The 54,934-nt window shown below is 71.4% G+C and carries 58 protein-coding genes and 1 other RNA gene (2 of these 59 cut by a window edge); 41 read left to right on the forward strand and 18 right to left on the reverse strand.

Going from position 1 to position 54,934, the window contains the following annotated elements:
* On the forward strand, positions 1–403 hold the 3' portion of the coding sequence (locus L2C96_RS07150; protein ID WP_308191139.1) for a DUF5959 family protein. Its footprint begins 44 nt before the window's first position; the window shows 403 of its 447 coding nt (coding positions 45–447); its start codon lies off the left edge, out of view; its stop codon occupies positions 401–403.
* Between the two features lie 95 nt (positions 404–498).
* Positions 499–1,407: a hypothetical protein gene (locus tag L2C96_RS07155; protein ID WP_237335612.1), complete on the forward strand. Its 909-nt coding sequence runs from the start codon at positions 499–501 to the stop codon at positions 1,405–1,407.
* Between the two features lie 4 nt (positions 1,408–1,411).
* Here the strand turns inward: L2C96_RS07155 and L2C96_RS07160 are convergent, their stop codons facing one another.
* Positions 1,412–2,164: a TetR/AcrR family transcriptional regulator gene (locus tag L2C96_RS07160; RefSeq protein WP_020418277.1), complete on the reverse strand. Its 753-nt coding sequence runs from the start codon at positions 2,162–2,164 to the stop codon at positions 1,412–1,414.
* Between the two features lie 76 nt (positions 2,165–2,240).
* Here L2C96_RS07160 and L2C96_RS07165 point away from each other — a divergent pair, with 76 nt between their 5' ends.
* Positions 2,241–2,951, forward strand: a complete 711-nt coding sequence (locus tag L2C96_RS07165; protein WP_237335613.1) for a DUF2306 domain-containing protein — start codon at positions 2,241–2,243, stop codon at positions 2,949–2,951.
* On the opposite strand, the gene L2C96_RS07170 is transcribed toward L2C96_RS07165, so the two are convergent.
* Positions 2,927–3,721: a class I SAM-dependent methyltransferase gene (locus tag L2C96_RS07170; RefSeq protein ID WP_237335614.1), complete on the reverse strand. Its 795-nt coding sequence runs from the start codon at positions 3,719–3,721 to the stop codon at positions 2,927–2,929. The genes L2C96_RS07165 and L2C96_RS07170 overlap by 25 nt on opposite strands.
* A gap of 5 nt (positions 3,722–3,726) precedes the next feature.
* The gene (locus L2C96_RS07175; protein ID WP_051123531.1) at positions 3,727–4,092 is read right to left on the reverse strand and encodes an ArsR/SmtB family transcription factor; all 366 of its coding nucleotides are present in this window, start codon (positions 4,090–4,092) and stop codon (positions 3,727–3,729) included.
* Positions 4,093–4,106: 14 nt separating this feature from the next.
* Here L2C96_RS07175 and L2C96_RS07180 point away from each other — a divergent pair, with 14 nt between their 5' ends.
* The 4 genes from L2C96_RS07180 to L2C96_RS07195 all read left to right on the forward strand — a co-directional run bounded on the left by L2C96_RS07180 (position 4,107) and on the right by L2C96_RS07195 (position 8,069).
* A complete protein-coding gene (locus L2C96_RS07180) occupies positions 4,107–5,105 on the forward strand; it encodes a cation diffusion facilitator family transporter (protein WP_237335615.1) in 999 nt (332 codons plus the stop codon).
* 337 nt (positions 5,106–5,442) lie between these two features.
* The gene (locus tag L2C96_RS07185; protein ID WP_237335616.1) at positions 5,443–5,865 is read left to right on the forward strand and encodes a DUF6194 family protein; all 423 of its coding nucleotides are present in this window, start codon (positions 5,443–5,445) and stop codon (positions 5,863–5,865) included.
* A gap of 9 nt (positions 5,866–5,874) precedes the next feature.
* On the forward strand, positions 5,875–6,813 hold the full coding sequence (locus L2C96_RS07190; protein WP_237335617.1) for a winged helix DNA-binding domain-containing protein: 939 nt from the start codon (positions 5,875–5,877) through the stop codon (positions 6,811–6,813).
* A gap of 113 nt (positions 6,814–6,926) precedes the next feature.
* Positions 6,927–8,069 carry a Cmx/CmrA family chloramphenicol efflux MFS transporter gene (locus tag L2C96_RS07195; RefSeq protein WP_237335618.1) on the forward strand — a complete coding sequence of 381 codons (1,143 nt, stop codon included), beginning with the start codon at positions 6,927–6,929 and terminating at the stop codon, positions 8,067–8,069.
* Here the strand turns inward: L2C96_RS07195 and L2C96_RS07200 are convergent.
* Complete coding sequence (locus tag L2C96_RS07200) at positions 8,013–8,780, reverse strand: NAD(P)H-dependent oxidoreductase (RefSeq protein WP_237335619.1); 768 nt, start codon at positions 8,778–8,780, stop codon at positions 8,013–8,015. The two genes, L2C96_RS07195 and L2C96_RS07200, sit on opposite strands and share 57 nt — an antisense overlap.
* 70 nt (positions 8,781–8,850) lie before the next feature.
* Here L2C96_RS07200 and L2C96_RS07205 point away from each other — a divergent pair, with 70 nt between their 5' ends.
* On the forward strand, positions 8,851–9,882 hold the full coding sequence (locus L2C96_RS07205) for a GlxA family transcriptional regulator (protein WP_237335620.1): 1,032 nt from the start codon (positions 8,851–8,853) through the stop codon (positions 9,880–9,882).
* Here the strand turns inward: L2C96_RS07205 and L2C96_RS07210 are convergent.
* Entirely contained in the window at positions 9,840–12,572 is a 2,733-nt protein-coding gene (locus L2C96_RS07210) for a sensor domain-containing protein (RefSeq protein WP_237335621.1), read from the reverse strand. The two genes, L2C96_RS07205 and L2C96_RS07210, sit on opposite strands and share 43 nt — an antisense overlap.
* Before the next feature lie 193 nt (positions 12,573–12,765).
* Here L2C96_RS07210 and L2C96_RS07215 point away from each other — a divergent pair, with 193 nt between their 5' ends.
* From L2C96_RS07215 to L2C96_RS07225, 3 genes are all read left to right on the forward strand, one after another.
* On the forward strand, positions 12,766–13,926 hold the full coding sequence (locus L2C96_RS07215) for a beta-ketoacyl synthase N-terminal-like domain-containing protein (RefSeq protein ID WP_237335622.1): 1,161 nt from the start codon (positions 12,766–12,768) through the stop codon (positions 13,924–13,926).
* A 90-nt stretch (positions 13,927–14,016) separates the two neighbouring features.
* Positions 14,017–15,141 (forward strand): 5-methyltetrahydropteroyltriglutamate--homocysteine S-methyltransferase, encoded by a 1,125-nt coding sequence (locus L2C96_RS07220; protein ID WP_237335623.1) that lies wholly within the window; start codon positions 14,017–14,019, stop codon positions 15,139–15,141.
* 9 nt (positions 15,142–15,150) lie between these two features.
* A complete protein-coding gene (locus tag L2C96_RS07225; RefSeq protein WP_020418264.1) occupies positions 15,151–15,927 on the forward strand; it encodes an IclR family transcriptional regulator in 777 nt (258 codons plus the stop codon).
* 133 nt (positions 15,928–16,060) lie between these two features.
* Here the strand turns inward: L2C96_RS07225 and L2C96_RS07230 are convergent, their stop codons facing one another.
* Entirely contained in the window at positions 16,061–16,552 is a 492-nt protein-coding gene (locus L2C96_RS07230) for an RrF2 family transcriptional regulator (RefSeq protein WP_020418263.1), read from the reverse strand.
* A gap of 56 nt (positions 16,553–16,608) precedes the next feature.
* Here L2C96_RS07230 and L2C96_RS07235 point away from each other — a divergent pair, with 56 nt between their 5' ends.
* From L2C96_RS07235 to L2C96_RS07245, 3 genes are all read left to right on the forward strand, one after another.
* Positions 16,609–17,352 carry an SDR family oxidoreductase gene (locus L2C96_RS07235; protein ID WP_237335624.1) on the forward strand — a complete coding sequence of 248 codons (744 nt, stop codon included), beginning with the start codon at positions 16,609–16,611 and terminating at the stop codon, positions 17,350–17,352.
* An 86-nt stretch (positions 17,353–17,438) separates the two neighbouring features.
* Positions 17,439–18,620, forward strand: coding sequence for a 4-hydroxybenzoate 3-monooxygenase (gene pobA / locus L2C96_RS07240; protein WP_020418261.1), 1,182 nt, complete (start codon positions 17,439–17,441; stop codon positions 18,618–18,620).
* Positions 18,621–19,168: 548 nt separating this feature from the next.
* Entirely contained in the window at positions 19,169–19,885 is a 717-nt protein-coding gene (locus L2C96_RS07245; RefSeq protein ID WP_237335625.1) for a Clp protease N-terminal domain-containing protein, read from the forward strand.
* An 81-nt stretch (positions 19,886–19,966) separates the two neighbouring features.
* Here L2C96_RS07245 and gnd read toward each other — a convergent pair whose 3' ends face one another.
* Positions 19,967–21,406 carry an NADP-dependent phosphogluconate dehydrogenase gene (gene gnd / locus L2C96_RS07250; protein WP_020418259.1) on the reverse strand — a complete coding sequence of 480 codons (1,440 nt, stop codon included), beginning with the start codon at positions 21,404–21,406 and terminating at the stop codon, positions 19,967–19,969.
* Positions 21,407–21,625: 219 nt separating this feature from the next.
* Between gnd and L2C96_RS07255 the strand changes: the two genes are divergently transcribed.
* Together L2C96_RS07255 and L2C96_RS07260 are read left to right on the forward strand one after the other, a co-directional pair.
* Positions 21,626–22,483 (forward strand): helix-turn-helix domain-containing protein, encoded by an 858-nt coding sequence (locus L2C96_RS07255; RefSeq protein WP_027935906.1) that lies wholly within the window; start codon positions 21,626–21,628, stop codon positions 22,481–22,483.
* Between the two features lie 34 nt (positions 22,484–22,517).
* Positions 22,518–23,363 carry an SAM-dependent methyltransferase gene (locus L2C96_RS07260; protein WP_308191140.1) on the forward strand — a complete coding sequence of 282 codons (846 nt, stop codon included), beginning with the start codon at positions 22,518–22,520 and terminating at the stop codon, positions 23,361–23,363.
* Between the two features lie 101 nt (positions 23,364–23,464).
* Here L2C96_RS07260 and L2C96_RS07265 read toward each other — a convergent pair whose 3' ends face one another.
* Both L2C96_RS07265 and L2C96_RS07270 read right to left on the reverse strand, forming a co-directional pair.
* Complete coding sequence (locus L2C96_RS07265; protein WP_020418256.1) at positions 23,465–23,629, reverse strand: hypothetical protein; 165 nt, start codon at positions 23,627–23,629, stop codon at positions 23,465–23,467.
* Positions 23,626–24,069, reverse strand: coding sequence for a hypothetical protein (locus L2C96_RS07270; protein ID WP_237335626.1), 444 nt, complete (start codon positions 24,067–24,069; stop codon positions 23,626–23,628). The genes L2C96_RS07265 and L2C96_RS07270 overlap by 4 nt, the downstream gene beginning before the upstream one ends.
* Positions 24,070–24,272: 203 nt before the next feature.
* On the opposite strand from L2C96_RS07270, the gene L2C96_RS07275 reads away from it, so the two are divergent.
* Complete coding sequence (locus tag L2C96_RS07275) at positions 24,273–24,524, forward strand: DUF397 domain-containing protein (RefSeq protein WP_020418254.1); 252 nt, start codon at positions 24,273–24,275, stop codon at positions 24,522–24,524.
* Between the two features lie 89 nt (positions 24,525–24,613).
* Here the strand turns inward: L2C96_RS07275 and L2C96_RS07280 are convergent, their stop codons facing one another.
* Positions 24,614–25,201: a hypothetical protein gene (locus L2C96_RS07280; protein ID WP_237335627.1), complete on the reverse strand. Its 588-nt coding sequence runs from the start codon at positions 25,199–25,201 to the stop codon at positions 24,614–24,616.
* A 177-nt stretch (positions 25,202–25,378) separates the two neighbouring features.
* On the opposite strand from L2C96_RS07280, the gene L2C96_RS07285 reads away from it, so the two are divergent.
* The 5 genes from L2C96_RS07285 to ffs all read left to right on the forward strand — a co-directional run bounded on the left by L2C96_RS07285 (position 25,379) and on the right by ffs (position 30,881).
* Positions 25,379–26,128 (forward strand): response regulator transcription factor, encoded by a 750-nt coding sequence (locus L2C96_RS07285; RefSeq protein ID WP_272882129.1) that lies wholly within the window; start codon positions 25,379–25,381, stop codon positions 26,126–26,128.
* Entirely contained in the window at positions 26,106–27,602 is a 1,497-nt protein-coding gene (locus L2C96_RS07290) for a sensor histidine kinase (RefSeq protein WP_237335628.1), read from the forward strand. The genes L2C96_RS07285 and L2C96_RS07290 overlap by 23 nt, the downstream gene beginning before the upstream one ends.
* Before the next feature lie 78 nt (positions 27,603–27,680).
* The gene (locus L2C96_RS07295) at positions 27,681–28,913 is read left to right on the forward strand and encodes a bifunctional glycosyltransferase family 2/GtrA family protein (protein WP_027935902.1); all 1,233 of its coding nucleotides are present in this window, start codon (positions 27,681–27,683) and stop codon (positions 28,911–28,913) included.
* 15 nt (positions 28,914–28,928) lie between these two features.
* Positions 28,929–30,776, forward strand: coding sequence for an ArnT family glycosyltransferase (locus L2C96_RS07300; RefSeq protein ID WP_237335629.1), 1,848 nt, complete (start codon positions 28,929–28,931; stop codon positions 30,774–30,776).
* 8 nt (positions 30,777–30,784) lie between these two features.
* Positions 30,785–30,881: signal recognition particle sRNA small type (gene ffs / locus L2C96_RS07305), an RNA gene on the forward strand.
* Positions 30,882–31,007: 126 nt separating this feature from the next.
* On the opposite strand, the gene L2C96_RS07310 is transcribed toward ffs, so the two are convergent.
* Positions 31,008–31,718, reverse strand: a complete 711-nt coding sequence (locus L2C96_RS07310; protein WP_237335630.1) for a class I SAM-dependent methyltransferase — start codon at positions 31,716–31,718, stop codon at positions 31,008–31,010.
* Positions 31,719–31,768: 50 nt separating this feature from the next.
* On the opposite strand from L2C96_RS07310, the gene L2C96_RS07315 reads away from it, so the two are divergent.
* Positions 31,769–33,868: a DNA polymerase III subunit gamma and tau gene (locus L2C96_RS07315; RefSeq protein ID WP_237335631.1), complete on the forward strand. Its 2,100-nt coding sequence runs from the start codon at positions 31,769–31,771 to the stop codon at positions 33,866–33,868.
* Between the two features lie 627 nt (positions 33,869–34,495).
* Here L2C96_RS07315 and L2C96_RS07320 read toward each other — a convergent pair.
* A complete protein-coding gene (locus tag L2C96_RS07320; RefSeq protein ID WP_237335632.1) occupies positions 34,496–35,320 on the reverse strand; it encodes an N-acetylmuramoyl-L-alanine amidase in 825 nt (274 codons plus the stop codon).
* A gap of 60 nt (positions 35,321–35,380) precedes the next feature.
* Here L2C96_RS07320 and L2C96_RS07325 point away from each other — a divergent pair, with 60 nt between their 5' ends.
* The 9 genes from L2C96_RS07325 (at position 35,381) to L2C96_RS07365 (ending at position 43,523) form a co-directional block, all read left to right on the forward strand.
* Positions 35,381–35,749: a YbaB/EbfC family nucleoid-associated protein gene (locus L2C96_RS07325; protein WP_027936203.1), complete on the forward strand. Its 369-nt coding sequence runs from the start codon at positions 35,381–35,383 to the stop codon at positions 35,747–35,749.
* Between the two features lie 9 nt (positions 35,750–35,758).
* The gene (gene recR / locus L2C96_RS07330; RefSeq protein ID WP_017985548.1) at positions 35,759–36,355 is read left to right on the forward strand and encodes a recombination mediator RecR; all 597 of its coding nucleotides are present in this window, start codon (positions 35,759–35,761) and stop codon (positions 36,353–36,355) included.
* Positions 36,356–36,369: 14 nt separating this feature from the next.
* Positions 36,370–36,927, forward strand: a complete 558-nt coding sequence (locus tag L2C96_RS07335; protein WP_237335650.1) for a uridine kinase family protein — start codon at positions 36,370–36,372, stop codon at positions 36,925–36,927.
* 138 nt (positions 36,928–37,065) lie between these two features.
* The gene (locus L2C96_RS07340) at positions 37,066–38,730 is read left to right on the forward strand and encodes an ABC transporter substrate-binding protein (RefSeq protein ID WP_237335633.1); all 1,665 of its coding nucleotides are present in this window, start codon (positions 37,066–37,068) and stop codon (positions 38,728–38,730) included.
* A 72-nt stretch (positions 38,731–38,802) separates the two neighbouring features.
* Positions 38,803–39,807, forward strand: coding sequence for an ABC transporter permease (locus L2C96_RS07345; protein ID WP_020420269.1), 1,005 nt, complete (start codon positions 38,803–38,805; stop codon positions 39,805–39,807).
* Positions 39,804–40,730 (forward strand): ABC transporter permease, encoded by a 927-nt coding sequence (locus L2C96_RS07350; RefSeq protein WP_020420270.1) that lies wholly within the window; start codon positions 39,804–39,806, stop codon positions 40,728–40,730. The genes L2C96_RS07345 and L2C96_RS07350 overlap by 4 nt, the downstream gene beginning before the upstream one ends.
* Positions 40,731–40,734: 4 nt before the next feature.
* Positions 40,735–41,730 carry an ABC transporter ATP-binding protein gene (locus L2C96_RS07355; protein ID WP_020420271.1) on the forward strand — a complete coding sequence of 332 codons (996 nt, stop codon included), beginning with the start codon at positions 40,735–40,737 and terminating at the stop codon, positions 41,728–41,730.
* The gene (locus tag L2C96_RS07360; RefSeq protein ID WP_237335634.1) at positions 41,730–42,830 is read left to right on the forward strand and encodes an ABC transporter ATP-binding protein; all 1,101 of its coding nucleotides are present in this window, start codon (positions 41,730–41,732) and stop codon (positions 42,828–42,830) included. Before L2C96_RS07355 ends, L2C96_RS07360 begins: the two co-directional genes overlap by 1 nt.
* Before the next feature lie 51 nt (positions 42,831–42,881).
* Positions 42,882–43,523: a DedA family protein gene (locus L2C96_RS07365; protein ID WP_237335635.1), complete on the forward strand. Its 642-nt coding sequence runs from the start codon at positions 42,882–42,884 to the stop codon at positions 43,521–43,523.
* Here the strand turns inward: L2C96_RS07365 and L2C96_RS07370 are convergent.
* Positions 43,481–44,386, reverse strand: a complete 906-nt coding sequence (locus tag L2C96_RS07370; protein WP_237335636.1) for an EamA family transporter — start codon at positions 44,384–44,386, stop codon at positions 43,481–43,483. The genes L2C96_RS07365 and L2C96_RS07370 overlap by 43 nt on opposite strands.
* Before the next feature lie 71 nt (positions 44,387–44,457).
* On the opposite strand from L2C96_RS07370, the gene L2C96_RS07375 reads away from it, so the two are divergent.
* Positions 44,458–45,369 (forward strand): LysR family transcriptional regulator, encoded by a 912-nt coding sequence (locus L2C96_RS07375; protein ID WP_237335637.1) that lies wholly within the window; start codon positions 44,458–44,460, stop codon positions 45,367–45,369.
* Positions 45,370–45,436: 67 nt separating this feature from the next.
* Positions 45,437–45,559: a hypothetical protein gene (locus L2C96_RS44375; RefSeq protein ID WP_020420276.1), complete on the forward strand. Its 123-nt coding sequence runs from the start codon at positions 45,437–45,439 to the stop codon at positions 45,557–45,559.
* Positions 45,560–45,635: 76 nt separating this feature from the next.
* On the opposite strand, the gene L2C96_RS07380 is transcribed toward L2C96_RS44375, so the two are convergent.
* Positions 45,636–46,205: a hypothetical protein gene (locus tag L2C96_RS07380; protein ID WP_157358681.1), complete on the reverse strand. Its 570-nt coding sequence runs from the start codon at positions 46,203–46,205 to the stop codon at positions 45,636–45,638.
* Between the two features lie 64 nt (positions 46,206–46,269).
* On the opposite strand from L2C96_RS07380, the gene L2C96_RS07385 reads away from it, so the two are divergent.
* Both L2C96_RS07385 and L2C96_RS07390 read left to right on the forward strand, forming a co-directional pair.
* Positions 46,270–46,641, forward strand: a complete 372-nt coding sequence (locus L2C96_RS07385) for a MerR family transcriptional regulator (protein WP_202961459.1) — start codon at positions 46,270–46,272, stop codon at positions 46,639–46,641.
* Positions 46,642–46,723: 82 nt separating this feature from the next.
* A complete protein-coding gene (locus tag L2C96_RS07390) occupies positions 46,724–47,212 on the forward strand; it encodes a carboxymuconolactone decarboxylase family protein (protein WP_020420279.1) in 489 nt (162 codons plus the stop codon).
* A 46-nt stretch (positions 47,213–47,258) separates the two neighbouring features.
* Here L2C96_RS07390 and leuA read toward each other — a convergent pair whose 3' ends face one another.
* Complete coding sequence (leuA, locus tag L2C96_RS07395) at positions 47,259–49,034, reverse strand: 2-isopropylmalate synthase (RefSeq protein ID WP_020420280.1); 1,776 nt, start codon at positions 49,032–49,034, stop codon at positions 47,259–47,261.
* A gap of 214 nt (positions 49,035–49,248) precedes the next feature.
* On the opposite strand from leuA, the gene L2C96_RS07400 reads away from it, so the two are divergent.
* The 4 genes from L2C96_RS07400 (at position 49,249) to L2C96_RS07415 (ending at position 51,723) form a co-directional block, all read left to right on the forward strand.
* On the forward strand, positions 49,249–49,632 hold the full coding sequence (locus L2C96_RS07400; protein WP_020420281.1) for a hypothetical protein: 384 nt from the start codon (positions 49,249–49,251) through the stop codon (positions 49,630–49,632).
* Between the two features lie 5 nt (positions 49,633–49,637).
* Positions 49,638–50,756, forward strand: a complete 1,119-nt coding sequence (locus tag L2C96_RS07405) for a sensor histidine kinase (RefSeq protein ID WP_020420282.1) — start codon at positions 49,638–49,640, stop codon at positions 50,754–50,756.
* Positions 50,753–51,391 (forward strand): response regulator, encoded by a 639-nt coding sequence (locus tag L2C96_RS07410; protein ID WP_020420283.1) that lies wholly within the window; start codon positions 50,753–50,755, stop codon positions 51,389–51,391. The genes L2C96_RS07405 and L2C96_RS07410 overlap by 4 nt, the downstream gene beginning before the upstream one ends.
* A 77-nt stretch (positions 51,392–51,468) precedes the next feature.
* On the forward strand, positions 51,469–51,723 hold the full coding sequence (locus tag L2C96_RS07415) for a PLD nuclease N-terminal domain-containing protein (protein ID WP_020420284.1): 255 nt from the start codon (positions 51,469–51,471) through the stop codon (positions 51,721–51,723).
* Here the strand turns inward: L2C96_RS07415 and L2C96_RS07420 are convergent.
* The 3 genes from L2C96_RS07420 to L2C96_RS07430 are packed head-to-tail and all read right to left on the reverse strand — an operon-like array spanning position 51,720 to position 53,739.
* Complete coding sequence (locus L2C96_RS07420) at positions 51,720–52,310, reverse strand: nitroreductase family protein (protein WP_020420285.1); 591 nt, start codon at positions 52,308–52,310, stop codon at positions 51,720–51,722. The two genes, L2C96_RS07415 and L2C96_RS07420, sit on opposite strands and share 4 nt — an antisense overlap.
* 29 nt (positions 52,311–52,339) lie before the next feature.
* Complete coding sequence (locus tag L2C96_RS07425) at positions 52,340–52,519, reverse strand: hypothetical protein (RefSeq protein WP_020420286.1); 180 nt, start codon at positions 52,517–52,519, stop codon at positions 52,340–52,342.
* A gap of 17 nt (positions 52,520–52,536) precedes the next feature.
* The gene (locus tag L2C96_RS07430) at positions 52,537–53,739 is read right to left on the reverse strand and encodes a mannosyltransferase family protein (protein WP_020420287.1); all 1,203 of its coding nucleotides are present in this window, start codon (positions 53,737–53,739) and stop codon (positions 52,537–52,539) included.
* A 122-nt stretch (positions 53,740–53,861) separates the two neighbouring features.
* On the opposite strand from L2C96_RS07430, the gene L2C96_RS07435 reads away from it, so the two are divergent.
* Positions 53,862–54,934, forward strand: partial view of an aspartate kinase gene (locus tag L2C96_RS07435; RefSeq protein ID WP_020420288.1) — the 5' portion only. The gene runs 190 nt beyond the window's last position; the window shows 1,073 of its 1,263 coding nt (coding positions 1–1,073); its start codon is at positions 53,862–53,864; its stop codon lies off the right edge, out of view.

Raw genomic sequence — 54,934 nt, forward strand, 5'->3', positions numbered from 1 at the left:
GCGAGTGCTTGGTCGCTTCGGGGCGGGGGCCCTTCAATTTCACGATCACCTCGCCGCCGAGGTGGTTGTGGCGACCGAGTTCGTCAGCGGCAAGCTCGATCTCGTGCTCGCGCCCGCGGACCTCCAGGACTGGGAGCACGCCCTGGACGCGCTGGCGGTCGGTGGGGGCGTTCGATGGCTGGACGGCGGCCGCTCGCCCGAAATCCACCTGTCCGGGCGGGAGTCCGGGAGCCTTGTCCGGGTGACCGTGGTCGATGAGCCCGCCTCCGGTGTCTCCGTGACTCTCGAGCTGTCCGTTGCCGACGGGTGGATCGACGACCACCGGGCGCGGCTGCGGGCGGTGCGGGAGGCGTGGCCGAGTGAGGTCGTGGAGGCCTCGCCCGGTGTGTACGAATGGCGCTGACCGTAGTTCTCCCGTACCGCAAGCCCGCGGCGCTGCGTTCGGGGCCCTTCGCGTGGCTACGGAGCGTCAGCGGCGCCGCCTAGAGTGGGGGCGCTATGGACTCGCCCGTGGATGTCAACCTCGTCGTCTTCCAGGTCAACGGCAGGGATGACGACCTGCTCCACGGGGCCGCCCCGGCGCGGGCCGAGGACGCCGTCCGTCAGGCTTGGCGCCAGGTGCAGGAACAGCGCGACGTCCAGGCGAGCGAGGTCACCCGCATCCACAGCACCTGGCAACCCTCCCGCGTGGATCGCGTCTTCCTGGCCGGCACGTTCCCCCGCGCCGAACGCACCCACGACTTCGACCGGCCCGACGGCGACGACTGGGACACCGCCCTCGAAGCCGCAGCCGCGGCCCGCGCCGGTCAGGACAGCTTCGTCCAGGCGGAACGGGACGGCGAGTGGCTGCCCATCCTCCACACCTACGACGGCCCGCTGAAGCTCTACGCCTCCCTCCCGCTCGTCGACGGCCGCCTGTACCTCGGCTTCGCCAAGACGACGATCACCCCCGCGGGCCGGATCGGCATGTCCCACCTGCTCAAGAACCGCTTCGAGGCGATGACCGGGGACGAGCTCCAGGAACTGCTCGACGAAGCGTGCGGCAACCTCGCGCGCGGGCTCCGCTTCGGCGTGCACGACGACGAGGCGAAGGGGCGCCTGGTCAGCGTGGAGCGCGGCGACGACAACCTGTGCGCGGCCTCGGCGATCGTGCTCGGCCAGTTCCACGACAACGTCGCCCACCACGTCGGTGAAGACAGGCTGATCGTCGGGCTGGTCAGTCCGGACCACATCTACGTCGCCGGCGCGAGTTCCGGCTGGGTGGAGGAGATCACGGACTGGGTGCGGACCTCGCCCGACACGAGCGGCGACCTGGTGCCGACCGTCCTCCTGATCGACGGCTCCGGAAACATGGAGATCATCGCCGAGCGCCCGACCGGGCGAGTGCCCGCCGACGCGACAGTCTGACCGGTCAGCGGGCCGCCACCCAGGCTTCGATCCCGTCCAGGAACCGGTCCACCCCGAACTCGAGCGCGGCCGGCAGCGCCTCGCCGTCCCCGAGGTCCTCAGCGGACTCGGCAGCCTGCACGGCGGCCAGCGCCGGGTAGTCCGCCGGGTTGATCAGCTCGCCGAGCACCTGCGTGAGTTCGGCTTCACTGCGCGGAAAACCGTCCTCGGTCTTGCCGGCGCCGCTCATACCGAGGCTGATCTGGGCGACGCCGCGCACCACCGCGGTCAGGTGCAGCGCCGCCGCGCGGGCCTGGCCGCCGACCAGCCCCGCCTTCAACAGGGGCCGCAGCAGACGGTCCAGCCACGCGAGCTGGTGCGGGCCCATCGGCGCGTGGTCGAGCGGCACGAGCAGGAGCCACGGCCGCGCCTGGAACCCCGCCCACAGCGCGGCCACCCACTGCCGCACGGCCTGCCGGAAGTCGTCCGTGTCGTCGAGCTCCGGCGGCTTCCCGGCCGCCACATCGGCGACCACCTCGAGCAGCAGGTCCTTGCCCGGGATGTGGTTGTAGATCGACATCGTCGAATAGCCCAGCTCGGCCGCGATGCGCTGCATCGACAGCGCCTCCAGGCCGTCCGCGTCCGCGATCCGGACCGCGGCCTGCGCGATCCGCTCCACGGTCAGCCGCGCTCGCGGCCCGCGCCGGCCACGCGATCGCCCGGACCACAGCAACGTGAGGCTGCGCTGGAGGTTGGTCGCCTTGCTGTCGTCCGCCACCGCGTCATTCTAAAACTATGTACCTCATACGTTTATATGTATGGTGTACATAGTTTTGGAATCGGAGGAGCAGACCATGACCTCGACGACGAACGCACCCCGCACCAAGCCGCCCAGCCGGCAACGGGCCTGGCGGCGCAGCCCTTGGATGGTCCCGCTGGCTCTCGTGGCGGTGGCGTTCCTGGCCTTCTCGGTGCCGCCCTACCTGACCTTCGACCCCGCCCGGTCCCGTCTGGAACCGCCGCCGGGCAACGACCTCTACTACCCGCTGCTCGTCGGGCACGTCCTGTTCGGCGCCGTCGCCATGGCCACGGCGTGCTTCCAGATCTGGCCCGCGTTCCGCGCGAAACACCCGCGCGGGCACCGCATCACCGGGCGGGTCTACGTCTTCGCGGGGGTGCTGCCGGCCGGGCTGCTCGGGCTGTACATCGGGTGGCACACCGCGGCCGGGCCCTCTGTCCGCGTGGCGAACCTCGTCGGTTCGGCGCTGTGGCTGGTCGTCACGGCCGTCGGGTGGCGGATGGCCCGTCGGCGCCGTTTCGGCGATCACCGCAGGTGGATGGCGCGCAGTTTCGCGCTGGCGATGTCGATCGTGCTCAGCCGGGTCGTCAACATCGTCGCCACGATCATCCTGACGCCCCAGGTGGACACGACCTTCCGCGGCAGCGCGGAGCTGATGACCTACAGCGCCGCGAGCATCGGGGTGTGGCTCAGCCCCTTCGTCCTGTGGGTGGTCACGGACCTGCTGCTGGAACGCCGCGGTCAGGGCCTGGTCAGGAAGAAGTAGGCGTAGCGCTCGTCCAGTTCGTTCTCCGGCACCAGTTCGATCGCCTCCGGCCGGAAACCCACCCTGGCGGCCAGCTTCCAGAACTCCGGGATCGCGTAGGTCGTCATCTGCGACGGGCCCGTCCGGTACGAGCGGCGGCGCGGCCTGGTCAGCCAGCGGCCCTCGTCGTACTTGATCTGGATCAGGGCGAGGCCGCCGGGGGCGAGCACGCGGTGCGCGAGCCGCAGGATGCGTTCGCCGTACTCGGGGGTCGGCAGCACCTCGAAGACGTAGAGGCACAGGAACACGTCGCACGGCCCGGGGATCTCCCGCAGCGCCGCTTCCGGTGCCGGGACGTCGACGGCGACCCCGCGGAACGGGGTGTCGCACACCGCCTTCACCTGCTTTTCGCACTCCAGCAGGCTGTCCGTCGAGATGTCGACGCCGACGAACTCCTTCGCGTGCGGCGCGAAGTGCACCGCGTTCGCGCCGCCGCCGCAGCCCCACTCGAGGACCCTGTCCCACGGGCGGTCGAAACCGGCCATCCGCGCGCCGCGGCGGAACATGTCCAGGTGCCGCCTGCCGATCTCCTCCCACGGCACCTTCTCGCCGAACACCGGGGCGTCCGCCCAGTGCGAGTTGTCCTTCCAGTCCACGTCGGACCGGTCGGACCAGAAGGACTGCGCGTCGGCGGCGATGCGGCGTTCGGACTGCGTCAGGCCGATGGTCGCGAGCCCGCGGTGCCACGCGGCCAGCGCGAGCGAGACCGCGCGGCGTCTTCTTTCGGACATATCGGTCATCCTGCCGGATTCACCCGTTTGGGAGGAGTCCCTTCGGCAATGTGGTGCGGGATTCCGAGCACGGCGTGGTCGGCGTACCCGAGCGCCTCGGCGACCAGATCGGCCAGGTGGTCGCTCGTGATGCGGTAGAGCATCCGGCGGCCCTCCCGGCGCGCCCGCACCAAGCCGGCCAGCCGCAGCCTGCCGAGGTGCTGCGACACCGACGACCGGGACGCCGGCACCTGCGCGACCAGGCTGGACACGTCCTGCTCGACCGACAACAGCCGCAACAGGTGCAGCCGCGTCGGGTCGGCCAGGTGGCCCAGCACCTCCGCCGCCACCCGCAGCCGGGCGGCATCAGTTGTGTCGTCATGCGCGCGCATGCTTGCATATTGCCATGGGGACCTCGCACGGACACGGACACGGCCACCGAGCGCGGCGGCTGCGGCACCTCGTCACGCCGCACAGCCACGACAGCGCCGACCGGTTGGACAGCGCGCTGGAGACCAGCAGGCGCGGGATGCGCACGCTCGTCTGGTCGTTCCTGGCGTTGTTCGTCACCGCGGCCGCGCAGCTGGTCGTCGTGTTGTTCACCGGCTCGGTCGCGCTGCTGGGCGACACCATCCACAACTTCGCCGACGCGCTCACCGCGGTCCCGGTCGGCATCGCCTTCGCGCTCGGCCGCCGCGCCGCGAGCCGCCGGTTCACCTATGGGCTGGGCCGGGCCGAGGACCTCGCCGGGGTGGTCGTCGTGCTGATCATCGCGGGGTCGGCGGCGCTCGCCGGGTACGAGGCGGTCCGGCGGCTGATCGAGCCGCGGCCGGTCACCGGGCTGTGGGTGGTGGCCGCGGCGGGCGTGATCGGGTTCCTCGGCAACGAGCTGGTCGCGCGGTGGCGCATCACGGTCGGCAGGCAGATCGGCTCCGCGGCGCTGGTCGCGGACGGGTTGCACGCGCGGACGGACGGGTTCACCTCGCTCGCGGTGGTGCTCGGCGCGCTCGGCGTCGCGCTCGGGTTCCCGATGGCCGACCCGATCATCGGGCTCGTGATCACCGCCGCGATCCTGCTGGTGCTGCGCGACGCCGCGAAGGAGGTGTTCCGGCGGCTGATGGACGCGGTCGATCCGGCGACCGTCGACCTGGTCGAGCAGACCGCGCGGTCCGTCGACGGGGTGCGCGCGGCGCGGGACGTGCGGGTGCGGTGGATCGGGCACAGCCTGCGCGCCGAGCTGGCGGTGGCGGTCGACCCGGCGCTGACCGTGACCGCGGCGCACCACCTCGCGCACCAGGTGGAGCACCGGCTGACGCAACGAGTGCCGCGAATGACGGCGGCGGTGGTGCACACGGAGCCGGCGCTGGGCGCGGAGGGGGCGCACGAGCTGGTGGGGCCCGGGTAGTGGAGGGGGTGTTGCGGGCGCCTCGGGGGTTCGGTAGCGGGGGCGAGGTGGTTTTTCTTTAGGGGGGCGGGTTGCGTGCGGGTGTTGGCATCGCGCGGCGGGAAGCCTGGCCGTGGTTTGCGGCGGGCCGGTCTGCCGGTGGGGCCGTGGTAGTGGGGCGAGTGGTTTTCCTTTAGGCAGGCTGGTTCGCGGGCGGGTGTTGGCACTGCGGGACGGGCGCGCCTGAAGGGCTGCATCAGGGGGCGCGGTGGCTTTCTGCGGCACAGGACATCCAATTGCTGTGATGCTCATCACTTGTTCCGCACATTGATCGTCTGTATTGTGCTTCCTTGGCGCAGTGGATATCGAGCACATTCGACAGGAACTGGCCACTTTCCAAGGCTCCCGGATCGTCGAGGCGAACGGGGACGTCTTCGCCATCTACGACCCCCGCGGGGACCTGCCGCCGCAGCGTCAGATGCCCTGGGCGACCATCGTGACCTCGGACAACCCGTACGACGACACCTCGAACCTGGACCGGCCCGGGGTCTTCCGCCTCAACATCGGGCTCACCCGCGACCGCTTCAAGGAAGTCGTGCCGGACGGGGACTACGACGTCACCGCCCTGGACGTCCTGTTCCCGCACCCGCTGTACGGCGGGCAGCACTGGGTCTGCGTGATCAACCCGGACGAAACCTGGCCGCAGGCCCGGAAACTCCTCGACGAGGCCTACGAGTTCGCGGTCCGCAAGTTCGACAACGCGGAACGCCGGCGTAGGTAGCCTGCCCGCATGGACGTACGGCGCCGGCGGGTGGCGGCCCAGCTCTTGGACCGGTCGAAAACACCGACGCTCGTCGGCGCCGTGCGCCACCTCCTCGCCGTGCAGGCCCAGGAACCGACCGCCTTCCCGCTGGCGCTGCGGGCCCGGGTGCCCGGCCTGACCGCCGCCGAACTCGACGAAGCCCGCCGGGACGCCACGCTCGTCCGCTGCTGGGGCCCGCGCGGCACCCTGCACCTGATCGCCCGCGACGACCTGCCCTGGCTGTACCCGCTGGTGAAACCGAATCCGGTCAACTCGCTCCGGCGGCTCAAGGAACTCGGCGTCGACAACCCCGACGCCTCACGCGCTGCCAAGGCTCTCGACGGCCGCGGCCCGCTCACCAAGGCCGAACTCGGTGAGCGGACCGGGACCGAGGGGCAGGCGACGGTCCACCTGGCGGTGCTCGCCGCCGCGCGCGGGCTCGTCGTGCTCGGGCCGGAACGCGCCGGCAAGCCCACCTACGTCCACGCCGCCGACTGGCTGGGCACACCCCTGCCGACCGAACCCGGCGACACCGCCCTCGGCCAGCTCGTCGCCCGCTACCTGGCCGCGCACGAACCGGCCGAGCCCGCCGACCTCGCCGCCTGGTCCGGAATCCCCGTCACCAGGCTGAAACCCCACTGGCGCGAGTCCACAGTAGACGTCGAAGAAGCGGGCACCACAGTCCGCCTCATTCCGGCCTTCGACGAGTACCTCCTCGGCTGGCGCACCCGGGACCACGCCGTCGCCCCGGAACACCGCAGGCTCGTGCACCCCGGCGGCGGCATCGTCAAGGCAGCCGTCCTCGTCGACGGCCGCGTCGCGGGCACCTGGACCCGCGCGGGCGGCCGCGTCGACGTCCAGCCCTTCGAAGACCTGCCGGACCTGACCGCGGAAATCGAGGACGTGCGCCGGTTCGACGGAAAATGAGTCGATCACCGCGACCGGCGCCAGCTATGCTGCCGGGCGTGAACAGCCCCGAGTCGGACAGAGGCCGGCGGATCACCCGCTGACCCTGTTTTCTCCGACTCGGGAGCTTTGTCATGCCCTTTGCCGTCTACCTGCTCGGGCTCGCCGTCTTCGCCCAGAGCACCTCGGAATTCATGCTGTCCGGGCTGGTCCCGGACATCGCCGCGGACCTGGACGTCTCGATCGCCGCCGCAGGCTACCTGACCTCGGCGTTCGCGGTCGGGATGATCGTCGGCGCGCCGCTGCTCGCCATCCTCGCCCGCCGCTGGCCGCAACGCCGGGCGGTCACCGCGTTCCTCGTCGTGTTCGCCGCCGCGCACGTGCTCGGCGCGCTCACCTCCAGCTACGCCGTCCTGCTCGTCACGCGGATCGTGGCGGCGCTGGCCAACGCCGGGTTCTGGGCGCTGGCCACCACGGTCGCCGTCGCGCTGGTCGCGCCGGACGCCAAGGGCCGGGCGATGTCGGTGGTGATGGGCGGGGTCACGCTCGCCTGCGTCGCGGGCGTGCCCGGCGGCGCCGTGCTCGGCCAGGCCTGGGGCTGGCGCTCCGCGTTCTGGGCCGTGGCCGCGCTCGCCGTCGCGGCGACGATCGCGGTGGTGCGCACCATCCCGGTGTCCAAACCGGACACCGAGGCGACCGCCGTCCGTCCGCTGCTGCGCCGTCCACTGCTGCTCACCTACGCCACGAACGCCCTCGTCCAGGGCGCGACCTTCTGCACGTTCACCTACCTCGCGCCCCTGATCACCGAGGTGGCCGGGCTGTCCGAGGCGTGGGTGCCCGCGACGCTCGTGTTGTTCGGCGTCGGCGCGTGCGTCGGCATCGTGTTCGGCGGCCGCGTCGCCGACGCCCGGCCGCGCACGGTCCTGCTGACCGGCACGGCAGCGCTGACCGTCGGCTGGGCCGCGCTCGCGGTGAGCGCGTCCAGCCCGGTCGTCACGCTCGTTCTCGTGTTCCTGCAAGGGATGCTGGCGTTCGGGCTGGCGCCGGCGCTGACCGCGCGCGTGTTCTACCAGGCCCCGGGCAACGCGCTGGCCGGCGGCTTCACCACGGCCGCGTTCAACGTCGGCAACACGCTCGGCCCGGCACTGGGCGGGCTCGCGCTCGACGCGGGTCTCGGGTTCCGCTCGCCGGTCGTGGTCAGCGCGCTGCTCATGGTCGCATCAGTCGCGCAGGTGTACGGCCAGGTCCGACCGGCCAGGCGCGAGGTCGGCGCGTAGCACCAGGTCCTCGTCGTAGTCGCCGCGGTTCTGGTGGCGGAACGGGATCGGCTCCGCGCTCTCCAGGGTGCGGAGCCGATCCCGCAATCCGGCTACCGCCGCGTCGAACCCGGCGTCGTCGAGGCGGTCGGCGCTCAGCACGGCGAACGGCGGCAGCGGCGCGATGCCGGTGTACCAGAATGTGCCGTGGTGCAAGGGGAACAGCAGGTCGTTCAGTTCACCGTGGACACCCCGCGGTCCGATGCTGGACGGCCGCGCGCCGATCGTCGTCACCACCATCGCACGCTTGCCGGTGAGCTTGCCGTCGCCGTAACGCAGCACCGTGCCGTCCTCGGCGGCGATCCCGTAGCCGAGGCCCTTCACGAAGACCCGGTCGAACCAGCCCTTGAGGATCGCCGGCAACCCGTACCACCACATCGGGAACTGCACCACGATCGCGTCCGCCCAGTCGAGCTTTTCCTGCTCCGCGCGGATGTCCGCGGGCAGGCGGCCGGACTCGTACGCCTCCTGCGAGGCCGAGGCGACCAGCATCCGCTCGGCCGGGTCGTGCTCGAAGTCGCCGTAGTCGACCACCGGGTTCCACTTCATCGCGTACAGGTCCGACACCCGGTAGGAGTGGCCGAACTCGTCCAGCGCCTTCAGCCCCTCGTCACGCAGCGCGGCGTTGAGCGAGCGTCCCTCCGGGTGGGCAAAGATCCACAACACGTTCATGCCACCAGGCTCCGCCGTCACCGCGCCTGCGACGAGTGGCCCGATGGTCAGCATGTGTCAGGATCGGGCCATGACGGTTTTCGCGAACGACGACAGGCACCGGGTGGCCGTGCTGGTCCGGGACGGTCTGCTGCCGATCGAGGTCGGGATCGTGCACCGGCTGTTCGGGCAGGCCAGGGCTGGTGACGAACCGCTGTACGAGGTGCTCACCTGCACCCTCCACCCCGGCGTGGTGCGCACCGACGCCGACTTCACGGTCAACGTCGAGCACGGCCTGGACGCGCTGGCCGAGGCCGACACGGTCATCGTGTCCTCCTCCGACGAGGACTACGGCCCGCAGCCCGGCGGTCCGCTGCAGGGCCCGCTCGCCGACGCCTTCGCGGCGATCGAGCCGGGCACCCGCATCGCGTCCATCTGCAGCGGCGCGTTCGTCCTCGCCGCGGCCGGGCTGCTCGACGGCCGCCCCGCCACCACGCACTGGCAGTCCGCCGACGACCTGCGCACCCTCTACCCGCGCGTGCAGGTCGACCCGAACGTCCTCTACACCGAGTCCGGCAACGTCCTGACCTCGGCCGGCGTCGCGTCCGGCATCGACCTGTGCCTGCACATGATCCGCCGCGACCACGGCGCCGCGGTGGCCAACGAGGTCGCGCGCGGCACGATCGTCGCGCCCCACCGCGAGGGCGGCCAGGCCCAGTACATCCCCCGGCCGGTGCCGCAGCCGACGGTGTCCTCGACCGGCGCGGCGCGGGCGTGGGCGCTGGAGAACCTGCACCGGCCGCTGACGCTGCGGCAGCTCGCCGCGCGGGAGTCGATGAGCGTGCGCACCTTCACCCGCCGCTTCCGCGAGGAGGTCGGCCTCTCGCCCGGCCAGTGGCTCACGCAGCAACGCGTCGAACGCGCCCGCCAGCTGCTGGAGGAGACCGATCTGCCGATCGACCGGGTCGCCGAGGACGCCGGGTTCGGCAGCGCCGGTTCGCTGCGCCAGCACCTGCAGGCCGCGCTGGGCGTCTCACCGAGCGGCTACCGCTACACCTTCCGCGGCAGCCGCGCCGACGATCAGGACCACAGCTCGGCGGCCGGGAGCGGCCGGCCCAGGTAGTAGCCCTGGGCCTGGTCGCAGCCGAGCCGCTTGAGGATCTCCAGCTGCTTGGCGTTCTCCACGCCCTCCGCGACGACGGTCAGGTGCACGGCGTGGGCCATCGCGATGATGCTCGTGACGATCACCTCGGCGTCCCCGGACTCGCCCAGCCCGGTGATGAAGGACCGGTCGATCTTCAACGTGTCCAGCGTCAGCCGCTGCAGCTGCGCCAGCGACGAGTAACCGGTGCCGAAGTCGTCGATCGCCAGGCACACCCCGAGCTCGCGCAGCGCGGCCAGCGTCTTGCTGGTGACCGTGGAATCCCGCATCAGCGCGCTCTCGGTGATCTCCAGGCACAGCGCGTCCGCGGGCAGCCCGGTCACCGCCAGCGCCTCCTCCACGGCCAGCACCAGCGCCGGGTCGTCGAGCTGCCGGGTGGACAGGTTGATCTTCAGCCCGACCTTCGCGCCCCGCGCCCGCCGCGACGCCACCTCCCGGGTGGTCTCCCGCAGCATGTGCGAGCCGAGCAGGTTGATCAGGTCGCTCTCCTCGGCCAGCGGGATGAACTCCGCTGGCGAGATCGGCCCGTGCACCGGGTGCGTCCAGCGCAGCAGGCCCTCGACCGCGACCATCTCGTCGGTGCGCAGGTCGACGACCGGCTGGTAGGCGGCCCACAGGCGGCCGTGCCGGACCGCGTCGCGCAGGTCCTGCTCCAGCCGCAGGCGTCGCTGCATCCGCATCCGCAGCTCGACGTCGAAGAACTCGTAGCGGCCGCGGCCCAGCGTCTTCGCGTGGTACATCGCGACGTCCGCGTCGCGCAGCAGCTCGTCGGCCTCACGCTGGTCGCCGGGGCCGGTCAGCACGATCCCGATGCTCGCGTCGACGTGCAGGCGGCGCCCGTCGACCGAGATCGGGGTGGTCACCGCGTCCCGGATGTGGTTGGTCAGCGCCCGCACCCCGGACTCGTCGTGCACGCCGAACGCGATCACCACGAACTCGTCCCCGCCGAGCCGCCCCACCACGTCCCCGGCGCGCACCGCGTGCCGCAGCCGCTCGCCGGCGATCTGCAGCACCCGGTCGCCGATCGTGTGACCGAGCGAGTCGTTGATGACCTTGAACTTGTCCAGGTCGATGAACAGCACCGCGGTGGCGCCGTAACCCTCCTCGTGCAGGGCCGCGTTGAGCCGCTGCAGCACGAGCGTGCGGTTGGCCAGCCCGGTCAGCGGGTCGTGCGTGGCGTCGTGCGCGAGCCGCTCGCCGATCGCCTTGCGCTCGGTGATGTCGCTGAACGACAGCACGAACGCCGAGGAGGCCATGTCCTCCGGGTTCATCGCCCGGCAGGACACCGACAGCCACACGATCCGGCCGTCCGCGCGCTTGGCCCGCATCACCCGGCCCTGCTGCGGCTCGCCGCCGCGGCGCAGCTGCGCGGACGGGTACTCCGACGGGTCGAGCCGCCGCCCGTCCTCGTCGTAGAGCGGCCAGTTGTCCGGCGGCGTGGCCATCAGCTCCGCCTCGGTGGCGCCGAGGATGTGCTCGGCCGCCGGGTTCGCCGACATCACCCGGCCGTTCGGGCCGATCACCAGCACACCCTCGTCCAGGGCCGCGACGACCGTGCTGAACTGGCGTTCCGCGCGGCGGCGGGCGGTCTCGTCCGCGCACACCAGCACGTAGCCGTCGTCCATCTCGGCCGCCGACACCCGCACCGCCAGCGCGGAGCCGTCCGCGGCGCGGTGGGTCGTCTGCGCGACGCCGCCGTGGGCGAGCACGTCGGCCGGGTCGAGCGGCGCGCCCACCAGCCGGCCGACCTCCTGGCCCAGCGCGTCGGCCGCGCGCCAGCCGTAGATGTTCTCGGCCGCCGGGTTCCAGCTGGTCACGCGGCCCCGCGCGTCGGTCGCGATCAGCGCGTCGCTGACGTGCTGGACGAGCGCGGCCTGGTAGCGCAACGCGGCCTCGGCGGCCTTCTGCGCGCTGACGTCGCGCATGATCACCTGGAAGGCCGGCTTGCCCTCCCAGGTCGTGCGCACCGACACCGACTCCACGGTGATCCGCTCGCCGTCCAGCCTGGTCAGCACCGCCTCCGCCGGCTCGGACGTGGCACCCGGCTCGCTCAGCCCGGCGATCCGGCGCAGCATCGACGGCACCGACGGCGGATCCACGAAGTCGGTGATCGGCCGCCCGATCAGCTCGGACGCGGTGATGGCCCCGACGAACCGGACCGCGGCGGGGTTGGCGTAGGTCAGCACGCCGTACTGGTGCACGACGATGCCGTCCGGGCTCAGCTCGACCAGCAGCCGGTAGCGGTCGGCGAGGTCGGCCAGCTCACGGCGGTCCTCGTGCCGGTCGGTGACGTCCGTGGCGATGCCGAACAGCCCGCCGTCGAACGTGCGGGCGCGGAACCGGATCCACCGCGAGTCGCCCGCCGGCGTCTCGTAGGGCTGCTCCAGCTCCAGGTCGTGCCACACCGGCGCGGTGCGGGCGGCCAGCATCAGCGGCTCGACCAGCTCGGCGAGCCGCGCGCGGATCTCCGCGTCGGGCGCGCCGGGCAGCGCGAGCAGGCGGTCGAGGCCGGGCCGCCAGGTGAGGACGTCGTCGGCGAAGCCGAAGGACCAGATCACGGCGCGATCGGCGGACAGGGCCAGGTCGATCACCTGTTCATGATCGACGGACAGGCCGGCCACGCCTTCCCCGGGGTTGGCGTTTGGCTCCATCTTCCGTCCGATCCGCCGAGCATCTTCTGCTGTCCGATTACACCATTCGGCCGCTTCACCGTGGTCCTTGTGCACCAATCTCCGGCAGCGGACTGCGCTCGGTTATGCCCTTCCGGCTGCTCGACGTTGGCTTGGAACGAGTCCGTTCCTCGGGACGGATCGTAGAGGCAATGACGAAGGAGGGGCGAGTGCGATGGACTCGCGGCAAATGGCAATCTGCGGAATCGGAGCGGTCACCGGCTACGGCTGGGGCCGCGAGCAGCTGTGGGACGGCCTGACGTCCGGCAAGCCCGCGGCCGGGCTGGAAGCCGGGTACGGCGCCCACCCGGACGAACCCGGCTGGGTGGCGAAGGTGACCGACGGCGGTAACCCGATGGACGGACCGAGCCGGTTCGCGCGGGCGATGCGGGCTGCGGCCAGGGAGGCGATCGCCGACGCGGGGGAGCGCGGCTGGCAGCCCGGGAAGCGCGTCGGACTCCTGCACGCGGTGGTGCTCGGCGAGGTGGACCTCTGGCGGGAGTTCTACCTCGACCGGGGCCGTGACCTGCGGCCCCGTGAGTACCTCGGGCTGATGCCGTCCACGCCGATGTCCACCTTCATGCAGGAGTACGGGTTCCACGGCCCGGCGATGAACGTCTCGGCGATGTGCGCCTCCGGCAACGCCGGGCTGCTCACCGCCAAGGCCTGGCTGGACGCCGGCATCGTGGACGACGTGGTGTTCGTCGCCACCGACATCTCCGCGACGCCGGAGAACGTCCTGCACTTCGTGCGGCTCGGGGTGGCCGTGACCGACACCGAGCCGCTCGAGGCGTGCCGTCCGTTCCAGGAGGGCAGCCGCGGGTTCCTGATGGGCGAGGCGTCCGTCGCGTTCGTGCTGTCGCGGAACGCGAGCCGGCCGTACGCGGTCGCCCTCGGCGGCGCGATGACGCACGACGGGTACCACGTGACCTCGGTCGACCCGGACCTCGGCCAGGTCCGCGGCTGCTTCCGGGACGCGCTGGCCAACGCCGGGGTGCCCGCCGCGGCGGTGCGCTACCTCAACGCGCACGGGCCGGGGACCAAGCAGTGCGACACCGCCGAGGCGACCATCCTCGAAGAGGAGTTCGGGTCGTCGACCGGGGTGTACTCGGTCAAGCCGCTCGTCGGGCACTGCCAGGGCGCGGCTTCGGCGGTGGAGGTGTCGGTCGCCGCGCTCGGGTACGACCGCGGCTACGTCCCGGCGCCGCCCGCGGTGGCCAAGGGGCACCCGCAGCTGCTCACCGGCCGGGTGCCGATCGGTGACGGCCTGACCGTGAAGTCGTCGCTCGGCATGGGCGGCCACAACTCGGTCGTCGTGCTCGGCCCGCCGGCCTGATCGCGGCCTCCGCCCCGCGGCTCGCAAGGGGGTTGCCGCGGGGCGGAAGGCGGGCTTGTGCGCGGTGGTGCGCTGTCCGAAGATCGGGGCATGACTGTGCGCACGACACCGCCGTTCCGCGCCGATCACGTGGGCAGCCTGCTGCGGCCCGCCGAACTCCACCGGGCCCGCGAGGACTTCGCCAAGGGCGCCATCGGCGCCGGCGACCTGAAGGCCGTGGAGGACAGCGCCATCCGCGACGTCGTCGCGATGCAGCGCGAGGTCGGGCTGCGCTCGGCCACCGACGGCGAATTCCGCCGCGCCTCCTGGCACATGGACTTCATCTACGCCCTCGACGGGATCTCCCGCAGCGACGAGAAGCTGCACGTCAAGTTCCACAACGCGGCCGGGGACATCGAGTTCAGCCCGGCCGGGCTGAAGGTGGACGGCAAGGTCGGGCTGTCCGGCACGATCTTCGGTGACCACTTCGCGTTCCTCAAGTCCATTGTGGACGACACCCAGACGCCGAAGCAGACCATCCCGTCGCCCAGCATGATCTACTACCGGGGCGGTCGCCGCGCCGTCTCCGAGCAGGTCTACCCCGACCTGGAGGAGTTCTACCGCGATCTGGCCGACGCGTACGCCAAGGAGGTCGCCGGGATGGCCGAGCTGGGCTGCACCTACCTGCAGCTCGACGACACCAGCCTCGCCTACCTCAACGACCCGGCGCAGCGGCAGCTCGTCGCGGAGATGGGCGGCGACCCGGACAAGCAGCACGTGCGCAACATCAAGACGATGAACGCCGCGCTGTCCGGCCGCCCGGAGGGGCTGACCGTCACCACCCACCTGTGCCGCGGCAACTTCCGCTCCTCGTGGGTGGCCTCCGGCGGGTACGACTTCGTCGCCGACGCGCTGTTCAACGAGCTGGAGGTGGACGGCTACTTCCTGGAGTTCGACGACGAGCGCTCCGGCGGGTTCGAGCCGCTGCGGTTCGTGCCGAAGGGCAAGTACGTTGTGCTCGGCCTGGTCACCACCAAGCGCGGCGAGCTGGAGTCGGTCGACTCGCTGCGGCGGCGCATCGACGAGGCGGCGCGCTACGTCGACCTGGACCAGCTGTGCCTGTCCGGGCAGTGCGGGTTCTCCTCGACGGAGGAGGGCAACGACCTCACCCAGGACGAGCAGAAGGCGAAGCTGGAGCGGATCGTCGAAACCGCCGAGCTCGTGTGGGGCCGTTAACCTGGGCTGATGCGGCACACATCGGCGCAGGCGCCCTCGGTCGTCGACCGCGTGCTGGACGTGCTGGCCGCGTTCACCCCCGAACGTCCGGCGATGACGCTGTCCGAGCTGAGCCGCCGGACCGGGCTGCCGTTGTCGACCACCCACCGGCTGGTCGGTGAGCTGGCGCGGCGCGGGGCGCTGGAGCGGCAGGACGACGGGCAGTACCGGGTCGGGCTGTGGCTGTGGGAGGTCGCGTCGCTGTCCCCGCGCGGGCCGGTGCTGCGTGACGCGGCGATGCCGTTCCTGGAGGACCTGTACGAGGCCACGCACGAGAACGTGCAGCTCGCGGTGCTCGACGTGCCGGACGTCGTGTACGTGGAGCGGATCTCCGGGCGTAACGCGGTGAGCATCGTGTCCCGCCCCGGCGGGCGGCTGGCGGCGCACGCGACCGGCGTCGGGCTGGTGCTGCTCGCGCACGCGCCGTCCGACGTGCAGGAACAGGTGCTGGCCGCGCCGCTGCGCCGGTACACGCCCAAGACGATCACCGGGGCCGACGAGCTGCGCCGGGTACTGGCCGACGTGCGGCGCGACGGGTACGTGATCAGCGACCGGCAGGTGGAGATGGTGTCCCTGTCCGTGGCGGCGCCGGTGTACGGGGCGGACGACGCGGTGGTGGCGGCGATCTCGATCGTCATCCCGGCCGCCGGGCCGGATCCGAGATCGATGGTGCCGGCCGTGCGGGCGGCGGCGCGGGGGATTTCGCGGACCTTGGGGGCACCGCGCGCCTTGCGGCAGCCCAGCTGAGGGGGGTTGGGTTTTGCGGGCTGGTGTGATGCCGGCGCCAGCGAGCGGTGGACGCTGCGACGCCCCCAGTTGAGCCGAGGGGATCTCGGGGGCTGGGCGCGTCCGGGGCACCTCGGCCCAGCTGAGCCAGGCCTCAGCTGATCCGCCGCGCCGGGGTGATGCCGGTCAGCAGGCGGCGCGTGCGTTCGGGCGCCCACTCCGGCAGCCCGGCCACGATGTCGCCGAGGGACTGCGCCGCCAGGCTGGCCCGCCAGGCCTCGTGGGCCTCCGCCATCTTCGCGGCCAGCACGCACGTGTCCCGGCAGTCCTCGGGCGGCAGCGCGCCCCTGCCCCGCTGCCGGATCTCCCGGCACTCGTACGGCGCGGACGCCCCATCGACCGCCTCGACGATCTCCAGCAGTGTGATCTCCGACGCGGGCCTGGCCAACCGGAAGCCGCCGCGGGGGCCGGTCGTCGCCGTCAGCACACCGGCCCGGACCAGCGCCTTCAGCTGCTTGGCGAGGTAGGGCGCCGGCAGGTCGAAGTACTCCGCGAGCTGCGCCGTCGACGCGGTGGACCCCGGCTCGAGCTGCGCCAGCGAGGTGGCGCAGTGCAGAACCCACTCGGTGCTCGATGGCAGCTTCACAACCACAGTGTATCTCCGATATTATGGACCCGAGAAATCCACAATAGGAGGAAGCAATGCGAATCGCAGTCGCCGGAGCCACCGGCAACATCGGCAGCCGCACCGTGGCCGCGCTCGAGCGGGACGGGCACGAGGTCGTGCGGATCAGCCGCTCGCTCGGGGTCGACCTCGCCACCGGCGCGGGCCTGGACGACGCCCTGACCGGCGTCGACGCGGTCGTCGACGCCCTCAGCGCGCCACCGATGAGCAGAGACGAAACGGTGGCCTACTTCGGGAACGCCACGCGCAACCTGCTCGCCGCCGAGGAACGCGCCGGCGTGCGGCACCACGTCCTGCTGTCGATCCTCGGCGTCGACCGCGTCGAGGGCAACGCGCACTACGCGGGCAAGCGCGAGCAAGAGGGCCTGGTCGCCGCCGGTGCGGTGCCGTGGTCGATCGTCCGCGCCGCCCAGTTCCACGACTTCGCCGAGATGGCCGCGGGCTGGGGCGAGCAGGACGGGGTCGTGACGATCGCGCCGCTGCTGGTGCAGCCGATCGCCCCCGGGGACGTGGCCGCCGTGCTCGCCGAGGTCGCCACCGGCGAACCGCTCCGCGACCGCCTCGACCTCGCCGGCCCGGAGCCGCAGGACCTCGTCGACATGGCGCGCCGCACGTACGCGGCGCGCGGCCGGTCGGCGAAGTTCGTGCCGACCTGGTCCGGCCTGTTCGGGCCGGAGATGGCCGGTGAGGTGATGCTGCCCGGCGAGGGCGCCCGGCTCGCGCCGACGACGTTCGACGACTGGCTCGCCGAGCAGCACTGAGCTCCCACTGAGTGGAAGCCCTGCTGGCCCACGGCCCGGGCCGACCCGCATGCTGGGTGCCGGAACAGCGGAGTTTGGAGGACGCAGTGACGCGCACACAGGTCGGGATCATCGGCGCCGGGCCGGCCGGTCTGCTCTTGTCGTACCTGCTGCACGCCGAGGGTGTCGACGCCGTGGTCCTCGAGACGCGCAGCCGCGCCTACGTGGAGAAGCGGGTGCGCGCCGGGGTCTGCGAGCACCCGACGGTCGAGCTGCTGCGGGAGATCGGCGTCGGCACGCGGTTGGACGCCGAAGGCCTGCCGCACCACGGGTTTTCGCTGCGGTTCGACGGGCAGGACCACCGAATCGCGCTCACCGAGCTGACCGGCAAGTCGATCACGGTCTACGGGCAGCAGGAGATCGTCAAGGACCTGATCGCCGCGCACGAGGCCAAGGGCTACCCGATCCGGTTCGAGGTCAGCGACGTCGAACTGCACGACGTGGACACCGACAACCCGCGCATCACCTACCGGGACTCCGACGGCGCGGCGCAGACACTGGCGTGCGACGTGATCGCCGGGTGCGACGGCTTCCACGGCGTCAGTCGCCCGACGATCCCCGCGGACAAGGTCAAGACCTTCGACCGCGAGTACCCGTTCGCGTGGCTGGGGGTGCTCGCGCAGACCCCGCCGTCGCACGAAGAGCTGATCTACACCCACCACGAGCGCGGGTTCGCCCTGCACAGCATGCGCTCGCCGGAGATCACCCGGCTCTACCTGCAGGTGCCCAGCGACGAGAAGATCGAGAACTGGTCCGACGATCGCATCTGGTCCGAGCTGGACGTCCGGCTCACCACGAACGCGCACGACTTCGTGTTGCGTGAGGGGCCGATCCTGGACAAGGGCATCACGCCGATGCGCAGCTTCGTCACCGAGCCCATGCAGTACGGACGGCTCTTCCTCGCCGGCGACGCGGCGCACATCGTGCCGCCGACCGGGGCGAAGGGCATGAACCTGGCCGTCGCCGACGTGCGCGTGCTGTCCCGCGCGCTGGTGGAGCTGTTGCAGCACAAGCGGAGCGAGCTGGCGGAGTCCTATTCGGACACCTGCCTGCGGCGCGTGTGGCGGGCCGAGCACTTCTCCTGGTACATGACCTCGATGCTGCACGTGGACCCCTCGGCGGACGACTTCACCCGGCGGCTCCAGCTGTCGCAACTGCGGTACACGGCGTCCTCCCGCGCCGCGGCGACCAGCGTGGCGGAGAACTACGTGGGGCTGCCGTTCGCCTAGGTGGCGCCACGTGTTTTCCGCGCGTGCGTCGAAATCGCGGTGCTCTCGGACTGGGCTCGGATGCTCGCCGGGCTGACGATTCAAGAGGCGGCCGGGTACGCCTCCCCTGGTTCAGGACCACCTCAGCTGACACGGCTCTCGGCCTAGCCGGTCGGGGGCTGTGTCGGGAGCGCTCGCCGAAGCGGCTGGGGTTGCCGTTCGCCTATGTGGCGCCGCGTTTCGGAACCTACAACGAGATCGCGGTGCTCTCGGACTGGGGCTCGGATGCTCGCTGGGCTGACAAGGCGGCCGGGTACGCCTCCCTGGCGGCAGCCGCGCTGCGCGTCATCCGCGCAGCCGGGGTTGCGATCCAGTCAGACGCTCGTCAGCGGGTTGCTCGGGGAATCGCGGTGATTGGCACGGCTTGGGCCGGGAAACAGAGGTGCGCTCCCGGCCACGCCAGAGAAATTGACGGGAAGCGCCGACGAGGCGGTTGATCTCAGTTCGCCTCAAGCGGAAACGTCAACCCCGGGTTGACGACTTCAACACCGTCAACCTAGGGTTGACGCATGACCAGTTCAGTTCGCCTTGACGACTTGATCGAGGCCATCAAGCGGCAGCACCCGGACTCCGATCCCCTCCAGCAGCTCTCCGACGCGGTGCTCCTCGGTGAGCACCTCGGCGACGTGGCCGACCACCTGATCGGCCACTTCGTCGACCAGGCACGGCGGAGCGGCGCGTCGTGGACGGAGATCGGCGCCAGCATGGGCGTTTCCAAGCAGGCGGCGCAGAAGCGGTTCGTGCCGAAGGATTCCCCCGGCGCCGGCATGGAGGCCTTCAGCCGCTTCACCGAGCGCGCCCGCCGGGCGGTCGTTAACGCCGAGAAGGTGGCGCGCGGCGCCGGCAACGAGCAGATCGAGACCACGCACATCCTGATCGGCGTGATCGGCGAGCGGGACGGCCTCGCCGCGAAGGCGGTGGAAAACCTCGGCGTCACAACGGAATCGGTCGGCGAACGGGTCAACGCGACCCTCCCGCCGCCGGTGGACGGCGAGCTGCCCGCGCACATCCCGTTCAGCCAGGACGGCCGCAAGGTCATCCAGCTCACGGTGCGGGAAGCCCTGCGACTGGGGCACAACTACGTCGGCACCGAGCACATGCTGCTCGCCCTGCTCGACCAGGCCGAGGGGCCTGCCTACGAGGTGCTCACCGAACTCGGCATCACGAAGGACGCCGTCGAGGGGCAGATCCGCGAGATGCTGCGGGGCATGTTCCCGGACGCGTGACGGGCGCCGCGCGGACGCCCGTCACGCGCCGATCAGGCCGGCTCCCCGTCACCACCCTCGACGGCGGCGCTTCGCGTCCAGCTATGCCCCGACCTCGGGGCGGCCGTCCTCGGCCCAGCGGGTGTGGAACGAGCCCTCCCGGTCGACCCGGCGGTAGGTGTGCGCGCCGAAGAAGTCGCGCTGCCCCTGCACCAGGGCGGCCGGGAGGCGCTCGGCGCGCAGGCCGTCGTAGTAGGCCAGCGCGGTCGAGAAGCCCGGCGTCGGGATGCCCAGCCGGACCGCGGTGGAGATCACCGACCGCCACGAGTCCTGCGCGTCCTCCACGGCCTTGCGGAAGTCGCCCGCGGTGAGCAGCGTCGGCAGGCCCGGCTCGGCCGCGTAGGCGGAGCGGATGTCGTCCAGGAACTTCGCCCGGATGATGCAGCCGCCGCGCCAGATCGCGGCCAGCGCGCCGAGGTCGATGTCCCAGCCGTACTCCGCGCCGCCCGCCTGGATCTGGTTGAAGCCCTGCGCGTAGGCGACGATCTTCGACGCGTACAGCGCGCGCTCGACGTCGTCGGCGAAGGTCTCCGCCGCCGCGCCGGTCAGCGGGGCGCGCGACGGGCCGGGCAGGCCACGGCTGGCCGCGCGCAGGTCCGCGCTGCCGGACAGCGACCGCGCGAACACCGCCTCCGCGATGCCGCTGATCGGCACACCGAGGTCCAGGCCGATCTGCACGGTCCAGCGGCCGGTGCCCTTCTGCTCGGCCTGGTCGGTGACCACGTCGACGAACGGCTTGCCGGTCGCGGCGTCGGTGTGCGCCAGCACCTCGGCGGTGATCTCGATCAGGTACGAGTCCAGCCTGCCGGTGTTCCAGGTGCGGAACACCTCCGCGATCTGCGCCGGCTCGTACCCGAGCGCGCCGCGCAGCAGGTCGAACGACTCCGCGATCAGCTGCATGTCGGAGTACTCGATGCCGTTGTGCACCATCTTCACGAAGTGCCCGGCGCCGTCCGGGCCGATGTGGGTGCAGCACGGGTCGCCGTCGACCTTGGCCGAGATGCTCTCGAACAGCGGGCCGAGCGACTCGTAGGACTCCTTCGAACCGCCGGGCATGATGCTCGGCCCGTGCAGCGCGCCCTCCTCGCCGCCGGAGACGCCGGTGCCGACGAAGTGCAGCCCGCGCTCGCGCAGGGCGGCCTCGCGCCGCCGGGTGTCGGCGAAGTGCGCGTTGCCCGCGTCGACGATCACGTCGCCCTCTTCCAGCAGCGGCGCGAACTCCTCGATGACCGCGTCCGTCGGGGCGCCGGCCTTGACCATGATCACCAGCTTGCGCGGCCGTTCGAGCGCGTTCACGAACTCCTGCGCGGAGTAGGTGGGGATGAATTCGCCTTCGTCGCCGAACTGCTCCACCAGGTCGCGTGTGCGCTGTTCCGAGCGGTTGTGCAGGGCGACGGTGTGCCCGTGCCGCGCCAGGTTGCGCGCCAGGTTCCGGCCCATGACGGCCAGGCCCGTGACGCCGATGCTCGCCTTCTTGCTCATGCGCAGCCTTCCCTCTCGAAGCTCTCTCCGCACCCTAGCGCGAAGCCCTGTTCCCGCAGGTGAACGCGTGAGTAACTAGCGTTCAACCACTTTTCCTGCCAAACTCCATCCAGTCATCGCCGCGCTACGGTGCGGCATGGAGTACGGTCATGGGTTCCACTACGAGGGGACGAGGCGGGACGAGGTGCCGTGGAGCGGGTGAGGGCGCGGAAATAGGCAATGGCTAGCACCGTTACTTCCCGTCGCAAGCAACTCGGCAACGAGCTCCGGCACGCGCGACTGGCCGCGAAGATGACCCAGCAGCAGGTCGCCGAAGTGCTCGGGTGCACGCAGGGCAAGGTCAACAAGATCGAGTCCGGCGCGGTGGGCGTCAAGCTCGGCGACGTGCGCACCATGCTGGAGGCGTTCGGCATCAACGGCGACGAGTCGGAGGCGCTCATGAGCCTGGCGCGCGCCGCGGCCGGGCAGCGGGGCGCCTGGTCCGGCTACCGGTCCGTCGTGCCGCACTGGTTCCGGACGTTCACCGACCTCGAGCCGGCCGCCGTCGAGATCATGACGTGGCACGGCGAGCGCATCCCCGGCCCGCTGCAGTCCGAGCACTACATGCTCAAGCAGTTCACCGAGTTCGGCGCCACCGACGTGACGTCGCTGGTGCGCAACCGGCTGGACCGCAAGGCCGTCTTCGACCAGCCGCAGCCGCCGTACTACCGGTTCATCATCAGCGAGGCCGCGCTGCACCGCGCGCCCGGCGGTCGTGCGCCCGCCGTGATGCTGGACCAAATCGAGCACCTGCTGGAGCTGGACCGGCGCCAGCGCGTGTACATCCACGTGCTGCCGTTCGGGGCCAGGCTCGCCGCGGTGCCCAACGACTTCACGATCATGCGCTTCCCCGACCGCACCCGTGACTTCGTCTACATCGAACACTCGGCGGGCGGGATCTACCTGGACGACCAGAAGGACTTCCAGCTCTTCGTCGACGCGTGGGACCGCCTGCGCGGCGCGGCGCTGGAACGGCAGGAGACGCGCGAGTTCCTGAAGAACATGGCCGATCAGTACCGCGTGGCCATGGGAGCCTAGGCTTCGACCAAGATCAACTTGTCGGGGGTTGGGCGTGGCTGAACCGGATCAGGACAACGTGGACCTGGACCGTCCCAACGCCGTCCGGATGTACGACTACTACCTGGGCGGCACGGGGAACTGGGCGATGGACCGCGTCCTCGGGGACAAGGTCCTGGCCGAGGTACCGTTCGCGCCCCTGATCGCGCGCGCCAACCTGGAGTTCCTGGAACGGGTCCTGCGGTACTGCGTGCGCAACGGGATCGACCAGTTCCTCGACGTCGGCTCCGGCGGGCCGACGGTCGGCACCGTGCACCGGATCGCCGACGCGCTCGAGCCGCGCAGCCGGTGCGTGTACGTGGACCGCGAACAGGTCGCCGTCGCACACGGGCAGCTGCTACTGGAGCGCGAGGGCGACCCCGAGCGGCACGCGATCGTCCGCGCGGACCAGCGCGACCCGGACGCCGTGTGGCAGGCCGCGATGGGCGCCGGAGTGCTCGACCGGACCCGGCCGATCGCGTTGATCTTCTGCGCGGCGCTGCACTTCATCCCGAACGCCGAGCCGGCAGGCGAAATGCTGGCCCGTTACCGCGCGCGCCTGCCCGCCGGCTCGTACCTGGTGATCTCCCACGCGACGTTCGACGACCTGGACGTGCCAGCGGAGTACGCGGCGAGCATCCGCGCGGCGTTCGAGCTGTACGAGAAGTCCGGCACGCCCGCGTTCTCCCGGCGGCACGACGAGATCGTGTCGTTCTTCGGCGACTTCGAGATGGTGGAGCCGGGCGTGGTGTGGCTGCCGCAGTGGCGGCTGGACGAGGCGCCGTCCCCGGTGACGCAGAACTTCGTGGCGAACCCGTCGATGTCGATCGGGTGGTGCGGAGTGGGCCGGAAGCGGGGATGACCGCCAGGATCTGCCGAAACCGCCCGCGGTCGGCGAGGAGTGCCGCTACGAGTACCGGTTCGGCGACGCGGTGCTGCGGTTGCGCGGCGGGGCGGTAGCCGTCAGCCGCGGGGCCGGGGCAGCGCCAGTTCCGCGTTGTGCCGCCACGCGTGCCAGTGCCGCCGGAACGAGCGCGGCAGCAGCGTCCACCGGCGGCGGCCGGGGGTGTGCACCGCGGGCTCGCTCCGGTGCGGAGCCGTCGAGTCGGTCAGGATCCGGACGGTCATCTCCGTCCCCCTTCCAGTAGCGGCCGGGGATTCCGGCAGACGCCCGCCGTGGCGAGGCAGTGCTCGCACGGCATGCCGGCGCCGAGGGGCAGCCATTCGATCTCCGGCAGCCGGAGGCGCGCGCCGCAGCCGGCGGTCAGCGCGCCGCGCAGGACCGTGCCGGGTTCGAGCGGGAACAGGTGCGCGCAGCGCCGGGTCTCGCGCGCGGTGCCGGGGGCCGGCCTGCCGATCACGGTGACCGGGCCCGGCCAGTCCTCGCGCAGGTACCAGACCGCCGAGGCGTCGGCGTCCGCCGCGAGCCAGCCGAGCATCCGGGAAAGCGCTTCCGCCGGGCTGCCGACGCGAGCGGCCTCGTCCCGGCCGTTGACCTTGCCGACGACCACGAACGGGTCCGGCCGGCACGGGGCCGCGGGCCGCTCCGCGACATCCACTCCGAGCACCGTCGACCTCCCCCAGAACACGCGACTCGGGTCTGTGATCGACCCGACCGGCGGGAATAATCCTACTCCTGGAATAATCCCAGTGTCGAGTGGTCAAAGTTTGCATCACCCGACTGGACCCACGTGGTTCCAACGAAAGGACCAGGGATCGCCCCGCTTCGCCACGCGGCGGGACGGGACCTCAGGCACGGAGGTAGGGACTGATGCCGGAATACCCGCGACCGGTGGATTACGACCCGCAGACGGCGGCGCACCTGTTCGACGAGTCGAAGTGGCAGAAGTCCTTCGCCAGCGAGCCCAACGGCGGGAACTGCGTGGAGGTCAACATGGCCGCGCCGGGGCTGGTCGGGGTCCGCGACACCAAGCTGGCGAGCAGCCCGGTGTTCGTGTTCGACGCCGGCGAGTGGGCGGCCTTCCTCGAAGGGGTCAAGGCGGGCCAGTTCGACCTGCGCTGATCCGGGATTATCGAAACTCGTGTGTTATTGACCACATCCGGGCGAGTGGCGCTTCCGGGTCGCCGGACGACCCGGAAGCGCCTGCCGGATCAGTTGGACGGCCTGCTGCCGCCGCCCGGAAACCCGCCCTGACCACCGGGGAAGCCGCCCTGCTGTCCACCGGGGAAGCCCTGCTGGGCCGAGCCGTCCGTGATCGACGTGGCCGTCGCGGTGTCGCCGGAGACCTTCGCCAGCACCGTGACCGTCGAGCCGGTCGCCAGGTTGCCCGCCTTCTCCGTCGAGGAGTCGATCACGTAGGTCTGGGTGTAGCCGTCCTTGCTCTTGACCGTGATCGAGGTGGCGTTCAGCGCGCTGACCTCTCCGGTCTGGAACCGCTCGATGGCGTAGCCGCCGTCGGCCGACACCGTGAAGTCGCCGTGCAGCGCCTCGCGCAGGATCGACGCGGTGCCGCCGGCGCCACCCATCATGCGTCCGCCGCCGGGGAAGCCACCCATCCCGCCCTGCTGGTTCGCCTCGGACGAGGTGCCCGCGTAGATCGCGACCCCGCCGACGGCGGCGATGACGACCGCGACGGCCGCGGCGATGGCGGTCTTCCTGCCGGACCACTTCGGCGCGGGCGGTTGCGGGTCGCCCCACGCGGCGGCAGGTGCCTCGGTGGTCGTCGGCTCCGTGCTCATCGTGTCCCTTTCGCGTTCGGTCGCGGCAGGGTCCGCCCCTGCCACCCCACAGGTTCGGCGGCCCGGCTGTGCGGAGGCTGTGTGCGAGGTGGGCGGACCCTGTGCGCGTCCACCGCTCACAGGGAACACACAGACGGGTCACAGGGAAGACCCACCGGAGCGGCCGAAGATGGGACCATGACCAGCATGAACGCCGCGACGTCCGGTGCGGGCAAGGCCGATCTCAAGCACCCAGACGGCTCGGCGGTGCGCGTCCTCGTGGTCGACGACGAGGAGACACTGGCCGAGCTGGTGTCGATGGCCCTGCGCATGGAGGGCTGGGAGACCCGCAGCGCGGGCACCGGCACCGAGGCGGTCCGCGTGGCCCGCGACTTCCGCCCGGACGCCGTCGTCCTCGACGTGATGCTGCCCGACTTCAGCGGCCTGGAGGTGCTGAGCAAGCTGCGTGCCGAGGCGCCGCACCTGCCCGTGCTGTTCCTCACCGCGCGGGACGCGGTCGAGGACCGCATCGCCGGCCTGACCGCGGGCGGCGACGACTACGTGACCAAGCCGTTCAGCCTGGAAGAGGTCGTGCTGCGGCTGCGTGCGCTGCTGCGCCGCTCGCGGGTGGTGTCCGCCAACGAGGGCTCGACGCTGACGGTCGGCGACCTGACCCTGGACGAGGACAGCCGCGAGGTGTTCCGCGGCGGCGACCCGATCTCGCTGACCGCGACCGAGTTCGAGCTGCTCCGCTTCCTGATGCGCAACCCGAAGCGGGTGCTGTCCAAGGCCCAGATCCTGGACCGTGTGTGGAGTTACGACTTCGGCGGACAGGCCAACATCGTGGAGCTCTACATTTCCTACCTGCGGAAGAAGATCGACGCGGGCAGGGAGCCGATGATCCACACCATGCGCGGCGCGGGGTATGTCCTCAAACCGGCAGGCTGAGCACGCCCGCCCGCGGCGGCTCCTGCCCTCCTCCCTGCGCGGCAAGCTGATCGCGCAGGTCATCGCGCTGCTCGCGCTCGTGTGCCTGGTCGTCGGCCTGGTCACCGAAATCGCGCTGCGCAGCTTCCTCTACCACCAGCTCGACGACCGCCTGGCCGCCGCGAGCGAGCGCGGCACCCGCCAGCCGCCGCCGGGCTCCTGGAACGGCTCGCCCAACCAGCCGCCGCCGGACTCGCTCCGGGTCCCCGGGCAGGGCATCGGCACGCTGGCCGTCGTCGTCTTCCCGGACGGCGCCGTGCGCGCCGGGGTGCTGCGCGGGGGTTCGACTTCTTCGGACAACCCGTTCCCCAGCGACCCGGTGCCGTCCGCGGAGCTGCGCACCCTGCTCGCGCTGCCCGCCGACGGCAAGCGGCGCAGTGTCGACCTCGGCGACCTGGGCGACTACCGGGTCGTGTCGGTGCGCGCGCACGACGGCGCGCTGCTGATCACCGGTCTGCCGCTGGCGGAGGTGAACGAGACGCTGTGGCGGCTCGGCTTCATCTTCGGCGGGGTCGCGCTCGGCGGCCTGCTCATCGCGGGCGGGCTCGGCGCGATCACCATCCGCCGCACCATGCGCCCGCTGGACCGGCTCGCGGACACCGCATCGAAGGTGTCCCAGCTGCAGCTCGACCGCGGTGAGGTGGCGTTGTCGATCCGGGTGCCGCCGGTGGACACCGACACCCGCACCGAGGTCGGCAAGGTCGGCGCGGCGTTCAACCAGATGCTCGGGCACGTCGGCGCGGCGCTGAACGCGCGGCAGGCCAGCGAAAGCCGGGTGCGCCAGTTCGTCGCCGACGCCAGCCACGAGCTGCGCACGCCGCTCGCGGCCATCCGCGGGTACGCCGAGCTGGCCCGGCGCAGCGGTGATCAGGTACCGCCGGACATCGCGTTCGCGATGGGCCGGGTCGAGTCCGAATCGGCCCGGATGACCACCCTGGTCGAGGACCTGCTGCTGCTCGCGCGCCTGGACTCCGGGCGGCACCGCGTCTACGAGCCGGTCGACTTGTCCCGCATCGTCGCCGACGCGGTGTCCGACGCGCACGTCGCCGGGCCGGACCACCGGTGGCAGTTGGACGTGCCTGCCGACCCGATCACCGTCGTCGGCGACGCCGACCAGCTGCACCAGGTCGTGCTCAACCTGCTCAACAACGCCCGCACCCACACCCCGCCGGACACGGTGGTCACCACCAAGCTGTCCGTCGAGGGCGACGAGGTCGTGCTGCGGGTGACCGACAACGGACCCGGCATCGCGCCGGACGTCCTGCCGACGGTGTTCGAGCGGTTCGCCCGCGGCGACACGTCCCGGTCCCGCGCGGCGGGCAGCACCGGGCTCGGGCTGGCGATCGTGGCCGCCGTCGTCGCCGCCCACCGCGGCCGCGTCGGCGTCCAGAGCAAGCCGGGTCACACCGAATTCACGGTGCGTTTCCCCAGGTAGCCCGTTCGGGAGCCGCTCACAGGCTCCGCACAGCTCGGGCACATGATCGCCACAACGCGGCGGGCCACCGTCGGTGTCATGACGACCTCCGCCGACGCCTCTCCCGCACCTCGGCCGGCCGACCCGCAACGGAGCACGTCCCCGGTCCTCGACGTCGTCGTCCCCGTGTACAACGAGGAGACCGACCTCGCGCCCTGCGTGCGCCGCCTGCACACCTACCTCTCCGACGCGCTGCCCTACCCGTTCCGCATCACCGTCGCCGACAACGCGAGCACCGACTCGACGCTGTCGATCGCGCGGGCGCTCGCCGCCGAGCTGCCCGAGGTCGAGGTGCGGCACCTGGACCAGAAGGGCCGCGGCCGCGCGCTCAACGCCGTCTGGTCCGCCTCCGACGCCCAGGTGCTGGCCTACATGGACGTCGACCTGTCCACCGACCTCGCCGCGCTGTTCCCGCTGGTCGCGCCGCTCATCTCGGGGCACTCCGACCTGGCGATCGGCTCCCGGCTGGCCCGCGGCGCCCGGGTGGTGCGCGGGCCCAAGCGCGAGTTCATCTCGCGCTGCTACAACCTGATCCTGCGCGGCGCGCTGGCCGCCCGGTTCACCGACGCGCAGTGCGGCTTCAAGGCGATCCGCGCCGAGGTCGCCCGCGAGCTGTTGCCGCTGGTCGAGGACACCGGCTGGTTCTTCGACACCGAGCTGCTCGTCCTCGCGCAGCGCTCCGGCCTGCGCATCCACGAGGTGCCGGTGGACTGGGTGGACGACCCGAACTCGTCGGTCGACATCGTCGCCACCGCCACCGCGGACCTCAAGGGCGTCGCCAGGATGATCCGCGGCTTCGCCCGCGGCACCCTGCCCATCAGCCAGATCCGCGCCCAGCTGGGGAGGCACCCGATCGCCGTCACCGAACCCGGCGTCCCGCCGAAACTGGCCAGGCAGCTCGTCCGGTTCGCCGCGATCGGCGTCGGCAGCACCCTGGCCTACCTGGTGCTCTACGTCCTGCTCCGCACCGGCGTCGGCGCGCAGGCCGCGAACCTGATCGCGTTGCTGGTCACCGCGGTCGCCAACACCGCGGCCAACCGGCGGTTCACCTTCGGCGTGCGCGGGTCGAAGGGCGCGGGGCGGCACCAGTTCGAAGGCCTGATCGTCTTCGGGCTCGGGCTGGCGCTGACCAGCGGATCACTCGCGCTCCTGCACGCCGGCGCCGAACCGGGCCGGTTCGCCGAGCTGGTGGTGCTCGTGCTGGCCAACCTGGCCGCGACCGTCCTGCGGTTCCTGCTGTTCCGCAACTGGGTCTTCCGAAAGAACCGATAGGAGAACCGACTCGACATGTCGACTGCGGCTGTTTCCTCCGATCCGGCCCGCCTCGGGCCGGTCCCCGCCGCGGCGCGAACGCGGACCGCGGGCCGTCCGCCGTGGGTCCGGCCGTCGGTCGCCGTCCTGCTGGTCGCGACCGCCGCGCTGTACCTGTGGAACCTGAGCGCGTCCGGGTACGCCAACGACTTCTACGCCATGGCCGTGCAGGCGGGCACGAAGAACTGGGAGGCGCTGTTCTTCGGGTCGCTGGACCCGGGCAACGTCATCACCGTCGACAAACCGCCCGCGTCGCTGTGGCTGATGGCGCTGTCCGGGCGGCTGCTCGGCTTCTCCAGCTTCAGCATGCTGCTGCCCAACGCGTTGTGCGGCGTGGGTTCGGTGGCGCTGCTGTACGCCGCGGTGCGGCGCACATCGGGTCCGCTGGCCGGGCTGATCGCCGGGGCGGCGCTCGCGCTGACGCCGGTCGCGGCGCTGATGTTCAAGTTCAACAACCCGGACGCGCTGCTGGTGCTGCTGATGGTGGCCGGCGCGTACTGCACTGTCCGGGCGCTGGACCGGGCGAGCACCGTCTGGCTGATGCTCGCCGGCGCCGCGCTCGGGTTCGGGTTCCTCACCAAGATGCTGCAGGCGTTCCTGGTGCTGCCCGCGTTCGCGCTGGTGTACCTGGTCGCGGCGCCGACCGGGCTGGGCAGGCGGCTGCTGCAGCTGGTTTACGCCGCGGTCGCGCTCGTCGTCGCGACCGGGTGGTGGATCGTCGCCGTCGCGCTGTGGCCCACCGAGTCCCGGCCCTACATCGGCGGGTCCACCGACAACACGCCGCTGGAGCTGGCGTTCGGCTACAACGGCCTCGGCCGCATCTTCGGCGGCGACGGCAACGGTGGCGGTGGTGGCGGCATGGGCGGCAACACCATGTTCGGCGGCGAGACCGGCCTGTTCCGCATGTTCGGCGCCGCGTTCGGGGTGGAGATCTCGTGGCTGCTGCCCGCCGCGCTGATCGCGCTGGCCGCCGGGCTGTGGTTCACCCGGTTCGCGCCGCGCCTGGACCGGACGCGTGCCGCGCTGCTGCTGTGGGGCGGCTGGACGGTCGTCACCGCGCTGGTGTTCAGCTTCATGAGCGGCACGATCCACCCGTACTACACGGTGGCGCTCGCCCCGGGCATCGCCGGGCTGGTCGGCATCGGCGCGGTGGAACTGTGGCGCGGACGGCACAACTTCGCCGCGCGGATCGTGCTGGCGCTGATGCTCGCGGCGACCGGTGTGTGGGACTTCATCCTGCTGGCGCGGACGCCGTCCTGGCAGCCGTGGCTGAGGTGGGTGCTGCTGGTGCTGACCGCGCTGGTGGTGGCCGGGCTGCTGTTCGGGCTGGACCGGATCCGGCGCGCGGGGATCGTGCTCGCCGTCGCCGGGGTGATCACCGGGCTGCTCGCGCCAGGGGCGTACGCCGTGGTCACCGCGAGCCAGGGGCACACCGGGTCCATCCCGACGTCCGGGCCGTCCGGCAACTCGATGGGCTTCGGCGACCGGGCAGGAGCCGAGTCGGCCGAACTGATCGCGCTGCTCCGGCAGACCAGCACCAAGTGGTCCGCGGCGACCAACGGCTCCCAGTCCGCGGCCGGCCTCGCGCTGAACTCGGACACCGCGGTGATCGCCATCGGCGGCTTCAACGGCGGCGACCCCGCACCGACGCTGGCGGAGTTCCAGCAGTACGTCGCCCGCGGCGAGATCACGTACTACGTCTCCGGCGGCATGGGCCGCGGCGGCTCCGGCGAGATCGCGCAGTGGGTGGCGGAGAACTTCACAGCTCAGACGGTGGGCGGCAGCACGGTCTACGACCTGACGACAGGTGCGACGACCGGTTGAGTACACTGAAGGCGGACCCCCGCGGCGTCCATCCTGTGAACCTCCCCAGGGCCGGAAGGCAGCAAGGATAAGCAGGCTCTGACGGGTGCGGGGGTCCCCTTTCATGAAGGGCCTCGCCCTTCTTGAAAGGGGACTTCGTCCACTGTGTTTTTTCGGGGGGCGACCCCCCGGGCCCCCACGGTGCGAGCTCCTCGGCCTGGCGAGCGCTGGGCGCGTTGGGTTTGGACCAGCTCAGGTTTCGGCCGTCAGGACCGGCTGGAAGAATCCGCTCTCCTCAGGTTCGTGCCACATCGGTCCGGAGAATCCAGCCACGTCGACCAGGTCCTGCAGCTCGGCGCGGGTGATCGCCCAGTACGTCGTCGTGTGGACCTTCGTCGTCAAGTTCGGGAACACCTGGAACAGTTCGACGTCGTAGCGCTCGCCGTCTGGGTGCCAGTGCCAGAGTTGGAACGTGATCGTGCGGCCGTCCGGGGCCTCGTGCACTGATGGGGGTGTGGCGGCGGGGTGGGTGCGTCTCGCCTCGTCGTAGTCGCGGGTGCTCAGGATCAGCCGGCCGCCTCGGCGGAGGACGCGGTGCATTTCGGTGAGCGCCCGTCGCACGTCCTCGGGCGTCAGCAGGTGTGGGAGTGAGTTGTCGGCGCACACCACCGCGTCGAAGGTCGCGTCCGGGAACGGCAGGGCGCGCATGTCGGCGGCGGCGACCGGGAGGTCCGGCACCCGGGCCAGCGCGCCGGGGCTGAGATCGGTGCCCACCACCTCGTGGCCCTGTGCGGCCAGGCCCAGGGCCTGGGTGCCGATGCCGCACGCGCAGTCCAGCACCCGCCGCGGGGAGCCGCCCAGCAGCCGGTGCAGCGCTTCGCCCTGACGGCGGACGCTCGACGGCCAGTCCGCGTAGATGCGGTGGTAGTCCGCGGCCAGCCGGTCGTAGAAGCGGCGGGTCACGCCCAGCAGGCTAGTCCGAGCTTGTCGGTGGCGGCCGGTACTCTCGCCTCGTGGCCCTGGCTCTCTACCGCAAGTACCGTCCGGCGACCTTCGCCGAGGTCGTCGGGCAGGAGCACGTCACCGAACCGCTGCGCGCCGCCCTCACCGCGGGCCGCATCAACCACGCGTACCTGTTCAGCGGGCCGCGCGGCTGCGGCAAGACGTCCAGCGCGCGCATCATGGCCCGCTCGCTGAACTGCGTCGAAGGCCCCACCCCGGACCCGTGCGGCAAGTGCGATTCGTGCCGCGCGCTGGCGCCCGAGGGGCCGGGCAGCATCGACGTCACCGAGCTCGACGCGGCCAGCCACGGTGGTGTCGACGACGCCCGCGAGCTGCGCGACCGCGCCTTCTACGCGCCTGCCGAGTCGCGGTACCGGGTGTTCATCATCGACGAGGCCCACATGGTCACGACGCAGGGTTTCAACGCCCTGCTGAAGATCGTCGAGGAGCCGCCGGAGCACCTGATCTTCATCTTCGCGACCACCGAACCGGACAAGGTGCTGCCCACCATCCGGTCGCGGACGCACCACTACCCCTTCCGGCTGATCCCGCCGAGCGCGATGCGCGACCTGCTGGAGCGCAACGTCGCGGCCGAGGGCATCCACGTCGACCCGGCCGTGTACCCGCTGGTGATCCGCGCGGGCGGTGGTTCGGCGCGTGACACCCAGTCGGTGCTGGACCAGCTGCTGGCCGGCGCGGGCCCGGACGGCGTGACTTACGACAGGGCCATCTCGCTGCTCGGCGTCACCGACTCGGCGCTGATCGACGACATGATCGACGGCCTCGCCGCGGACGACTCGGCTGCGGTGTTCGGAACGGTCGAGCGCCTGGTCGAGGCCGGGCACGAGCCGCGACGCTTCGCCAGCGACCTGCTCGACCGGCTGCGTGACCTGGTGCTGCTGCGGTCGGTCCCGGACGCGGCGGCGCGCAACCTGGTGTCGGCGCCCGCGGACGAGCTGGACCGCATGACGGCGCAGGCCGAGCGCGCAGGCCTGGCGACGCTGACCCGGTACGCGGAGATCGTGCACAACGGCCTGCTGGAGATGCGGGGCGCCACCGCGCCGCGGCTGCTGCTGGAGCTGTTGTGCGCCCGGATGCTGCTGCCGTCGGCGTCGGAAAGCGAAGCGGCGGTGCTGCAGCGGTTGGAGCGCCTGGAGCGGCGGGTCACCGTGAGCGGCGGGGGAAGCCTGCCCGCCGCTGATGGGCAGGTCGCCGCTGCCGCACCCGAGCGGTTCCAGCGGCCGTCGCAACGCGCGGCGGCTCCGGCGGCCGCCGCCGAGGTGGCTGCCGCGCCGTCACGGCCGGCCGCTGAGGCTGCTGCCCGTCCGGCGCCGGAAGCACCGGTCCGCCGGGCCACTGAGCCGACCGCCGCGCCGGAGCCCGCGGCTGCGCGCCCGGCTCCGGCGGCGTCGCGTCCTGCTGCCGGTCCTGCTGCCGGTCCCGCGGCGCCGGAGGCGCCGGTGCGGCGCCCCACCGAGCCCGCGGTCCCCGACGAGGCTCCCGCCGGGGCGCCCGCGCCGGGCGGGATCGACGCGGCCGCGATCCGCCGGGTCTGGCCGGACCTGCTGGCCGCCATCCGCAAGACGAGCCGCAGCACCGAAGCGATGATGATCAACGCGACGGTGCAGAGCGTCGAGGGTTCGACGGTCGTGCTGGCGCACAGCGCGGAGCCCCTCGCGCGGCGGTTGTCGGAGCCGCGCAACGCTGACTTCATCGCCGGCGCGCTGCACGAGGTGCTTGGCGGAACGTGGCAGGTGCGGTGCGTGCACGGCGGTGGCGGAGGAGGAGGTTCGGCCCGCCGCGACGGCGGCCCGAGCCCGCGCCCGAACCCGCCCACGCGGGAGGCCCCGCAGCAGCAACAGCGAACCTTCCAGCGCCCGACGCCGGCGGCCGCCCCGGCCCCACCGCCCGAGCCCGCGCCGAGGGCGCCGCAGCCGCCCCCGGAGCCCGCGGACGACATCCCCCTCCCGCCCGAGCCGGACGACGAGGAATCGATGATGGCCGAAACGGGCGGCCCGGTGCCGGACATCGCGCCCGCACCGCAGAACGACCCGGAGGAACAGGCGCGCCGCCTGCTGGCCGAACACCTGGGCGCACAGCCGATCGACTGACCCCCGCGGCGGGGAAGGCCGCGCGCTGGCGGCCACGGAGTGGACCCACGCTGCGCGGTGGCTGCGGAGGCGGCACCCGGCGGGGGCTGGTGCTGCGGGAGTGGATTCACGGTGCGCGGTGGCTGCGTGAAGGGCTGCGGGGGCCGCACCCGGTGGACTGGCGGCCGCGGAGCGGCCAACGCTGCGGTGGCTGCGGGGGCGGCACCCGGTGGGGGCTGGTGCTGCGGGAGTGGATTCACGCTGCGCGGTGGCTGCGTACAGGGCTGCGGGAGCCGCGCCCGGTGTGGCCTGGCGGCTGCGGGAGCGGGCCAACGCGGTGTGCTGTGCGACGGCGGCTTGCCAGGGCTGGTGGCCCCCACGGAGTGGGGCTGCGCGAAGCGCCGCGGACTCCGCGCGTGGCGCCGCTTCCGCGGCAGGGGGCCAACGGCGTGGGGCTGGTGGGCGCGGGAGCGGGCCAGTGCTGCGCGGTGGGCAGGCTGGCTTGCCGGGCTGGAATTGCTGGCCCCACGAAGTGGGGAAGGCGGCGGGAGCCGCGCGTGGCGTGGGATAGAGGCTGCGGATGCGGGCCGGAGCCGCTGGCCCCACGGAGTGGGGCATGCCCTGGAACGAGCCAAACCCGCCCAGCGATCAGAAACCCGCGTGCTCCCGCAAGAAAGCCACCACCCCGGAAGCGATCGCCGTGGCGTAGCGGGCTCGTCCGTCCACACTGGACATCGTCGCGGCCTCCGCGGCGTTTCGCATGTTCCCGCACTCCACCAGGACCGCGGGGCGTTCCGACAGGTTCAACCCGGCCAGATCATCCCGCGGGGCCAAGCCGTCGGACCCCAGGTAGTTGGACAACGGGAAATCCCCGGCGAGCAAACCCGACCGCACCGCCTCGGCCAGCTCCACCGACGGCGCGCCCTGCGCCGCGTTCAGCGGGGGTGCCGAGTACGCCACGTGGAAGCCCCGGGCGCCCGCCGACGTCGCGCCGTCCGCGTGGATCGACACCACCGCCGCCGCGCCGGCTCGGTTTCCGATCGCCGCCCGTTCGTTCACGCACGGGCCCACCCCGGTGTCGTCGGCGCGCGTGTAGACCACCCGCACCCCCTGCGCCTCCAACAGCGAACCCACCCGCTGCGCCACGTCCCAGTTGAACGCGTGCTCCGCGTACCCCCGGTCGGTCGCGGTGCCCGTCGTGTTGCACGGCTTCGTCTCGCCGCGTCCGGCGGGCACCGGGGCGTTGATCACGTCCGGCCGCCGCGCGTTGCCGCCGTTGTGCCCGGGGTCCAGCACCACCGTCACCGGCTCCCGGGCGACCGACGAGGCCACCGACGACGACACCGGTGCGGGGACCGAAGACACCCGCGCCGCCGCGGATGGAACGGGCGGTGGCGGCGCGGGCGACGAGCACCCAGCGACCAGCAGCACCCCGCTCAACACCAACCCCACGAGACTGCGCACGGCGAACACGGTGCCACAGCCGACCGAGCTACGCTGGGACCCACAGGACAGCACGACGAAACGGGGATCATGGTGCAACCCGGCGGTGGAATGCCCGACATGCAGGCCATCCTGCAGCAGGCGCAGCAGATGCAGCAGCAGCTCGTCGCCGCGCAGGAGGAGCTCGCCCGCACCGAGGTGACCGGCACCTCCGGCGGTGGCCTGGTCAAGGCGACCGTCACCGGCGGCATGGAGCTGAAGTCCCTGCAGATCGACCCGAAGGCGGTCGACCCTGACGACACCGAGACGCTCGCCGACCTGGTGGTCGCCGCGGTGCGGGACGCGATGAGCAGCGCCCAGAAGCTCACCGAGGAGAAGCTCGGCCCGGTCGCCGGCGCCCTCGGCGGTGGCGGCGGCATGCCCGACCTCGGCGGACTCGGTCTGCCCGGCCTGAAGTAGCGGGCCCCGTTGTACGAAGGCGTAGTCCAGGACCTGATCGACGAGCTGGGACACCTGCCCGGCATCGGTCCGAAGAGCGCGCAGCGGATCGCGTTCCACCTGCTCGCCGCCGACCCGGCCGACATCGCCCGGCTGCAGGACGTGCTCGGCAAGGTCCGCGAGGGCGTGCAGTTCTGCGAGATCTGCGGCAACGTCTCCGAACAGCAGCAGTGCCGCATCTGCCGGGACGCCCGGCGTGACACGTCGCTGATCTGCGTGGTCGAGGAACCCAAGGACGTGCTCGCCGTCGAGCGCACCCGCGAGTTCAAGGGCCGCTACCACGTGCTGGGCGGCGCGCTCGACCCGCTGTCCGGCATCGGCCCGGACCAGCTGCGCATCCGCGAGCTGCTGGCCAGGCTCGGCGCGGAACAGGTCACCGAGGTGATCATCGCGACCGACCCGAACACCGAGGGCGAGGCCACCGCGACCTATCTGGTGCGGATGCTGCGGGACTTCCCCGGCCTGACCGTCACCCGGCTCGCGTCCGGTCTGCCGATGGGCGGCGACCTCGAGTTCGCCGACGAGCTCACCCTCGGCCGCGCCCTCTCCGGCCGCCGCGCCCTTTGACACTGGCCGACGACGTGCTGGCCGGCCCGCCCCGCTGCGGGCGGGTCCGGCTGGTCGCCGTCGACGGCCCGTCCGGCGCGGGCAAGACCACCTTCGCGGCGCGACTCGCCGCCGACTTCCGGGCACGCGGCGCGGCGACCGCGGTCGTCGCCACCGACCACTACGCGACGTGGGACGACCCGGTCGCCTGGTGGCCGCGGCTCGTCTCCGAGGTCCTCGACCCACTCGCCGCGGGCTGTCCCGCCGTCTACCGCCCGCTGGACTGGACCACCGGTGAGCCGCGGCCGGGGCCCGTCCGCACGGTTCACCCGGTCGACGTAGTCGTCCTCGAAGGGGTGTCCTCCGGCCGCGCCTCGATCCGGCCCCGGTTGTCCGCGCTGTGCTGGGTCGCGGGCCCGGACCCCGAAACTCGGCTCGAACGGGCAGTGTCGAGGGACGGCGAGGGCATTCGAGGCCCGCTGACCGCGTGGCAGCGGTTCGAATGTGGTTGGTTCGCCGTTGACCTTACCCACCAGTACGTACACCCGAACGGCCTAGTACTTTCGTCCGAACTTACGCAGGGTGAGCACTGAACGTAACCCCGTAAGCCAAATGTGTTCGCACGTCCGGTTTGACGTAGCGCGATCGTAACCTCACGCGCTTAACGAATTCCCAACATGCGGACTAGGGTCGTCGATCACGTACCCGAACTTTCTCCTAGGAGTGCCACCATGCTCCCAACGCGGGCAGTTGGGTTGCGCCGCATCGCCCTGATCGGGCTTGCCGGCGCCCTCGCGGTCACGACGGCCGCTTGCGCTTCCGAGCGCGGCTCGGGCGACAGCGCCAGCGACACCTTCATCTTCGGCGCGGCCGGTGCCCCGAAGAACTTCGATCCGATCTTCAACGACGACGGCGAAAGCTTCCGCCCCGCCCGCCAGATGTTCGACACCCTGGTCACCTACAAGCCGGGCACCACCGAACTGGAGGGCGGCCTGGCCACGGCGTGGACGCCGAGCAACGGCAACACCACCTGGACCTTCACGCTGCGGCAGGGCGTCAAGTTCCACGACGGCACCCCGTTCAACGCCGCGGCGGTCTGCTTCAACTTCGACCGCTGGTACAACATGAAGGGCGCCGCCGCCCAGAGCCAGATGATCTACTACGGCGACGTCTTCGAGGGCTTCGCGCAGAACGAAGGCGACATCAGCGGCGACCCGGTCTACAAGAGCTGCGAGGCCAAGGACGAGCACACCGCCGTCCTCAACCTCAACAAGGCCAAGGGCGCCTTCCCGGACGCGTTCGGCCTGACCTCGCTGTCCATGTCGAGCCCGGACGCGCTGAAGAAGTACGACGCCGACAACGTGACCCAGAGCGGTGAGGCGTTCACCTACCCGGCCTACGCCACGGACCACCCGACGGGCACCGGGCCGTACAAGTTCGAGAGCTTCGACAAGGCCAACAACACGATCACCCTGGTCCGCAACGAGGACTACTGGGGCGAGAAGGCCAAGACGGCCAGGCTGATCTTCAAGATCATCCCGGACGAGAACGCCCGTAAGCAGGAGCTGGCCGCGGGCACCATCGACGGCTACGACTTCCCGAGCCCGGCGGACTACAACTCGCTCAAGCAGGCAGGCGACCAGGTCCTGATCCGGCCCGCCTTCAACATCCTGTATCTCGGCATCAACCAGAAGAACAACCCGAAGCTGCAGGACGTGCGGGTCCGCAAGGCGATCGAGTTCGCGATCAACAAGGACCAGCTGGTCAAGAACCGGATGCCGTCCGGCGCCTACCCGCAGGACCAGTTCCTGCCGAACAACGTGCCCGGCTACACCCCCGCGGTGGAGAAGCACAGCTACAACGCCGACACCGCCCGGCAGTTGCTGGCCGAGGCCGGCGCGAGCGACCTGACGCTGAACTTCTACGTCCCGACCGAGGTCACCCGGCCCTACATGCCGAACCCGGTGGACATCGCCGCCGCGATCACCGACGACCTGAAGGCCGTCGGCATCAAGGTCAACGTGGTCCAGGAGCCGTGGAACGGCGGGTACAAGGACTCCGTGCAGAAGGCGGGCAAGCACGACCTGCACCTGCTCGGCTGGACCGGTGACTACGCCGACCCGGGCAACTTCGTCGGCACGTTCTTCGGGCGCACCAAGCCGGAGTTCGGCTTCGACAACCCGCAGATCTTCGACGCGCTGTCCAACGCCGACGCCCAGACGACGCCGGAGACCAAGAAGTCGGCCTACGAGAGCGCCAGCGTGCTGATCTCGCAGTACGTCCCGGCGGTCCCGATCTCGTCGTCGCCGCCGGGGATCGTGGTGCGGTCCGATGTCCAGGGCCTGATCCCGACCCCGCTGACCGACGAGCGCTTCTACACGGTCACCAAGGGCTGAGTTCCGCCACCGAGGGCGGGGAAGCGCGCCCGGCGCGCTTTCCCGCTTCGGTGCGGTCTCCGAGGCACTCACATGCTCCGATTCCTCACGCGTCGGCTGCTGCAAGCGATCCCGACGCTCCTCGTGCTCTCCATCCTGGTCTTCGCCTGGCTCCGCCTGCTGCCCGGTGGCCCCGCCACCGCGCTGCTCGGCGACAAGGCGACGCCGGAGAAGATCGCGTCCCTGAACAGCGTGCTCGGACTGGATCAACCGATCTTCGTCCAGTACTTCAAGTTCCTCGGCCGCGTCGTCACCGGTGACTTCGGCTCGTCCCTGATCAGCGGCGACACCGTGCTCGCCGAGATCGGGCGCGCCTTCCCCGCCACCATCGAACTCGCGCTCGCGGCGCTGGTCCTCGCGGTCGGTTTCGGCATCCCGATGGGATACCTCGCCGCCCGCTACCGGGGCCGGTTCCTGGACAACGCCACCGTGCTGACCACCCTGGTCGGCGTCGCGGTGCCGGTGTTCTTCTTCGGCGTGCTGCTCAAGTACGTGTTCGCGCAAAAGCTGGGCATCCTGCCGCCGTCGGGGCGCCAGGACGTGACCATCGACGCCACGCACATCACCGGCTTCTTCACCCTGGACGGCCTGCTCACCGGTGAGCTGGACGCGACGTGGGACGCGATCAAGCACCTGATCCTGCCCTCGATCGCGCTGGCCAGCATCCCGTTCGCGGTGATCGTGCGGATCACCCGCGCCTCGGTGCTGGACGTGCAGCAGGAGGACTTCGTGCGCACCGCGGAGTCCAAGGGCCTGACCACGACGACGATCCGCCAGCGGCACGTGCTGCGCAACGCGCTGCTGCCGGTGTCGACGACGATCGGCCTGCAGACCGGTCTGCTGCTCGCCGGGGCCGTGCTCACCGAGAAGGTGTTCAACTGGAACGGGCTCGGATCCCTGCTGGCGCAGGGGATCGAGCGCCGTGACTACCCGCGGCTGCAAGCGTTGCTGCTGCTGGCCGCGCTGGTGTACGTCGTCGTCAACATCCTGGTGGACATCTCCTACGCCATCATCGATCCGAGGGTGCGGGTGCGATGACCTCCATGTTGCGGCGCAAGGCCGAACGCATCGACGACCTGGCGGAGGCCGGTGGCACCAGCCTCGCCGCGGACGCGGTCCGGCGGATGCTGCGGAACCCGGTGGCGATCACCGGCGCGGTCATCACGGTCCTGTTCGTGCTGCTGGCGATCCTGGCCCCGTTCCTGGCGCCGAAGAACCCCTACATCCCCTACGACGAGCTGCGCGTGAACCTGCGGCCGGACTTCATCCCCGGCCCGATGGACGGGTTCGTGCTCGGCAGCGACCACCGCGGGTACGACTTCTTCTCCCGCCTGCTGGTCGGCGCGCAGCAGACGCTGATCGTCGGTGTCGTCGCCACCCTGATCGGGCTGGCGGTCGGCATGGTCATCGGCGGTCTGGCCGGCGCGCTGGGCGGCTGGGTGGACACGCTGCTGATGCGGTTCACCGACATCCTGCTCGCGATTCCCTCGCTGCTGCTGGCGATCTCGGTGGCCGCGCTGTTCTCGCAAGGGACACAGTGGACGGTCATCATCGCGGTCGCGGTGGTGAGCGTGCCGATCTTCGCCCGGCTGCTGCGCGGCGCGATGCTCTCGCAGAGATCGAGCGACCACGTGCTGGCGGCGACCGCGCTGGGCGTGCGGCGCAGCACGATCGTGTTCCGGCACATGCTGCCGAACTCGCTCGGGCCGGTGGTCGTGCAGGCGACGCTGACGCTGGCGACGTCGATCATCGACGTTGCGGCGCTGTCGTTCCTCGGCCTCGGCGACAACGATCCCAGCCGCGCCGAGTGGGGGCTGATGCTGGCACAGGCCCAGACCCTGCTGGACGTCAAGCCGAGCCTGGCGTTCTACCCGGCCATCGCGATCGTCGTGGTGGCGCTGGGGTTCACGCTGCTCGGCGAGTCGCTGCGCGAGGCGCTCGACCCGAAGAACAGGCGGTAGCGCGTTGAGTCTCCTGCAAGTACGCGACCTGTCGGTCGTCTTCTCCCGCAAGGGAACCCGCCCGTTCACCGCGGTGGACGGGGTCAGTTTCGACGTCGAGCCGGGCCGCACGGTCGGCCTGGTCGGCGAGTCCGGCAGCGGCAAGTCGGTGACCGCGCTCGCGATCATGGGTCTGCTGCCCAAGCGCGGCGCGAAGGTCACCGGCCAGGTGATGTTCGAGGACACCGACTTGCTGCGGCTGTCCGACAAGCAGCTGCGCGACCGGCGCGGCCGCGACCTGGGCATGGTGTTCCAGGACCCGCTGTCGTCGCTGAACCCGGTGATCCCGATCGGCCTGCAGATCACCGAGGTGCTGGAACGGCACCGGAAGATGGACCGCAAGCAGGCGACGGTCGAGGCGGCGGACCTGCTCGACCGCGTCGGCATCCCGGACCCGAACCGGCGGTTGTCGGAGTACCCGCACCAGCTCTCCGGCGGCATGCGGCAGCGCGCGCTCATCGCGATCGCGCTGGCCTGCCGTCCGCGGCTGCTGATCGCGGACGAGCCGACCACCGCGCTGGACGTGACGATCCAGGCGCAGATCCTGGCGCTGCTGTCCGAGCTGGTGCGCGACACCGGCACCGCGCTGATCATGATCACGCACGACCTGGGCGTGGTCGCCGGGCTGTGCGACGAGGTCAACGTCATGTACGGCGGCCGGGTGGTCGAGCGGGCGGAGCGGCACGCGTTGTTCGCCTCCGCCCGGCACCCGTACACGCACGGGCTGCTGGCCTCGATCCCGCGGCTGGACGCGCCGCGCGGGGAGAAGCTGGTGCCGATCAAGGGGTCGGTCGCCGACAACATCCCCTGGTCGCAGGGGTGCGCGTTCGCGCCCCGATGCCCGAACGCGCTGGACCTGTGCCGGGAGGTCACGCCCGAACTCGAACCCGATTCGAACGGCATGCTGCGGTGCCACAATCCGGTGGGCCGTCCGGTCGCGGCAGGCGAGGGGGTGCGCTGATGTCGGAACCGCTGGTGCGCGTGGAAGGCCTGCAGGTGCACTTCCCGATCAAGCGCGGGCTCGTGCTGGACCGCACGGTCGGACACGTCTACGCGGTGGACGGGGTCGACCTGGAGATCCAGCGCGGCGAGACGTACGGCCTGGTCGGCGAGTCCGGCTGCGGCAAGACGACGCTGGGCCGCAGCCTGCTGCGGCTGGTGGAGCCGACCGGTGGCCGCGCGGTGTTCGACGGCACCGACCTGTCGACGCTCAAGGGCGAGTCGCTGCGGAAGATGCGGCGGCGGATGCAGATGGTGTTCCAGGACCCGCTGTCCAGCCTCGACCCGCGGCAGTCGGTGGAGTCGATCCTCATCGAGGGCATGCGGGCGCACGGCCTGGACAAGGACCGGGACAGCACGCGCAAGCGCTTGCGTGAACTGCTGAACGCCGTCGGTCTCCCGGAGAGCTCGCTGCGGAAGTACCCGCACGAGTTCTCCGGCGGGCAGCGCCAGCGCATCGGCATCGCGCGGGCGCTGGCCGTCGAGCCGGACCTGATCGTCGCCGACGAGCCGGTGTCCGCGCTGGACGTGTCCGTGCAGGCGCAGGTGATCAACCTGCTCGAGGAGCTGCAGGACTCGCTGGGCCTGACCTACCTGGTGATCGCCCACGACCTGGCGGTCGTCCGGCACATCTCCGACCGCATCGGCGTGATGTACCTCGGCTCGCTGGTCGAGGAGACCGACTCGGAGTCGCTCTACGCCGAGCCGCTGCACCCGTACACGCGGGCGCTGCTGTCGGCGATCCCGGTGCCGGACCCGGTGGTCGAGGACAGCCGCGAGCAGATCCTGCTCGCCGGCGACCTGCCCTCGCCCGCCAATCCGCCGTCGGGCTGCCGGTTCCACACCCGGTGCCCGTGGCGGCAGGAGACCAAGTGCGACACCGAGCGGCCCGCGCTGCGGGAGCTCGCCGCCGGGCACCGGGTCGCCTGCCACTGGGCGGAGGACATCCAGGCCGGCCGGATCACGCCGCACGAGGTGAAACCGGAATTGGTGACCGCGCAGTTGTCACCCGATGCGGGAATTCCGCAGGCCGCTTCGGTGGCCGAAATGCTGGAGCCCTGACGCGGGTACCCTGACGGAGAATTCGCCGGGGTATCCGAAGGGGCTTTCACCGTGCACATCGACGCGTGGCTGGAGACCATCCCGCCGCTCCTGGTCTACCTCACGGTCGGCGTGGTGATCGGCGCGGAGAGCCTCGGGATCCCGTTGCCGGGAGAGATCGTGCTGGTCAGCGCGGCTCTCCTGGCATCGCACCACGACGGGCTGAACCCCTGGCTGATCGGCGCCGTCGCCGCGGGCGGCGCCATCGCCGGGGACAGCATCGGTTACCTGATCGGGCGGAAGGGCGGGCGGCGCCTGTTCGACTGGGCCGGGCGGAAATTCCCCAAGCATTTCGGGCCGGCGCATGTCGCGGCCGCCGAGCGAATGTTCCGGAAACGCGGGGTTTGGGCGGTTTTCTTCGGCCGCTTTGTCGCGATTCTGCGCATTCTGTGCGGCCCGCTCGCCGGGTCGCTGCACATGCACTACCCGCGGTTCCTGTTCGCCAACGCGCTCGGCGGCATCGTCTGGGCGGGCGGCACGACGGCGCTGGTGTACTCGCTCGGCGTGGTCGCGGAGAAGTGGCTGTCCCGGTTCTCCTACGTCGCGCTGGCGGTCGCCGTCGTGGTGGGCGTGGTGGTCAGCCTCGTCGTCAAGAAGCGGATGGGCCGCCGTCACGAGGAGACGAGTTCGGGCAGCGTGCCCGCCGAGCGCTGACGCCTCGGCAGCGAGCCGTACAGCACCCCGGCCACCACGACCAGGCCGGCCAGCACCTCGACCAGCGCCGGGGTCTCGCCGAGCACGAAGAACGCCGCGGACATCCCGACCACCGGCACGAGCAACGAGAACGGCGCGACCACGTTGGCCGGGTTGCGGCGCATCAGCACGGTCCAGATGCTCGACCCGAGGACCGTGCCGATCAGCACGACGTAGGCGAACCCGGCCAGGCCGAGCAGGCCTTCGCCGGTGCCCAGCGTGACCAGCGACTGCCACTGCACGGCCGGGCCTTCGAAGATCGTGGACAACGCGAACATCGGGATCGGCGGGACCACCGACATCCACAGCGTGAAGTGGATCGGGTTGTCCGGCCTGGCCTGACGCGAGCAGAGGTTGCCCGCGGCCCAGCACAGCGCGCCGAGCAGGGTGAGCAAGACCGGCAGCAGCACGGCGTTCTCCGCGCGGTGCCAGGCGATCACGCCCATCCCGGCCACCGCGGCCAGTATCCCGGTCAGCTGCCGCGCGGACAGCGGTTCACGCAGGAAGATCCCGCCGAGCAGGACCGTGAACGGCGCGGACGCCTGCAGCACCAGCGACGCGAGGCCGGTCGGCATGCCGTGGGTCAGCGCGAGGAACAGGAACGCGAACTGGCCGGTGCCGAATCCGAGCCCGAACCCGATCAGCCAGCGCAGCTTCACCTTCGGGCGTGGGATGAACAGGATCGTCGGGACCGCGATCACGGCGAAGCGCAGCGCCGCCGCGAACAGCGGCGGGAAGTGCTCGAGCATCGGGTGCATCGCGATGAAGTTGAGGCCCCACAGGACGACGACGAACAGGGCGAGGAAGCGGTCGCGGGTCGGCACTCCTTTAGCGTGCCTGCCGCAACTATGAAGAACAATCGAGATTGTTTGCATCTACTGTGTAGCGTTGCTTCATGGACGTCGGTCGGTTGCGGGTGCTGCGTGAGTTCGCGGACCGCGGGAGCGTGACGGCGGCGGCGAAAGCGCTGCACTGCACGCCGTCGGCGGTGTCGCAGCAGCTCCGGGCGTTGCAGGCGGAGGTCGGGCTGGTGCTGACCGAACCGGCGGGGCGGGGGTTGCGGCTCACCGACGCCGGGCGGGCGCTGGTGGTGCGGGCGGACGAGGTGATCGCCGCGGTGGACCGGGCCGAGGCCGAGCTGGACGTGTTCCGCAGCCTGCCGCGCGGGCGGGTGCGGGTGGCGATCTTCCCGTCCGCGGCGCTGATGCTGCTGCCCGGGCTGCTGCACCGGTTCGCCGAGGTCGAGGGCCTGGAGGTCGAGGTGCGCGACGTCGACATGACGCCGGCGGAGGTGCCCGGGCTGGTCGCCGACTTCGACATCGTGGTCACCCACCGGGACGAGCACGCCGAGCCGTTCCCGCCGGACCGGCTCGACGTGGTGCCGCTGCTGCGCGAGCCGCTGGACGTCGCGCTGCCGCTGGGCCACCGCCTCGCGCGCCGCCGCCGGGTCGACCTCACCGAGCTGGCCGGGGAGCAGTGGATCTCGGTGGACGTCGGCTTCCCGGTCGACGACGTGCTGCGCTCGCTGGCGGTGCGGACCGGTGTGCGGCCGCAGATCAAGCAGCGGATCAACGACTTCCGGATCATCGAGGCGCTGGTCGCCGCCGGGCACGGCATCGCGTTGCTGCCGCGGTACACGCTGGCCGGCACGTGGTCGCGCCGCATCGTGCGGCGCCCGCTGGCAGGCATCCGCGCGGCGAGGCTCATCGAAGCCGTCCTGCGCACCGGGGCCGGCACCAGACCGCCGGTGGCCACCGTGCTGGAGCTGCTGCACGCCGAAGCCGCCGCGGTGACGAAGCAGCCCTAGGAGTGCCACCGGGTCACCCATTGGCGGCGGCGATCGTGGTGGAACCTGCTGCAAGCTGGGCCCCGCGGTGACCAAGCAGCCCCAGCCCGGCGCGGTGGCGCAGATCGGCTGGGAGTGCTGCCGGGTCACGCACTTGGCGGCGGCGTCGGCGACCGTGGTGGACCCGCTGCACGGCGGGGCCGCCCGGTGACGAAGCAGCCCTAGCCCGGCGCGACGGCGCCGATCGCGGCCAGGGGCCCCGCCCGGCCCCCCATGGTGCGGGTGGCTCACGCCGGCGCGACGGCGCCGACCGGCTCGTAGAAGACCCCGTCCGGCGAGGCGGAGGCGGCCCACTCCTCGACGACCACGACCTCACCTTCCCCGGCACCGGCAGCGACGCGAACCAGCCCCGGTTCGGTCCGGAGGCGTGCGAGTTCCCGCTCGGCCAGCGCGCGGACGTCCGTGCCCGGCAGCCGTCGGGTCACCCACTTGGCGGCGGGTGCGTCGGCGATCGTGACCGCGCCGATCACCTCCGTCAGCGCCCGGTCCCGCTCGATGCCGGGCACCTTGTCGTCGACCGAGGCCCTCGGGCTCGCAGCCACGTGCCGAACGTAGTGCTCCCGTGCGGCGGCGCTGGTCCACAGGGACTGGAGGAACACCAGCGGCTCCGACGGCGACCGCAGCACGGAGAACCGGAGCAGGCCGTCCGCGCGGGGCATCGCCGCCAGCGCCGCGCGCGCGGCTTCGTCGGCGGCCGCCGCGCTCGGCAGCCGCCACCAGCTGTCGATGCGGGCCGCGGCGTCCTCGTGGTGAGTGGCGACCGGCGCCGGCCGCATCGCTGTCAAGTGATCTGCCATGACCCCACCCTGCGAGTTCAACCACTGTTGAAGGCAAGCCCACCGTCGCGGCAGAGTGGGTGACGTGTTGGACAGCGGGAACCTGACGGTCGGCGAGGTCGCGGGCGAAGCGGGCGTCGCCCCTTCGGCGGTGCGGTTTTACGAGCGGTACGGCGTTGTCGAGGCCGGGCGGAGCGGGATCAACCACCGCGTCTTCGACCGGTCGGCGGCGTGCCGGATCAAGGTGGCCAAGCTGGCGCAGGGCGTCGGCCTGACCGTGCGGGAGATCGCGGACCTCTTCGCCGATCTGCCGCCCGACCCCGGCCCCGAGGACTGGGCGGAGATCGCGCGACGGCTGGTGACCGAGGCCGAGCGCCGGGTCACCGAGTTGCGCGGCTACCTCGCCGAGATCGCCTCAGGCGACCGGCTCTGCGAAGCGGGCCGGCTCCGCGACTGACGCTGTGGCGGGCATCACTGTCACATCCACGGCACGGCCGGTGCCTCGTGTTCGAGCAAGTTCCCCACACGAGGAGGAAGCCGTGGAAACCCGATTCGACATGATGTCCAACGAGCTCGGCGCCAAGCTCGCCAAGCGGTTCGCGAACGTCGCCGCCGTGCTGCACACCTCCGCCCTGCCGCAGTCCACACAGGAACTGGTGTCGTTGCGCGCCAGCCAGATCAACGGGTGCGCCCCGTGCGTCGACATGCACACCAAGGAGGCCGCGGCCGCCGGGGAGAGCGCGGTGCGGCTCAACCTGGTCGCGGTCTGGCGCGAGGCCACGGTGTTCACCGACGCCGAGCGGGCGGCGCTGGCGCTCGCCGAGGAGGGCACCCGCCTGGCCGACGCGCACCAGGGCGTGTCGGACGAGACGTGGGCCCAGGTGCGCAAGCACTACGACGACGACCAGACCGCCGCGCTGGTCACCCTGGTCGCGATGATCAACGCCGCCAACCGGCTGAACGTGATCGTCCGCAACCAGGGCGGCTCCTACCAGCCCGGCATGTTCGCCGCCGCGGTCGCGAACTGACGTGAAAAAGGCCGGCCGCACACCAGCGGCCGGCCTTCTCCAGCGATCAGCGGTGCGCGCGGTTCACCGCGGACACGACCGCCCGCAGCGAAGCCGTCACGATGGACGGGTCGATGCCGATGCCCCAGAACACCTTGTCGCCGATGGCGCACTCGATGTAGGACGCGGCCTTGGCGTCGTCGCCGGGGGTGAGGGTGTGTTCGCTGTAGTCCAGCAGCCGCAGGTCGTAACCCACGGTGGACAGCGCGTCGAAGAACGCGGCGATCGGGCCGTTGCCGGAGCCGGTGATCTCCTGCTCTTCGCCGTCCACCCGCACGGTGGCGCGCAGCTGGTAGTCGCCGTTCGCGGTGACGTGCTGGTTGATCAGCTGCAGCGGCGTCTGCGGCTCCAGGTACTCCTTCGCGAACGCGTCCCACATCGTGCGCGGGTCGACCTCGCCGCCCTCGCTGTCCGTGTAGCGCTGGATGACCTGCGAGAACTCGATCTGCAGCCGTCGCGGCAGGTCGAGCTGGTGCTCGGTCTTCATGATGTAGGCGACGCCGCCCTTGCCCGACTGCGAGTTGACCCGGATGACGGCCTCGTAGCTGCGGCCGACGTCCTTCGGGTCGATGGGCAGGTAGGGCACCTCCCACGGGAACTCGTCCACCGGTACGCCGGCCTTCTCGGCGGCGCGGTGCAGCGCGTCGAAGCCCTTGTTGATCGCGTCCTGGTGGCTGCCGGAGAACGCGGTGAACACCAGGTCGCCGCCCCACGGGGTGCGCTCGTGCACCGGCAGCTGGTTGCAGTACTCGACGGTGCGCTTGATCTCGTCGATGTCGGAGAAGTCGATCTGCGGGTCGATGCCCTGGCTGAACATGTTCATGCCCAGCGCGACCAGGTCGACGTTGCCGGTGCGCTCGCCGTTGCCGAACAGGCAGCCCTCGATGCGGTCCGCGCCGGCCTGGTAGCCCAGCTCGGCGGCGGCGATGCCGGTGCCGCGGTCGTTGTGCGGGTGCAGCGACAGGATCACCGAGTCGCGGCGGTCCAGGTTGCGGCCCATCCACTCGATCGAGTCGGCGTAGACGTTCGGCGTGGCCATCTCCACCGTCGCCGGCAGGTTCAGGATGACCGGCCGCTCCGGGGTGGGCTGCCAGATGTCGGTGACCGCGTTGCACACCTCGGCGGCGTAGGAGAGCTCGGTGCCGGTGTAGGACTCCGGCGAGTACTGGAAGCGGAAGTCGGTGTCGGAGTACTTCTGCGCGTACTCGACCACCAGGTCGGCGGCCTGCAGCGCGATCTTCTTGATGCCCTCGCGCTCCTCGCGGAACACCACGCGGCGCTGCAGGATCGACGTGGAGTTGTAGATGTGCACGATCGCCTGCGGCGCGCCCTCCAGCGACTGGAAGGTGCGCTCGATCAGCTCGGGGCGGCACTGGGTCAGCACCTGGATGCGCACGTCGTCCGGGATCGCGCCGTCCTCGATGATCTCGCGGACGAAGTCGAAGTCGGTCTGGCTCGCGGCCGGGAAGCCGACCTCGATCTCCTTGTAGCCCATGCGCACGAGCAGCTCGAAGAACTTGCGCTTGCGGGCGGGCGACATCGGGTCGATCAGGGCCTGGTTGCCGTCCCGCAGGTCGACGGCGCACCACAGCGGCGCGCGCTCGATGCGCTTGTCCGGCCAGGTGCGGTCGGGCAGTTCGATGTTCTCCACCAGCTTGTACCAGGGCTGGTAGCGGTGCACCGGCATCGAGCTGCCGCGCTGCGGGTTCCACGCGGGCTGGTCGGCGGGGGCGGGACGCGAAGGCTTGCGGATGCGGCTCACGGTGGGATCGGAGCTGGTCATTGCTGGGAAACTCTCCTGCCGGGTTTTCGGGCGACCGGCGGCGTGACGAAGCCCCGCGACGGGGGGCCGGTCAGGATCAGGCCCCGTCGCGGCAGCGAAGCAGGAGAGCACGCGCCACGGATTCACTGTAGCCCGGTCGCGATGATGTTGAAAAGCGACCCGGTCGGTTACTGGCAGGTAGCCAAGGCGGGCGTGGCGTGGGAAACTCGGCGTCATGGCCGAGCACGCCGAGAAGCCCAAGAGCGACGTCGACGAAGACGCCTCGCCGCGACCCAAGCGCCAGGTGCCGTGGGGGCGCGTGAAGGACCAGGCGGTCGGGCTGATCGCCGGGATCGTCCGCTGGGTCGGCCTGATCTTCGCGCTCATCCTGGTGCTGCACGTGATCTTCGTGGTCGGTGGCGCCAACCCGGACAACGGGATCGTTTCGTTCGTGCGCGACTGGTCCGACGGCCTGGCGCTGGGGTTCAAGGACCTGTTCGAGCCCACCGACGAGAAGCTGCGGGTGCTGGTGAACTACGGCATCGCGGCGATCTTCTGGCTGGTGGTCTCGTCCATCGTCACGCGGATCGTCCGGCGCATCGGCGGCGCCACCTCCTGAGCCGGATGGCGCACATCGTCCGCTGGGCAGGCGGGCCGCGTCCGCTGCTGTTCGACCTCGCGGTGGCCGGGTTCTTCACCTGGCTCGCGATCACGAACGTGAGCGCGCCGGTCGCCTGGCCACCCGTCGTCGCGGCCGCCGTGTTCGGCGCGTTGCTGGTGCGGCGCCGGTTCCCGCTGGCCGCGCTGGTGATCGTCGGCGCGGCGCTGGTGGCCGGGGCGAACCTGCTGCCGCTCGTCGTCGCCGTCTACACGCTGGCCTCGCGCCGCGGGCCCGGCCGGCAGACCGCGGCTGGTGGTGCCGTCGCGCTCGCCGCCTTCCTGCTCCCGGCCGGGATCAGGTGGAGCGAGGACTGGCCGTACGTGTTGCTGGGCGCGGGCGTGTTCCTGCTGGTCCCGCTGCTGGCCGGGCTGTGGTGGCACCAGCGGGCCAAGCTGCTCGCGGCCCTGCGCGAGCGCGCGGAGCAGGCCGAGCGGGAGCGCGACCTGCTGACCGAGCGGGCGGTGGTGGCCGAGCGGCGCCGCATCGCGGGCGAGATGCACGACGTGGTGGCCCACCGGGTGAGTGTCATCGCGGTGCAGGCGGGCGCGCTGACGGTGACCTGCGACGGGCAGGCCGCCGCCGCGGCGGAGGTGATCCGGCAGAACAGCACCGCGGCCCTGACCGAGCTGCGCGAGGTGCTCCGCGTGCTGCGTGACGGGGAAGCGGAGGTGCACCCGCCGTCCGGGCTGGACGGTCTGGGCGCGCTGGTCGACGACGCGAGGGCGGCAGGCACCCGCGCCGAGCTGAGCCTGCCCGATCCGCTGCCGGAGGTCGCGATCCCGGTCGGGCGCGCGGCTTACCGGGTGGTGCAGGAGGCGTTGACGAACATCGGCAAGCACGCGCCGGGGGCACGTGCGCGGGTCGCCGTCGCCGTGCGTGGCGCGGAGCTGACCGTCGAGGTCGCCGACGACGGCCCCGGCGACCGCGCGCCCGCGCACGAGCTGCCGAGTTCCGGCTTCGGCCTGGTGGGGATGCGGGAACGGGTCGGCCTCGCCGGCGGTACCGTCCACACGGGCCGGTCCGGGAGCGGTTTCCTGGTGCGGGCCGTGTTTCCGCTGACCGAGGACGAGGAGGCCGGGTGACGGTACGGGTTCTCCTGCTCGACGACGAGGAGCTCGTGCGGGGTGGGCTGCGGCTCATCCTGGAGTCCGACCCGGACATCGAGGTGGTCGCCGAGGCCGGCGACGGGACGGGTGTGGTGGACCTGGTGGCGCGGCACCGCCCCGACGTCGTGCTCACCGACATCCAGATGCCGCGCGTCGACGGGCTCCAGGTGACGGCGAAGGTGACCGCGCTGCCCGGTGCGCCGGTGGTGGTCGTGCTGACCACGTTCGACCTCGACGAGTACGTGCACACCGCGCTGCGCTCGGGTGCGGCCGGGTTCCTGCTCAAGGACATCCCGCCGCGCGAACTGGTGCACGCGGTGCACGTCGTGGCCCGCGGCGAGGCGATGATCTCGCCGAAGGTGACCAAGCGGTTGCTGAGCCACTTCACGCGCGGCAGCGCGGCGGCCCTCGACCGGGTCGGCACCCTCACCGACCGGGAACGCGACGTCGCGCTGGCCGTCGGGCGGGGGCTGAGCAACAGCCGCATCGCGGCCGAGCTGCACCTCAGCGAGTCGACCGTGAAGGTGCACCTCGGCCACGTGATGGCCAAGCTGGGCGCCGGCAACCGGACCCAGGTCGCGATCGCCGTGCACGACGCCGGGCTGCTCTGAAGATCGGCCGAAAGTCGTAGATCGTCTGCACGGTCGTGCGATGCCCGTCGCCTGCCGGTTCCCTAGCGTCGGGGTCCATGACGCACCGCATCACCGCGCTCGCCGGGGAACCCGTGCTCGGCAAACCGTGGAACTACGTCCTGGCCGCGCTGATCATCGCGCTGGTGGTCGCGTGCGTGGTCCTGATCGTCGGGGCGCTGGTGAGCATTCTGCGCTCGCCGCAGTCCGGCGGCATGAAGTTCGTCTGGGTGGTGTTCGTCCTGGTGGCGCCCTACCTGGGCAGCGCGTTGTGGTTCCTGATCGGGCGGAAGGCCGCCCTCACGGCGAGTTAGAAGGCGGGAGTGCCCCACGCTTCCGTGTAGGCGAGGTCGCCGAGGGGCAGGCGGCTGCGCGGGCCCTGTTCGCGTTCGATCAGCTTGTCCACCCCCAGCACGGCGGGGTCGCCGGCGTGCCCGACGGCGATCGCGACCCGGGGGACGGCTCCGTCCGGCACCGCGAACCGCTCGCGGACGGCGTCGGCGTCGAAGCCGGCCATCTGGTGCGCCACGAGCCCTTCCGCGACGGCCTGCAGCACGAGGTTCTGCGCGGCCAGCCCGAGCCCGTACTCCGCGTAGGGGATCTCGCCCTTTTCGTTGCGCGTCAGCATGATCGCGACCAGCAGGGCGCCCGCGCGGTGCGCCCACTCCTGGTTCCGCTCGGTGAGCGTGCCGAGGATCTGCCGGAACGTCGGATCACCACGCCGGCCGGCCAGGAACCGCGCCGGCTGGGTGTTCCCGAACGACGGCGCCCACCGCGCGGCCTCCAGCAGGGCGCGCAGCTGGTCCCAGGTCACCTCCCGGGTCTCGTCGAGGGCGCGCGGGCTCCACCGGTGCGCGATCACCTCGGTCAGGGGCACGCTGGAATCGGCCATCTTGTCCATCGGTTCGCCTGCTTCCCGTTTCGCCGGAGTCAGAGTTCGCCCTGGCGGGCCAGTGCCGCGTGCGCCTTGGCGATGTCCGCGGCGGACGGTTCGACCGACGTCACAACGTCCCGCGCCGTCGTCCGGACGAACCGGAGCACGGGCCTGCCGTTGTTCAGCAGCGGCGAATCGATGGCGACGTAGCTGTCCGCGTCACCGGGCTTCGTCATGCGCGCCTCCTCGCGGGTCAGATCGCATACTTCCAGACCGTCAGCGCGAACGCGCCGAACCACGCGCTCGCCAGCGCGACCCCCGAGCAGACCCACAGCACGGTGTTCGTCCGGCGTTTGGCCAGCGCCACCGCCACCGGGACCAGCAACGTGAACGCGGGCAACAACAACCGTGGCTTCGCGTGCATCAGCGCGCTCGACCCCAGGCACATCACCAGCACCCCGGCCGCGTACACCGCCAGCACCGTCTCGCGCCGGGCCAGCACCGCCATGCCGATCAGCGCACCCGCGATCACCGCGACCGTCAGCACACTCATCGCCGAATCGCTGCCCGTCAGCACCTCGGCCACGAAACGGGCCGTCGACACCCCGCCGTCGAACCGGGTCCGCCACCCCTGCCACTCCAGGTCGGACCAGGTGCTCAGCTGCGCCTCGAACCCGGACTCCGGCCGCACCCGCATCCCGGTCCACCACAGGTATCCGAACAACCCGGCGGGCGCCAGCGCCAGCGCGGCGAGCGGACGCCCACCGTCCTCCCGGCGCGTCAACGCCATCACCGCGGCCACCACCACCGCGACCACCAGCGCCAGCGCCGTCGACCGCACCAGCCCGGCCGCCAGGCAGCACAGCCCAGCCACCTCCCACCGCCGCTCCAGCACCGCGACCAGCGTCCACACCGCCAGCGCGCAGAACAACGCTTCGGTGTAAGCCATGGTCAACACGACGCTCATCGGCGTCGCCGCGAACAGGGCCACCAGGATGTAGCCGGCCCGGCGCGAGCCGCCGCGCACGAGACGCCCGAGCCGGGCCAGGCCGTACGCCGCGAAGAGCCCGGCGGCCAGCGACACCACCAGCGCCGCCGCGGGAAATCCGAGCGCGGGCGCCAGCAGCCGGATCAGGAACGGGTACCCGGGGAAGAACGCCCGCGGCGTGTGCGGGTTCGGGTGGCCGAGCGCGTCGGTCGTCGGCCCGAGTTCGTAGCCGGACGCCGCGATCTTGAGGTACCACTGGCCGTCCCAGGCGGCGATCCTAGACAACAGGTCGTCCTCGTGCAGCGCGGCGAACACCGTGAGCACCACAACACCGAGGGCCCGCACACCGAGGTACACGGCCGCGGGCAGCAGAAGCGCCCGGCGTCTGGTGATCCGGTCGGCCAGGTCCAGCAGCAGGCCAGGGGCCGCTTGCTCCGGTCGTCGAACGGTTTGGCTGCTGCCCTGCACGGTTGGTCATTTTCCCACGAGTCCGGCCGGTGGCAGTGGCCGGAGCCACATAACGGGGTGGCCAGGGCCGTAACCCCCGGTAGGCTGCTCCGAAAGGTGCGAAATAGGAGGTCGGCAGACAAGTGGCGCTCGTAGTCCAGAAGTACGGCGGTTCGTCGCTGGAGAGCGCTGATCGCATCAAGCGCGTGGCCGAACGGATCGTGGCCACCAAGAAGGCGGGCAACGACGTGGTCGTCGTCTGCTCCGCCATGGGTGACACCACCGACGAATTGCTCGACCTGGCCCAGCAGGTCAACCCGGTGCCGCCCGAACGAGAGATGGACATGCTGCTCACCGCTGGGGAGCGCATTTCCAACGCGCTTGTCGCGATGGCGATTTCGGCACACGGTTTCGAAGCGTGGTCGTTCACCGGATCCCAGGCGGGTGTGGTCACGACGGGCGTGCACGGCAACGCGCGCATCATCGACGTGACACCGAGCCGGGTCACCGAGGCCCTCGACCAGGGTTACATCGCGCTGGTCGCCGGGTTCCAGGGCGTCGCGCAGGACACCAAGGACATCACCACTCTCGGCCGCGGCGGTTCGGACACCACCGCGGTGGCGCTGGCCGCGGCGCTCAACGCGGACGCGTGCGAGATCTACTCCGATGTGGACGGCGTGTACACCGCCGACCCGCGGATCGTGCCCAACGCGCGCAAACTCGACACCATCCCGTACGAGGAGATGCTCGAACTCGCCGCGAGCGGTTCGAAGATCCTGCACCTGCGCTCGGTCGAGTACGCCCGCCGCTACGGCGTGCCGATCCGGGTCCGTTCGTCCTACAGCGACAAGCCGGGCACCACCGTGGCCGGTTCGATTGAGGAGATCCCCGTGGAACAAGCGTTGATCACCGGTGTGGCGCACGACCGGTCGGAGGCCAAGGTCACCGTCACCGGGGTGCCGGACCACGCCGGCGCCGCGGGGCGGATCTTCCGGGTCATCGCCGACGCCGAGATCGACATCGACATGGTGCTGCAGAACGTCTCCAACACCGCGGGCCGCACCGACATCACCTTCACGCTGTCGAAGGCGAACGGTCCGAAGGCCGTTGCGGAGCTGGAGAAGCTGAAGGGCGAGCTGGAGTTCGACTCCGTGCTCTACGACGACCAGGTCGGCAAGGTTTCGCTGGTGGGCGCGGGCATGCGCTCGCACCCCGG

This window comes from Amycolatopsis tucumanensis, from assembly GCF_021654135.1.
GTDB lineage: Bacteria > Actinomycetota > Actinomycetes > Mycobacteriales > Pseudonocardiaceae > Amycolatopsis_E > Amycolatopsis_E tucumanensis.

What these genes read in the sequence shown, in the direction of transcription:
- L2C96_RS07405 (WP_020420282.1), top strand. Translation starts at nt 49,638, where the DNA reads ATGGCGCACATCGTCCGCTGGGCAGGCGGGCCGCGTCCGCTGCTGTTC.
- L2C96_RS07345 (WP_020420269.1), top strand. Translation starts at nt 38,803, where the DNA reads ATGCTCCGATTCCTCACGCGTCGGCTGCTGCAAGCGATCCCGACGCTC.
- L2C96_RS07415 (WP_020420284.1), top strand. Translation starts at nt 51,469, where the DNA reads ATGACGCACCGCATCACCGCGCTCGCCGGGGAACCCGTGCTCGGCAAA.
- L2C96_RS07245 (WP_237335625.1), top strand. Translation starts at nt 19,169, where the DNA reads ATGACCAGTTCAGTTCGCCTTGACGACTTGATCGAGGCCATCAAGCGG.
- L2C96_RS07265 (WP_020418256.1), bottom strand. Translation starts at nt 23,629, where the DNA reads ATGACCGTCCGGATCCTGACCGACTCGACGGCTCCGCACCGGAGCGAG.
- L2C96_RS07210 (WP_237335621.1), bottom strand. Translation starts at nt 12,572, where the DNA reads ATGGAGCCAAACGCCAACCCCGGGGAAGGCGTGGCCGGCCTGTCCGTC.
- L2C96_RS07380 (WP_157358681.1), bottom strand. Translation starts at nt 46,205, where the DNA reads ATGGCAGATCACTTGACAGCGATGCGGCCGGCGCCGGTCGCCACTCAC.
- L2C96_RS07255 (WP_027935906.1), top strand. Translation starts at nt 21,626, where the DNA reads ATGGCTAGCACCGTTACTTCCCGTCGCAAGCAACTCGGCAACGAGCTC.
- L2C96_RS07325 (WP_027936203.1), top strand. Translation starts at nt 35,381, where the DNA reads ATGGTGCAACCCGGCGGTGGAATGCCCGACATGCAGGCCATCCTGCAG.
- L2C96_RS07400 (WP_020420281.1), top strand. Translation starts at nt 49,249, where the DNA reads ATGGCCGAGCACGCCGAGAAGCCCAAGAGCGACGTCGACGAAGACGCC.
- L2C96_RS07340 (WP_237335633.1), top strand. Translation starts at nt 37,066, where the DNA reads ATGCTCCCAACGCGGGCAGTTGGGTTGCGCCGCATCGCCCTGATCGGG.
- L2C96_RS07225 (WP_020418264.1), top strand. Translation starts at nt 15,151, where the DNA reads ATGCGGCACACATCGGCGCAGGCGCCCTCGGTCGTCGACCGCGTGCTG.
- gnd (WP_020418259.1), bottom strand. Translation starts at nt 21,406, where the DNA reads ATGAGCAAGAAGGCGAGCATCGGCGTCACGGGCCTGGCCGTCATGGGC.
- L2C96_RS07360 (WP_237335634.1), top strand. Translation starts at nt 41,730, where the DNA reads ATGTCGGAACCGCTGGTGCGCGTGGAAGGCCTGCAGGTGCACTTCCCG.
- L2C96_RS07205 (WP_237335620.1), top strand. Translation starts at nt 8,851, where the DNA reads ATGACGGTTTTCGCGAACGACGACAGGCACCGGGTGGCCGTGCTGGTC.
- L2C96_RS07300 (WP_237335629.1), top strand. Translation starts at nt 28,929, where the DNA reads ATGTCGACTGCGGCTGTTTCCTCCGATCCGGCCCGCCTCGGGCCGGTC.
- L2C96_RS07275 (WP_020418254.1), top strand. Translation starts at nt 24,273, where the DNA reads ATGCCGGAATACCCGCGACCGGTGGATTACGACCCGCAGACGGCGGCG.
- L2C96_RS07420 (WP_020420285.1), bottom strand. Translation starts at nt 52,310, where the DNA reads ATGGACAAGATGGCCGATTCCAGCGTGCCCCTGACCGAGGTGATCGCG.
- L2C96_RS07425 (WP_020420286.1), bottom strand. Translation starts at nt 52,519, where the DNA reads ATGACGAAGCCCGGTGACGCGGACAGCTACGTCGCCATCGATTCGCCG.
- L2C96_RS07280 (WP_237335627.1), bottom strand. Translation starts at nt 25,201, where the DNA reads ATGAGCACGGAGCCGACGACCACCGAGGCACCTGCCGCCGCGTGGGGC.
- L2C96_RS07200 (WP_237335619.1), bottom strand. Translation starts at nt 8,780, where the DNA reads ATGAACGTGTTGTGGATCTTTGCCCACCCGGAGGGACGCTCGCTCAAC.
- L2C96_RS07165 (WP_237335613.1), top strand. Translation starts at nt 2,241, where the DNA reads ATGACCTCGACGACGAACGCACCCCGCACCAAGCCGCCCAGCCGGCAA.
- L2C96_RS07195 (WP_237335618.1), top strand. Translation starts at nt 6,927, where the DNA reads ATGCCCTTTGCCGTCTACCTGCTCGGGCTCGCCGTCTTCGCCCAGAGC.
- leuA (WP_020420280.1), bottom strand. Translation starts at nt 49,034, where the DNA reads ATGACCAGCTCCGATCCCACCGTGAGCCGCATCCGCAAGCCTTCGCGT.
- L2C96_RS07190 (WP_237335617.1), top strand. Translation starts at nt 5,875, where the DNA reads ATGGACGTACGGCGCCGGCGGGTGGCGGCCCAGCTCTTGGACCGGTCG.
- L2C96_RS07295 (WP_027935902.1), top strand. Translation starts at nt 27,681, where the DNA reads ATGACGACCTCCGCCGACGCCTCTCCCGCACCTCGGCCGGCCGACCCG.
- L2C96_RS07350 (WP_020420270.1), top strand. Translation starts at nt 39,804, where the DNA reads ATGACCTCCATGTTGCGGCGCAAGGCCGAACGCATCGACGACCTGGCG.
- L2C96_RS07155 (WP_237335612.1), top strand. Translation starts at nt 499, where the DNA reads ATGGACTCGCCCGTGGATGTCAACCTCGTCGTCTTCCAGGTCAACGGC.
- L2C96_RS07285 (WP_272882129.1), top strand. Translation starts at nt 25,379, where the DNA reads ATGACCAGCATGAACGCCGCGACGTCCGGTGCGGGCAAGGCCGATCTC.
- L2C96_RS07235 (WP_237335624.1), top strand. Translation starts at nt 16,609, where the DNA reads ATGCGAATCGCAGTCGCCGGAGCCACCGGCAACATCGGCAGCCGCACC.
- L2C96_RS07170 (WP_237335614.1), bottom strand. Translation starts at nt 3,721, where the DNA reads ATGTCCGAAAGAAGACGCCGCGCGGTCTCGCTCGCGCTGGCCGCGTGG.
- L2C96_RS07290 (WP_237335628.1), top strand. Translation starts at nt 26,106, where the DNA reads ATGTCCTCAAACCGGCAGGCTGAGCACGCCCGCCCGCGGCGGCTCCTG.
- L2C96_RS07220 (WP_237335623.1), top strand. Translation starts at nt 14,017, where the DNA reads ATGACTGTGCGCACGACACCGCCGTTCCGCGCCGATCACGTGGGCAGC.
- L2C96_RS07175 (WP_051123531.1), bottom strand. Translation starts at nt 4,092, where the DNA reads ATGCGCGCGCATGACGACACAACTGATGCCGCCCGGCTGCGGGTGGCG.
- L2C96_RS07375 (WP_237335637.1), top strand. Translation starts at nt 44,458, where the DNA reads ATGGACGTCGGTCGGTTGCGGGTGCTGCGTGAGTTCGCGGACCGCGGG.
- L2C96_RS07215 (WP_237335622.1), top strand. Translation starts at nt 12,766, where the DNA reads ATGGACTCGCGGCAAATGGCAATCTGCGGAATCGGAGCGGTCACCGGC.
- L2C96_RS07180 (WP_237335615.1), top strand. Translation starts at nt 4,107, where the DNA reads ATGGGGACCTCGCACGGACACGGACACGGCCACCGAGCGCGGCGGCTG.